This is a genomic window from Candidatus Poriferisodalis sp., assembly GCF_965208555.1.
In the GTDB taxonomy this organism is placed as follows: domain Bacteria; phylum Actinomycetota; class Acidimicrobiia; order Acidimicrobiales; family Poriferisodalaceae; genus Poriferisodalis.
In genome coordinates this window covers 2,800,833-2,857,702 of sequence record NZ_OZ242342.1, presented here as the reverse complement: position 1 = coordinate 2,857,702, position 56,870 = coordinate 2,800,833, and the positions used below count along the sequence as shown (strand labels likewise).

At 68.1% G+C, this 56,870-nt stretch carries 55 protein-coding genes and 1 pseudogene (1 of these 56 only partly in view); 7 read left to right on the top strand and 49 right to left on the bottom strand.

The window, feature by feature from the left end; genetic code table 11:
- The 7 genes from iolD to ACOGXE_RS13145 form a co-directional block, all read right to left on the bottom strand.
- Positions 1-204 carry the 5' end (the start) of a 3D-(3,5/4)-trihydroxycyclohexane-1,2-dione acylhydrolase (decyclizing) gene (iolD, locus tag ACOGXE_RS13175; RefSeq protein ID WP_419931366.1) on the bottom strand. 1,734 nt of this gene lie to the left of the window's left edge, so the window shows 204 of its 1,938 coding nt (coding positions 1-204); it begins with the start codon at positions 202-204; its stop codon lies beyond the left edge, outside the window.
- A gap of 42 nt (positions 205-246) precedes the next feature.
- Positions 247-1,476: a Gfo/Idh/MocA family protein gene (locus ACOGXE_RS13170; RefSeq protein WP_419931365.1), complete on the bottom strand. Its 1,230-nt coding sequence runs from the start codon at positions 1,474-1,476 to the stop codon at positions 247-249.
- An 8-nt stretch (positions 1,477-1,484) separates the two neighbouring features.
- The gene (locus ACOGXE_RS13165) at positions 1,485-2,261 is read right to left on the bottom strand and encodes an ATP-binding cassette domain-containing protein (RefSeq protein ID WP_419931364.1); all 777 of its coding nucleotides are present in this window, start codon (positions 2,259-2,261) and stop codon (positions 1,485-1,487) included.
- A complete protein-coding gene (locus ACOGXE_RS13160) occupies positions 2,258-4,552 on the bottom strand; it encodes an ABC transporter permease subunit (protein ID WP_419931363.1) in 2,295 nt (764 codons plus the stop codon). The genes ACOGXE_RS13165 and ACOGXE_RS13160 overlap by 4 nt, the downstream gene beginning before the upstream one ends.
- A gap of 8 nt (positions 4,553-4,560) precedes the next feature.
- Positions 4,561-5,595: a substrate-binding domain-containing protein gene (locus tag ACOGXE_RS13155; protein WP_419931362.1), complete on the bottom strand. Its 1,035-nt coding sequence runs from the start codon at positions 5,593-5,595 to the stop codon at positions 4,561-4,563.
- Positions 5,596-5,656: 61 nt separating this feature from the next.
- Entirely contained in the window at positions 5,657-6,550 is an 894-nt protein-coding gene (locus tag ACOGXE_RS13150; RefSeq protein WP_419931361.1) for a sugar phosphate isomerase/epimerase family protein, read from the bottom strand.
- Between the two features lie 183 nt (positions 6,551-6,733).
- The gene (locus ACOGXE_RS13145) at positions 6,734-7,687 is read right to left on the bottom strand and encodes an MBL fold metallo-hydrolase (protein WP_419931360.1); all 954 of its coding nucleotides are present in this window, start codon (positions 7,685-7,687) and stop codon (positions 6,734-6,736) included.
- Between the two features lie 134 nt (positions 7,688-7,821).
- On the opposite strand from ACOGXE_RS13145, the gene ACOGXE_RS13140 reads away from it, so the two are divergent.
- Positions 7,822-9,060, top strand: a complete 1,239-nt coding sequence (locus ACOGXE_RS13140; protein ID WP_419931359.1) for a cytochrome P450 — start codon at positions 7,822-7,824, stop codon at positions 9,058-9,060.
- Between the two features lie 24 nt (positions 9,061-9,084).
- Here the strand turns inward: ACOGXE_RS13140 and ACOGXE_RS13135 are convergent, their stop codons facing one another.
- The gene (locus tag ACOGXE_RS13135; RefSeq protein ID WP_419931358.1) at positions 9,085-11,466 is read right to left on the bottom strand and encodes a DNA translocase FtsK 4TM domain-containing protein; all 2,382 of its coding nucleotides are present in this window, start codon (positions 11,464-11,466) and stop codon (positions 9,085-9,087) included.
- Between the two features lie 24 nt (positions 11,467-11,490).
- Complete coding sequence (locus ACOGXE_RS13130; protein WP_419931357.1) at positions 11,491-12,195, bottom strand: hypothetical protein; 705 nt, start codon at positions 12,193-12,195, stop codon at positions 11,491-11,493.
- 85 nt (positions 12,196-12,280) lie between these two features.
- Here ACOGXE_RS13130 and ACOGXE_RS13125 point away from each other — a divergent pair, with 85 nt between their 5' ends.
- From ACOGXE_RS13125 to ACOGXE_RS13110, 4 genes are all read left to right on the top strand, one after another.
- Positions 12,281-13,906, top strand: coding sequence for a long-chain fatty acid--CoA ligase (locus ACOGXE_RS13125; protein WP_419931356.1), 1,626 nt, complete (start codon positions 12,281-12,283; stop codon positions 13,904-13,906).
- A 7-nt stretch (positions 13,907-13,913) separates the two neighbouring features.
- Positions 13,914-14,585: a transcriptional regulator gene (locus tag ACOGXE_RS13120; RefSeq protein ID WP_419931355.1), complete on the top strand. Its 672-nt coding sequence runs from the start codon at positions 13,914-13,916 to the stop codon at positions 14,583-14,585.
- A gap of 71 nt (positions 14,586-14,656) precedes the next feature.
- Entirely contained in the window at positions 14,657-15,541 is an 885-nt protein-coding gene (gene dapA / locus ACOGXE_RS13115; RefSeq protein WP_419931354.1) for a 4-hydroxy-tetrahydrodipicolinate synthase, read from the top strand.
- 80 nt (positions 15,542-15,621) lie between these two features.
- Entirely contained in the window at positions 15,622-17,274 is a 1,653-nt protein-coding gene (locus ACOGXE_RS13110; protein WP_419931353.1) for a ribonuclease J, read from the top strand.
- Positions 17,275-17,310: 36 nt separating this feature from the next.
- Here the strand turns inward: ACOGXE_RS13110 and ACOGXE_RS13105 are convergent, their stop codons facing one another.
- From ACOGXE_RS13105 to infB, 8 genes are all read right to left on the bottom strand, one after another.
- Positions 17,311-18,489, bottom strand: a complete 1,179-nt coding sequence (locus tag ACOGXE_RS13105; protein WP_419931352.1) for a sulfite oxidase — start codon at positions 18,487-18,489, stop codon at positions 17,311-17,313.
- 57 nt (positions 18,490-18,546) lie between these two features.
- A complete protein-coding gene (gene dapB / locus ACOGXE_RS13100; protein ID WP_419931351.1) occupies positions 18,547-19,314 on the bottom strand; it encodes a 4-hydroxy-tetrahydrodipicolinate reductase in 768 nt (255 codons plus the stop codon).
- 132 nt (positions 19,315-19,446) lie between these two features.
- Entirely contained in the window at positions 19,447-21,975 is a 2,529-nt protein-coding gene (locus ACOGXE_RS13095; protein WP_419931350.1) for a polyribonucleotide nucleotidyltransferase, read from the bottom strand.
- 33 nt (positions 21,976-22,008) lie between these two features.
- Entirely contained in the window at positions 22,009-22,281 is a 273-nt protein-coding gene (gene rpsO, locus ACOGXE_RS13090) for a 30S ribosomal protein S15 (RefSeq protein WP_419864161.1), read from the bottom strand.
- 173 nt (positions 22,282-22,454) lie between these two features.
- Positions 22,455-23,399, bottom strand: coding sequence for a bifunctional riboflavin kinase/FAD synthetase (locus ACOGXE_RS13085; RefSeq protein WP_419931349.1), 945 nt, complete (start codon positions 23,397-23,399; stop codon positions 22,455-22,457).
- Between the two features lie 46 nt (positions 23,400-23,445).
- Positions 23,446-24,309 carry a tRNA pseudouridine(55) synthase TruB gene (gene truB, locus ACOGXE_RS13080; protein ID WP_419931348.1) on the bottom strand — a complete coding sequence of 288 codons (864 nt, stop codon included), beginning with the start codon at positions 24,307-24,309 and terminating at the stop codon, positions 23,446-23,448.
- Entirely contained in the window at positions 24,309-24,746 is a 438-nt protein-coding gene (locus ACOGXE_RS13075) for a ribosome-binding factor A (RefSeq protein WP_419931347.1), read from the bottom strand. Before ACOGXE_RS13075 ends, truB begins: the two co-directional genes overlap by 1 nt.
- Positions 24,747-24,761: 15 nt before the next feature.
- On the bottom strand, positions 24,762-26,942 hold the full coding sequence (gene infB / locus ACOGXE_RS13070) for a translation initiation factor IF-2 (protein ID WP_419933523.1): 2,181 nt from the start codon (positions 26,940-26,942) through the stop codon (positions 24,762-24,764).
- Positions 26,943-27,081: 139 nt separating this feature from the next.
- Between infB and ACOGXE_RS13065 the strand changes: the two genes are divergently transcribed.
- Complete coding sequence (locus ACOGXE_RS13065; protein WP_419933547.1) at positions 27,082-27,264, top strand: hypothetical protein; 183 nt, start codon at positions 27,082-27,084, stop codon at positions 27,262-27,264.
- A 236-nt stretch (positions 27,265-27,500) separates the two neighbouring features.
- Here the strand turns inward: ACOGXE_RS13065 and ACOGXE_RS13060 are convergent.
- The 15 genes and pseudogenes from ACOGXE_RS13060 to ACOGXE_RS12990 all read right to left on the bottom strand — a co-directional run.
- Positions 27,501-27,638 (bottom strand): annotated as a pseudogene (locus tag ACOGXE_RS13060) (translation initiation factor IF-2 N-terminal domain-containing protein); the annotation flags it as partial.
- A gap of 87 nt (positions 27,639-27,725) precedes the next feature.
- A complete protein-coding gene (gene nusA, locus ACOGXE_RS13055; protein WP_419931346.1) occupies positions 27,726-28,970 on the bottom strand; it encodes a transcription termination factor NusA in 1,245 nt (414 codons plus the stop codon).
- On the bottom strand, positions 28,967-29,617 hold the full coding sequence (gene rimP / locus ACOGXE_RS13050; RefSeq protein ID WP_419931345.1) for a ribosome maturation factor RimP: 651 nt from the start codon (positions 29,615-29,617) through the stop codon (positions 28,967-28,969). The genes nusA and rimP overlap by 4 nt, the downstream gene beginning before the upstream one ends.
- Before the next feature lie 192 nt (positions 29,618-29,809).
- Positions 29,810-31,021: a flavodoxin-dependent (E)-4-hydroxy-3-methylbut-2-enyl-diphosphate synthase gene (ispG, locus tag ACOGXE_RS13045; RefSeq protein ID WP_419931344.1), complete on the bottom strand. Its 1,212-nt coding sequence runs from the start codon at positions 31,019-31,021 to the stop codon at positions 29,810-29,812.
- Positions 31,022-31,034: 13 nt separating this feature from the next.
- Positions 31,035-32,276, bottom strand: a complete 1,242-nt coding sequence (locus ACOGXE_RS13040) for a M50 family metallopeptidase (RefSeq protein WP_419931343.1) — start codon at positions 32,274-32,276, stop codon at positions 31,035-31,037.
- Complete coding sequence (gene dxr / locus ACOGXE_RS13035) at positions 32,273-33,427, bottom strand: 1-deoxy-D-xylulose-5-phosphate reductoisomerase (RefSeq protein ID WP_419931342.1); 1,155 nt, start codon at positions 33,425-33,427, stop codon at positions 32,273-32,275. The genes ACOGXE_RS13040 and dxr overlap by 4 nt, the downstream gene beginning before the upstream one ends.
- 4 nt (positions 33,428-33,431) lie before the next feature.
- Positions 33,432-34,910, bottom strand: coding sequence for a phosphatidate cytidylyltransferase (locus tag ACOGXE_RS13030; protein ID WP_419931341.1), 1,479 nt, complete (start codon positions 34,908-34,910; stop codon positions 33,432-33,434).
- Between the two features lie 20 nt (positions 34,911-34,930).
- Complete coding sequence (frr, locus tag ACOGXE_RS13025; protein WP_419933522.1) at positions 34,931-35,452, bottom strand: ribosome recycling factor; 522 nt, start codon at positions 35,450-35,452, stop codon at positions 34,931-34,933.
- A gap of 120 nt (positions 35,453-35,572) precedes the next feature.
- On the bottom strand, positions 35,573-36,328 hold the full coding sequence (gene pyrH, locus ACOGXE_RS13020; RefSeq protein ID WP_419931340.1) for a UMP kinase: 756 nt from the start codon (positions 36,326-36,328) through the stop codon (positions 35,573-35,575).
- Positions 36,329-36,348: 20 nt separating this feature from the next.
- Positions 36,349-37,155, bottom strand: a complete 807-nt coding sequence (tsf, locus tag ACOGXE_RS13015) for a translation elongation factor Ts (RefSeq protein ID WP_419931339.1) — start codon at positions 37,153-37,155, stop codon at positions 36,349-36,351.
- A gap of 1 nt (position 37,156) precedes the next feature.
- On the bottom strand, positions 37,157-38,176 hold the full coding sequence (gene rpsB, locus ACOGXE_RS13010; RefSeq protein WP_419931338.1) for a 30S ribosomal protein S2: 1,020 nt from the start codon (positions 38,174-38,176) through the stop codon (positions 37,157-37,159).
- 114 nt (positions 38,177-38,290) lie between these two features.
- On the bottom strand, positions 38,291-38,839 hold the full coding sequence (locus ACOGXE_RS13005) for a murein hydrolase activator EnvC family protein (protein ID WP_419931337.1): 549 nt from the start codon (positions 38,837-38,839) through the stop codon (positions 38,291-38,293).
- A 14-nt stretch (positions 38,840-38,853) separates the two neighbouring features.
- Positions 38,854-39,771, bottom strand: coding sequence for a tyrosine-type recombinase/integrase (locus tag ACOGXE_RS13000; RefSeq protein ID WP_419931336.1), 918 nt, complete (start codon positions 39,769-39,771; stop codon positions 38,854-38,856).
- 63 nt (positions 39,772-39,834) lie between these two features.
- Positions 39,835-40,995, bottom strand: coding sequence for a DNA-processing protein DprA (gene dprA / locus ACOGXE_RS12995; RefSeq protein WP_419931335.1), 1,161 nt, complete (start codon positions 40,993-40,995; stop codon positions 39,835-39,837).
- Positions 40,992-42,527, bottom strand: coding sequence for a YifB family Mg chelatase-like AAA ATPase (locus ACOGXE_RS12990; protein WP_419931333.1), 1,536 nt, complete (start codon positions 42,525-42,527; stop codon positions 40,992-40,994). Before ACOGXE_RS12990 ends, dprA begins: the two co-directional genes overlap by 4 nt.
- A gap of 418 nt (positions 42,528-42,945) precedes the next feature.
- Here ACOGXE_RS12990 and ACOGXE_RS12985 point away from each other — a divergent pair, with 418 nt between their 5' ends.
- Positions 42,946-43,095 carry a hypothetical protein gene (locus ACOGXE_RS12985; RefSeq protein WP_419931332.1) on the top strand — a complete coding sequence of 50 codons (150 nt, stop codon included), beginning with the start codon at positions 42,946-42,948 and terminating at the stop codon, positions 43,093-43,095.
- Between the two features lie 12 nt (positions 43,096-43,107).
- On the opposite strand, the gene ACOGXE_RS12980 is transcribed toward ACOGXE_RS12985, so the two are convergent.
- The 17 genes from ACOGXE_RS12980 to coaD all read right to left on the bottom strand — a co-directional run bounded on the left by ACOGXE_RS12980 (position 43,108) and on the right by coaD (position 56,853).
- The gene (locus ACOGXE_RS12980) at positions 43,108-43,452 is read right to left on the bottom strand and encodes a YraN family protein (protein ID WP_419931331.1); all 345 of its coding nucleotides are present in this window, start codon (positions 43,450-43,452) and stop codon (positions 43,108-43,110) included.
- A gap of 39 nt (positions 43,453-43,491) precedes the next feature.
- Positions 43,492-43,836 carry a 50S ribosomal protein L19 gene (rplS, locus tag ACOGXE_RS12975; RefSeq protein WP_419931330.1) on the bottom strand — a complete coding sequence of 115 codons (345 nt, stop codon included), beginning with the start codon at positions 43,834-43,836 and terminating at the stop codon, positions 43,492-43,494.
- Positions 43,837-43,911: 75 nt separating this feature from the next.
- Positions 43,912-44,703 carry a tRNA (guanosine(37)-N1)-methyltransferase TrmD gene (gene trmD, locus ACOGXE_RS12970; RefSeq protein ID WP_419931329.1) on the bottom strand — a complete coding sequence of 264 codons (792 nt, stop codon included), beginning with the start codon at positions 44,701-44,703 and terminating at the stop codon, positions 43,912-43,914.
- Positions 44,681-45,190: a ribosome maturation factor RimM gene (rimM, locus tag ACOGXE_RS12965; RefSeq protein ID WP_419931328.1), complete on the bottom strand. Its 510-nt coding sequence runs from the start codon at positions 45,188-45,190 to the stop codon at positions 44,681-44,683. The genes trmD and rimM overlap by 23 nt, the downstream gene beginning before the upstream one ends.
- The gene (locus tag ACOGXE_RS12960; protein WP_419914980.1) at positions 45,156-45,428 is read right to left on the bottom strand and encodes a KH domain-containing protein; all 273 of its coding nucleotides are present in this window, start codon (positions 45,426-45,428) and stop codon (positions 45,156-45,158) included. Before ACOGXE_RS12960 ends, rimM begins: the two co-directional genes overlap by 35 nt.
- On the bottom strand, positions 45,425-45,895 hold the full coding sequence (rpsP, locus tag ACOGXE_RS12955) for a 30S ribosomal protein S16 (RefSeq protein ID WP_419931327.1): 471 nt from the start codon (positions 45,893-45,895) through the stop codon (positions 45,425-45,427). Before rpsP ends, ACOGXE_RS12960 begins: the two co-directional genes overlap by 4 nt.
- Before the next feature lie 111 nt (positions 45,896-46,006).
- On the bottom strand, positions 46,007-47,476 hold the full coding sequence (gene ffh, locus ACOGXE_RS12950; protein WP_419931326.1) for a signal recognition particle protein: 1,470 nt from the start codon (positions 47,474-47,476) through the stop codon (positions 46,007-46,009).
- A gap of 3 nt (positions 47,477-47,479) precedes the next feature.
- Complete coding sequence (gene ftsY / locus ACOGXE_RS12945; protein WP_419931325.1) at positions 47,480-48,571, bottom strand: signal recognition particle-docking protein FtsY; 1,092 nt, start codon at positions 48,569-48,571, stop codon at positions 47,480-47,482.
- Between the two features lie 11 nt (positions 48,572-48,582).
- Positions 48,583-51,705 (bottom strand): chromosome segregation SMC family protein, encoded by a 3,123-nt coding sequence (locus tag ACOGXE_RS12940; protein WP_419931324.1) that lies wholly within the window; start codon positions 51,703-51,705, stop codon positions 48,583-48,585.
- Positions 51,706-51,732: 27 nt separating this feature from the next.
- Positions 51,733-52,563 carry a DNA-formamidopyrimidine glycosylase family protein gene (locus tag ACOGXE_RS12935; protein WP_419931323.1) on the bottom strand — a complete coding sequence of 277 codons (831 nt, stop codon included), beginning with the start codon at positions 52,561-52,563 and terminating at the stop codon, positions 51,733-51,735.
- Positions 52,556-53,317, bottom strand: coding sequence for a ribonuclease III (gene rnc / locus ACOGXE_RS12930; protein ID WP_419931322.1), 762 nt, complete (start codon positions 53,315-53,317; stop codon positions 52,556-52,558). Before rnc ends, ACOGXE_RS12935 begins: the two co-directional genes overlap by 8 nt.
- 1 nt (position 53,318) lies before the next feature.
- Positions 53,319-53,609, bottom strand: a complete 291-nt coding sequence (locus ACOGXE_RS12925) for an acyl carrier protein (RefSeq protein ID WP_419931321.1) — start codon at positions 53,607-53,609, stop codon at positions 53,319-53,321.
- A gap of 13 nt (positions 53,610-53,622) precedes the next feature.
- Positions 53,623-54,615, bottom strand: coding sequence for a phosphate acyltransferase PlsX (gene plsX / locus ACOGXE_RS12920; protein ID WP_419931320.1), 993 nt, complete (start codon positions 54,613-54,615; stop codon positions 53,623-53,625).
- A 49-nt stretch (positions 54,616-54,664) separates the two neighbouring features.
- The gene (gene rpmF / locus ACOGXE_RS12915; RefSeq protein ID WP_419931319.1) at positions 54,665-54,868 is read right to left on the bottom strand and encodes a 50S ribosomal protein L32; all 204 of its coding nucleotides are present in this window, start codon (positions 54,866-54,868) and stop codon (positions 54,665-54,667) included.
- 44 nt (positions 54,869-54,912) lie between these two features.
- Positions 54,913-55,440 carry a YceD family protein gene (locus ACOGXE_RS12910; RefSeq protein WP_419931318.1) on the bottom strand — a complete coding sequence of 176 codons (528 nt, stop codon included), beginning with the start codon at positions 55,438-55,440 and terminating at the stop codon, positions 54,913-54,915.
- A gap of 142 nt (positions 55,441-55,582) precedes the next feature.
- Entirely contained in the window at positions 55,583-56,371 is a 789-nt protein-coding gene (locus ACOGXE_RS12905; protein WP_419931317.1) for a hypothetical protein, read from the bottom strand.
- On the bottom strand, positions 56,368-56,853 hold the full coding sequence (coaD, locus tag ACOGXE_RS12900; protein WP_419931316.1) for a pantetheine-phosphate adenylyltransferase: 486 nt from the start codon (positions 56,851-56,853) through the stop codon (positions 56,368-56,370). Before coaD ends, ACOGXE_RS12905 begins: the two co-directional genes overlap by 4 nt.
- Positions 56,854-56,870: the final 17 nt, after the last annotated feature.

Here is a 56,870-nt window from a genome sequence, read left to right as displayed (position 1 = left end):
GTGCAGTTCCGGCCCGAGACAGGTCACATTGCCGTGGCCGAAGATCGCATACACGCCGCCGAACAGCGGCACCGACTCGCCATCGCCTGTGCCGCCGGCGACAAGCTCGCGGGCAGCATCAGCGTCGAGATCGTCGAGCGCGATGCGCTGTGCCGCGAGAAAGCGGACGGTCGCACCGGCGGTTGTCAGCTTGAGGTCAGCCATCGCGAAGCTCCCTGAATCGCGAGTCGATCCGCTGGAGGCACCTCACCGGCGCGTCACACCTGCCGGATCGTGCGGTGCGAGCTCGTCCACGTTGCCCGTCGTGAGCGGGACCACGTCTTCCCAGGCACCGCTCACCCAGCTCCGCAGCAATGCCGCCTGCACGCTGACATACGCCACCGCCTCGGCGAAGCCCGCGCAGTGCGGACGCCCGGCGCTGACGGCTGAGAGGTATTGGTGATCCTCGAGAGCAACCAGATCCTCGAACCCGATGGCGTTGGCATCGCCGGGAACGAAAGCGCTGTGCCCGGGGTGCCGTTCGCCGGCCCGGACCGTCGTGTAGCCGCGCTCGGACGTGCTGCCGGCCTTCGGAGCCAGGTACAGACCGAGCTCGTTCATCGTCTCCAGGTTCCAGCTGGCGGCGCCCTCCGTGCCATAGACGTCGAACGCCATCTGGCTCTCGGGCCCCACCATCGTGCGGCTGACCTCGAATGTGCCACGCGAGCCGTTGGCAAAGACGGCAAGAGCCCCGAAGTAGTCCTCGTTGGTGACCGGGCCTGCCGGATCGCCCTGACGCCCCCGGGCGTAGTGGCTTGCGCCCGGCTGGGCGATCGGCCGCTCGGCGATGATGGTGGCCCCGCTGCCGACCACCTTGGCGATGGGACCATTCAGCATCATGGCCAAGTCGATGGCATGGCTCAGAATGTCGCTCGAGACGCCATGGCCCGCTTGATCGAGCTCGAAGCGCCACGACAGCAGACCCAGCGGATCGGCGCCGAACATGGAGAAGAAGCGACCCCGGTAGTTCGTGATCGACCCGAGGGCACCGCTGTCGATGAGGGTCTTGGCGTGCTGCACGAGCGGCGCGAAGCGGTAGTTGTAGCCGACTCCGGTGATGGCACCAGCCGAGGTGGCCGCCTCGAAGCAGCGAACCGTCTGTGCTGGCGTGCCGCCGACCGGTTTCTCGCAGAACACGTGCTTGCCGGCGGCGGCTGCAGCCGTGACGATCTCTTCGTGCAGCATGTTCGGCGTGGTGACGTACACGACATCCACATCCGGCCGGTCCACCGCTGCTCGCCAGTCGCCGGTGGTGTGGCCGAAGCCGAAGCCCTCCACGGCCGTGGTGCGCCGCTCGTCCACCGTGTCGGCGCACACCACGAGCTCAGGTGCGTAGCTGCGCTCGTCGAACAGGCTCGGGATACGCATAACCGAGCGCGCGTGCGCCTGGCCCATCCAGCCGAAGCCCACCACGGCAATGCCCAAACGCCGTCGCATCGGCCGGCTCAGTGTGTCGCCAGCTCGTGCTGCAGCGCTTCGAGCTCCGCTCCGCCGGCCATCATCTGAGTGAGCTCGGCCTGCGAGATGTCTTCCTTGGCGAAGTTGCCCATGGAATGACCGCGATTGAGGATCACGAAGCGATCGCCGACCGGGTAGGCGTGGTTGGGATTGTGCGTGATGAATATGACCGCGAGTCCGCGATCTCGCGCCTCCACGATGCGGCGCAGGACGACTCCGGACTGCTTCACGCCGAGCGCTGAGGTGGGCTCGTCGAGGATGAGCACACGGGCGCCGAAGTAGCTGGCTCGTGCGATCGCCACCGATTGGCGCTCACCGCCGGACAGCGTGCCGACCGGCTGCTCGGTGTCGCGGATGTCGATGCCCATCTCGGCGAGCTGCTCTTTGGCGATCTGCTTGGCCTTCTCGATGTCGATCTGGCGAAACGGCCCGAAGCCCCTAGTGGGTTCGGCACCGAGGAAAAAATTCCGCCACACCGACATCAGCGGCACCATGGCCAAGTCTTGGTAAACGGTGGCGATGCCGGCTGCGAGGGCGGCGCGGGGCGAGGAGAACGTGACCTCCTCGCCTTCGAGCAACAGCTGGCCCTCGTCGTGCTGATGCACGCCGGCGAGGATCTTGATGAAGGTCGACTTGCCGGCGCCGTTGTCGCCGAGCACGCACGTCACCTCGCCGGGGTTGACCGTGGTGGACACCCCGGTGAGAGCGATGATGTTGCCGTAGAACTTCGAGATGCCGCGGAGCTCGATCAGTGAGTCGCTCATGACTCGCCTCCGACCGGCGCTGCATCGTCGGCCGACTCCGCCGGCACGGGCGGGTCAGGCCCGTCTGCGTCTTCGTCGTCGGGGTCGCCGCGCGCCGACTGCGACCGCTCCGCCCGCTGGCGGACATAGTTGTTCACGATGACGGCAACCACCAGCAGGCCGCCGAGCACGAGGAAGCGCCAGTCGGTGTTCCAGCGTGCGAAGCCGATGCCCTGGCTGATCATCCCCCAGATGAGTGCGCCGATCCCCGCGCCGATCGCCGAGCCGTAGCCGCCGGTCAGCAGGTTGCCGCCCACGACCGCCACGATGATGTAGCGGAATTCGTTGCCGTCGCCGACGTTGGCCTGCACCGAGTTGAGGCGGAATGCGATGAGCATTCCCGCGACCCAGGCACAGACCGACACCAGCATGAACAGCGTCGTCTTGGTGCGGGCGGCCGGGACGCCCACCGACCGGGCGGCGTCCTTGTTGCCGCCGACGGCGAAAGTCCAGCTGCCGAAGCGTGTCTTTGCCAGCACCCACGCTCCGGCTGCGGCGAACAGCAGGTAGAAGAGCACCGAGACCCGGAACCGGGTGACCGCCTGGGTCGCCTCTTCCTCCAGGGTGGTGATGAACATCAGCTTGACCGCGAGCGCCAAGCCTGCGGCCGTCAGGCCGACCGTCACGAGGGGCCGGCCCATCCCTTCGTCGCTGCTGAACAGCAACCGGTAGAAGGTGCCGACCGCGAAGATGCCCAGCGCTATCGCGCCGCCCTTGGCAGCACCGGTTGAGAGCGCGTAGAGCAGGCCGTCGCCGTCGATCAGCTCGATCACTGCGAACACGACCGCAGCAGCCCCGCCGGCAGTCAGCGCGACGCGAGGCCACATCCCCATCTGCGGCACCGGCACCGCCGTGGTGCGACGCTGCGCAAGAGCCCGGGCCACCGCGGTTGCCGCAAGCGCGAGCGCGATCAGCAGCAACACCGAGAATAGCTCGACACGCAACTTGCGCGACGCAGACTCGGCCTGCACCACGAATGCGGCAACGGCGACGATGACTGCGGTGGCCATCGGCAGCCACAACGACACGTCAGCTCGCGCCGTCACCAGCATCAAAGCGATGACGCCGGCCAGTGCGAGACCGACGAACAGCAATGCCCGAGCAGCCTGGATGGTCATCATGAAGCTGATGGCGGGCAGCAGGGCCACGACGACGCCGATGACCGGAGCGCTCGAGCGGACGTGGCCGGTTGCGGCCAGCGCGGCCAGCACGCCGGTGGCGGCGATGCCGATGGCGAAGATCACACGCCCGAGGCCGCCGCCGAGGAAGCCGAGCTGATCGGCGTTGGTCGCATCCATGACGAGTGCCAGCACGACAGCGACCACCACGGCACCGATGCCGATGCCGACCATCCGCAGAGCGCGGCTGTCGAGAACACCGCCGTGGCGCTGCACCGGTTCGTAGCGGGATCTGCACCATGTCGCGACGCCTGCCAGCGTCCCGATGGTGATGACTGCCCCCCACAACCAATTCGATGCCGTGCCGTCGGTCGTCAAGAGCATGACGAAGCCGAACAGCGGCGCCGCAACAGCACCGGCGAACGCACCGGGCGACGCCCACGACGGCGGCTCGGCCCGTCGCGTGTAGCTCATCTCGAGCAGCCCCAGCAGCAAAGCGACGCCGGCCAGCATGAGCAGCCCTGCCCACGCCCAGTCGCGGCCGTCCCAGATGTGCTGGTTGCGGATCCACTCCGCGCCGAAGATGTCGTCCCAGAAGGCGTAGCCCTGCGCCTCGTCGAGCCCCTCGACGATGACCTTGTTGGTGAACAGCTTGCCGAAGCCGAGCTTGGCACCGATGAGGATGAAGAACGTGCCCAGCGTCACGATGAAGCTGGGCAGCGATGTGCGTTCGACCAGCGTGCCGTTGAACCAGCCGATCGCCAGCGCGAAGCACAGCGACAGCGGGACGGCGAGATGCAGGCTGAATCCCGCACCGCCGAGCTCGCCCACCTCGCGGCTCATCAGGATGACGAAGATGGCGGTGGCGCCCGTCATCGCGCCCGACGACAGGTCGAACTCGCCGCCGATCATCAGCAACGCCACCGGCACCGCCATGATGCCGAGCAGTGCCGCTACATCGAGGAAGTTGGCTGTGCCCCCGGCGGTGCCGAAGGCTTCCGAAGTCAGCCAGAACAGCAGCCACACGCCGGCGAGGCCCAGCAGCGCACCTATCTCAGGACGGGTGAGCAGCTGTTGGATGGGCCCGCGATACGCGAGCCGTTCATCGGCCCCGCCGGCGGTGAAGGCCGCCACGGGGAGGGTTACCTCGTGCCTTCGCTGACGAGCGCGGCGACCTCGGCGGCGTTGTCAGGCGTGACGAAGCCAGGACCGGTGAGGATCGGCAGTCCGCCGCCCGCGGTGTTCTGGTTCGTCGCCTGCAGGTGCATGAGGATGACCGGAATGTAGCCCTGCAGGTACTGCTGCTGGTCGACCGTGAAGGCGATGTCACCCGCTTCGATTGCCGAGATCAGGTCGGATGACAAGTCGAAGCCGCCGATATGCAGCGTGCGCCCTGCCGACTCGGCGGCATCGAGCGCGCGCAGCGGCAGGTTCGGGCCAACGCCGAGCACCGCGTCAATGCTGGAGTCGGCGGTGAGGATCGAAGCGATGGTCTGCTCCTGCTCATCGGGGTTCGCGTCAAGACCGACGAACTCCGAGGTCACCTGGCCGTCGAAGGTTTCCGCAAGTCCCTGGCAGCGCTCTTCAAGGCCGATGTTGGCCTGCTCCTGGCGAGCACAGAGCACATGCGTTGCGCCCAGGGCGTTGAAGCGCTCACCGGCGCCGTTGCCAGCCACGATCTCGGTCTGGCCGATGTGGGTCACCGCGCCGAGATCCTTGTAGTTGTTGACACCGGAGTTCAGCGTGTAGAGCGGGATGCCCGCCGCCACGACCGCACGGGCGGCGGCTTCGAGACCTGCCGGGTCCGCCAGGGAGATGGCGATGCCGTCGGAACCGTCGGCGATGGCGCCCTCAATGGCCTGCGACTGTGCCTGTGCATCGTTGTTCGCTCCGAAGTAGACGACGTCGCAGCCGACGGCCTCAGCCGCGTCCGCTACGGCTACCTCTACGACCGACCAGAACGTGCCCGAGTCGCCGTGTGTGATCACGTGATAGGTCTTGTCGCAGTCGCTCTGGGTGAGCGTGACCTCGGTCGCATCCGATGCGGCCTCGGTGGTATCGGCTGCTGCCGCGGCCGCCGGCTCGTCTGCGGTGTCGGTGTCGCTGTCGCTCGTGCATGCCGCTGCGAACAACGTCATGACAGCCAGCAACGCCAGCAGTTTGTAGATACGCCTCATTCTGTACTTCCTCCCGGGTACGTGAACTAGCACGACGCCCACGCCCGATTCCCCTGGGGCGCTAGCGCGCGAGGTCGAAGTCTTGCACAAATCGCAGGCTCTGAACGACGCCGCGCCGCAACCGTTCCACATCGTCGGCATCGGGTCCGCTCAGCGCGGCGTCCTGCTCGAGCACGTACCACAGGTCAGGTCGTGACTGCTCCAGCCCTCGGATGATCTCGGTCAACCGGACCACGCCTTGGCCCAAGGGAGGGAAGAGCCCCTGCTGGACTGCGCCCATCAGGCTGATCTCGCCGCAGCGCAAGCGCTGCGCCACAGTGGCGTCAACGTCCTTGAGGTGCACGAGCCCGATGCGATCGCTGTGACTGCCCGCCAATGCCGCTGGATCGGTGCCGCCCAAGGTGAGATGGGCCGTATCGAGCACAAGCTTCGTATCGGTTTGCTCGAGCACTGCGCGTGTCTCGATGTCGTCTTGGATCAACGAGTCGACATGAGGATGGAACGCGTGTCTCATTCCTGACCGAGCGGTCACATCGTCAATCGCCGCAAGGCCCTCGAACACAGAGTTCCACTGCGCATCGTCAAGTCGTGGACGCTGCCAGTCATCGTGGTCGAACACCGGACAGCTGACGAACCACGTGCCGCCTGCGGAGGCCATCTGGCCGACAACCGAGGCGACGCGCTCCATCTCGAACTCGAAGCGGTCGGGATCGTGCAGCACCACGGCGACGAAGCCGCCGAGCAGCGACAGCCCGTGGCGCCGCAGCACTCTGGCCAGCTCGTTGCCGTCAGCCGGCAGAAACCCCACTGAGCCGAATTCGGTGTGCGTGAAGCCAAGTGCGGCCATGTCGGAGAGGACTTCGTCGGGGCTGAGCTGGTAGCCCCATCCCGGCACCTCGCACACGCCCCAGGTGATCGGGGCGGCTGCTAGGCGCTCACGCAGTGACTTTGCCATGGACGCCTCCAAGAGCCGGCTGATAATGGCACGAATCCGTCAACCGTTCCACGAAACGCCGTGCCCGAACAACCATTGTGCGCGCGCCTACTGCCAGCTCACGCGTCTAGGCCAGACAGCGAGGCAGCGCGCCGCCGTTGTAGGCGACGTGTCTGATGGGTCGCCTACTGCCAGCGCAGGAACTCAGGCCAGGCAGCGCGGTAGGGCACCGCCGTTGTAGGCGACCATGTCCATGATGGCCTGGGGGACGCCCGGGAATTCGTAACCATTGGTCGCCGCCTCGCGGTAGGCGACGTGGAGGTTGCCAGCCAGTCGCTCGGGATCGGTGTAGCGGGCGTGCGGCCCGAGATCGGCAGCCTGGGCCTGTTCGAGCGGCGGTCGGCCAGCGTCGAGTCCCTCGGCGGCGGTCTCCTGCACGAAGCGCAGGTACGAGCGTTGCTCGTCGAGCACGCGGGCGATGTCGGCGCCGCCGAAGTGCGGTCCGTGGCCGGGCACGATCACGTCCGCGCCATAGCTCTCGAGGACGTCCATGGCCCCGATCGTGCCCTCCACCGATCCGAACAGTGCGAACGGCGTGCCGCCGTGAAAGACCAGATCCCCGCAGAACAGCACCCGGCAGTCCGGCAGCCACGCCACGATGTCGCCGTCGGTGTGGGCGACGAATCCCAGGTCCGACAGCTCGATGCAACGGTCGTCGAGGTGCAGCACCATCGAGCCCTCGAACGTCACGTCCGGCGCCCGGAACTGCAGATCACCCCACTCGACCCCAGGGAACACCGCGCTGTAGTCGGGAATGCCCGCCGCCACCATCACATCACGGCATTTGGCGTGCGAGATCACCGTGGCGTCGGAGAAGAAGCAGTTGCCGTGGGTGTGGTCGGCGTGATGGTGGGTGTTGACCAGGACCCTCACCGGGCTGGACGTCACTGACGCAATGGCGTCCATGTAGGCCCGGTTGCGGCGCTCGGTCGAGGTGGAGTCGATCGACACCACGCCGCTGGAGCCGGCGATGAATCCCATGTTGTTGATGAACCAGGTGCCGTCGGGCTGCACGTAGCTGTACACCCCCGGCGCTACCTCGCTGAGCTGCGCAGCCTCGACTGCTGCGTGTCCCGCGTGTGATGCGTGCCCCGACATGTGCCCCCCTCCAACCCGGCGAACTGGCCCTCGTGCCCGGTCGTGTCGCTGTGTTGCTACGGCGCAGCGTAGAACCCGTCGCCTACGCTGGGAAGCGCCTCAGACCGCGCCCGCGGGGACTCAAGGGAGCCGCCATGAGCACGACTGCCGACGTTGATCCCTCTTCGGTAGAGCGAGACTTCGACGTCTACAGCGACGAGTACATCCAAGGCGCCTCGGGCGTCTGGGAAGAGCTGCGCGGAGAATGTCCCGTCGCTCACAGCTCTCACAACGGCGGCCACTGGATGCCGACCACCTGGGATGAGATTGCCGCAGTCGCCTACGACACCGAGAACTTCAGCTCCCGCGACATCGCAGTCGCGCCGACGCCGGAGGGCGTCGGGCTGCTCACCGCTCCGCCGATCACGTCCGATCCGCCCTTCCACACCGACGCGCGCCGGCTGCTGCTGCCGTTCTTCGGGCCCACCGCGGTCGAAGAAATGGTGGAGGTCACCCGCAGCATCGCCCGCGAGCGCCTCGACGCCATCGCCGCCGAGACGGGGACGGACGAGGGTCGCATCGGCGTCACCGACGCTGCGGACACCTATTCCAAGCACATTCCCGTGCGCGTCATCGCCCGCATCCTGGGCCTGCCCGAGTCGGACGAGCCCAAGTTCACCCGCTGGGCAGTGGATGTGCTGCAGTCCAAGGGCGACGAGTTCGACCGCCGGGCCAACGCGACCCGCGAGGTGCTCCACTACTTCGGCGAGCTCACCGACCAGCGGCGCCAGGAACGGGCCGATGACCTGCCGTCGAAGCTGCTCGACATGAAGCTGCCTAACGGCGATCCGCTGGCCAACCATCACATCACCGGCGCCAGCTTCCTGTTGCTGCTGGCGGGCATCGACACCACCTGGAGCTCGATCTCGGCCAGCTTGATGCACCTGGCCATGAACCCTGCCGACCGCGAGCGGCTCGTGGCCGAGCCCGAGCTCATTCCCACCGCCATCGAGGAATTCCTGCGTGCCTACTCCCCGGTCACCATGGCGCGCGTCACTGCCGCTGACGAGGCCGAGATCGGCGGCTGCCCCGTCGCCAAGGGCGACAAGGTGCTGCTCCCGTTCGGTGCGGGAAACCGCGATCCGTCCAAGTTCGACCGTCCTGACGAGGTGGTCATCGACCGGGCCGAGAACCGTCACTTCGCCTTCGGCTTGGGCATCCACCGCTGCCTGGGCTCGAACCTGGCCCGGATGGAGCTGAAGGTCGCCATCGAGGAGTGGCTGGCCCGGTATCCGAACTTCGAGCTGGCGACCGAGGACGGCCGCGGCGGCGTGGAATGGGGCGGCGTGCAGGTGCGCGGCCCCCGCAACCTGCAGATTCGCGTCGGCCTCTAGGTTTCGGCCGGCAAGCCGGACGCCCTAGTCCCCGAGCGCGTCCGACAGTTCCTCGGCGGTCATCAGCACGTCGCGCGCCTTGGAGCCCTGCGACGGGCCGACGACACCCCGCTGCTCGAGCAGGTCCATCAGCCGCCCGGCGCGGGCAAAGCCCACCTTCAGCTTGCGCTGCAGCATCGAGGTGGAGCCGAGCTGAGTCTCCACCACGATCACCATGGCTTGGCGCAGCAATTCGTCGTCATCGGCATCTCCGGTGGTGCCGCCCGGCAGGACGCTGGCGCCATCGGAATCGGCGCTGCCCTCGACGCCCTCGACATAGTTGACCTCGGGTGCCTGGCGGCGCCAGTGAGCCACCACGTGGGCAATCTCGGACTCGCTCACCCAAGCGCCCTGGATGCGGCGAGGCGTGCTGGAGTTGGCCGACAGCAGCAGCATGTCGCCTTGGCCCACCAGCCGCTCGGCGCCGGGCTGGTCCAGGATGACCCGGCTGTCGGCCAGGCTGGACACGGCGAACGCGAGCCGGCTGGGAATGTTGGCCTTGATTACGCCGGTGATGACATTCACGCTCGGGCGCTGCGTGGCGACGACGAGATGAACGCCGACGGCGCGGGCCATCTGGGCCAGCCGGGTGATGGAGTCTTCGACGTCGCGAGCCGCCACCATCATGAGGTCGTTCAGCTCGTCGACCACGACAACGATGAACGGCATCGACTCGTGCGGCTGCTCGTTTCCGAGCAGCTCGCTCTCGGTGCTGTGCAGTGCCCCGTCGAGCACCGCCGCGTTGTAGCCGGTGATGTCTCGAAAGCCCGCCTCTGACAGAACGTCGTAGCGGCGCTCCATCTCCTTCACCACCCACGCGAGGGCATTCGCCGCCTTGCGGGGCTCGGTCACCACAGCCGTCAGCAGGTGCGGCAGGCCGTCGTACTGGCCCAGCTCGACTCGTTTGGGGTCGACCAGGATCATCCGCACTTCGTCAGGAGTCGATCGCATCAGCAGCGAGGAGATGATCGAGTTGATGCACGACGACTTGCCCGAGCCGGTAGCACCGGCGATGAGCACGTGCGGCATCGTCGCCAGGTTCAGCATGACCTCGCGGCCGGATATGTCCTTGCCCATGGCCACTTCGAGCGGGTGCATGGCCTCGGCTGCGGCTTTGGCAGACAGGATGTCGCCCAGCGCCACCAGGTGACGGTCGGAGTTGGGCACCTCGATGCCGATCGCCGACCGGCCCGGGATCGGGGCCAGGATCCGTACATCGGCTGCGGCCATGGCGTAGGCGATGTCCTTGTGGAGCGCAGTCACGCGCGACACCTTCACGCCCGGGCCCAGCTTCAGCTCGTAGCGCGTGACCGTCGGCCCGGGCTCCCAGCCGGTGACCTGGGTGTCCACCCCATGGCTGGCCAGCGCCGCCACCAGTGCCTCGGCGCCCGCCGACAGCTGCGCCCGGTCGAATTGCTGGGTGCCGCTGCGCTTGAGCACCGACTGCTTGGGCAGCTTCCAACGAGGACGCTGGCTGCCGGTTCCGGCGCCCTTTGCTGCCGCTCGCGCTGCCGGCACCGGCGTAGGTACCGCGCCGTCGTCGTGAGGTTCGACAAAGCGGGGCGGTGACGGCTCGAATTGCGCTTCATCGGAAATCTGCTCATCGGGGACTGCATCGCTGGAATCCGAAGCCGTCGGATCCAGACCCGGAATCTGGCCTGCTGGCTCAGCCTCCAGGTCGTACTGCTCTGCGCCGAACGACGGCGGCTCGGGATCGTCGCCGACCTTCTGCAGGCTTCGAGCGCCCTTCGACAGCGAACCGCTCAGCGTCCGGCCTAACCCGGACAGACCGGTCCATATCCATCTCAAGACCTGACCGAGGCCGATGTTGGCGACGATCATGACGGCGAATGCCATCACCAGCAACAGCACGGCCCACGTAGCCGGATCGTCGATGAGACGCCGCAGCGGCTCGGCAACAGCGGCACCCAGCACTCCCCCGCTGCCTCGCAGGTCCTCCAGCGATCCGAAGCCATCGGCGGAACCGGACAGGTGTGCGGCCGCGGCGAAGGTGATCGTCAGCAGGCTCAACCCGAAGGCGGCACGGCCGCTCCGCTCCGAAGCAGTCATGCGCGCGAGTGCCACGCCGATCCAGACCAGCAAGATCGGCACCACATAGCGGAACACGCCCAGCAGGACCGCCAGCGCGGTTTCCAGGATGCGGCCCACCACACCCGCTCGGTCGCCCAGCAGGCCCAATGCGCAGATCACGGCGAGCGCGAACAGCGACAGCGCCACGATCTCGCGGGAGCGACCGCTCAGGGCATTGCGAACAACCCGGGAGAGCCCGCCACCGGCGCCGTTGCGCGACGACTGCTTCGGCGTGTCCTTCGATTCCTCGGCCCCGGCGGCGCCGCGCGCACTCACCTCAGCGAGAGTACCGAGGTCGGGCTACTCCTTCGGAGACCCGGCAGCTTTGCGCTGATTGCGGGCCGTCTGCACGGCGACCAGCACGAACATGACCACGGTGAACGGGATCGAATATCGATTGATGAACCTGATGACCGCTCCGAGGGGCCCCGAGAACAGGTCGGCAACCCACCACACCAGCGCCAGACGGGTGAACGTGCCGGCAAGGTTCACCACCACAAAGGGCAGCTGGCGCATCCGTGCGATGCCCGACAGCAAGCACATCGGGTAGCCGGGGATGGCAAACAGCAGCAGCCAGCCCGCCCGCGGGAACCAGCGCTCCAGCCAGTCCATGGTGCGGATGATGCGACTGCGGGCACCGAACTCGCCGGCCAGGTAGGCCTTCGCATTGGGGCCGTAGTCGTAGCCGAGCCGGTACAGGAACGGGTCGGTGATGAACAGGCGGGTGAGGCCGATCGCCATGAACGCCCACAGCGGGGCCTGGTGGGCCACGCCGAGCAGGATCGGGTCGGTTGCGTTGAGCGACAGCAACAGCAGCGGTGCCCGCGCGATCAGGGCAGCGAAGAAGATCTGCCCGGCGTAGGCCAGCAGCGCAAAGCCCACAGGCACCGCCGCCAGCAGCTGCATCCGCTTCCGGTCTGCGTCGCTGATGACGGGCTGGGCGACTGGGGCGTCTCCGTCGACGGCGTCGGCCGTCGCCCGTTCGTCCCCGCCCTCGTCAGACACCTCGGCCGAGGCTACGCAGTGGCGGCACTCGCCCATGGTGCGTCGCCTTCGAGGTGTCCCGCTGCGGCCTCTAGCCTGCGGCGTCATGGAATCGACGATGATGGACGTTCCGCTCACGTTGGACCCGATCTTCGAGCGTGCTGAATCGCTGTTCGCAGACAAGGAGCTCGTGACCGCGACGGCGACGGGCATTGAGCGCACCAACTACGGGCGCTGGGCCGAACGGACCAGGTTGTTGGGCGGCGCGCTCGACGATCTCGGCATCTCCGCTGATGGGCGTGTCGCGACCTTTGCATGGAACACCGACCGCCACCTCGAGCTGTACTTCGCGGCGCCGTGCTCAGGCCGGGTGCTGCACACGCTCAACATCCGGCTGTTCGCCGAGCAGGTCACCTACATCGCGAACCACGCCGAGGACGAAGTGATCTTCGTGGACCGATCACTGCTCCCAGCGCTCTGGCCGCTGGTCGACACCATGGACACCGTGCGCCACGTGGTGGTCATGGACGATTCCGGCGGCGGCGCCGGACCGGACGTTCCGGATGATCCGCGCATCGTCGACTACGAGGACCTGATCTCAGCGGCGTCGCCGGCGGGTTTCCGTGTCGCAAGCGAGACCCAGGCGGCGTCGATGTGTTACACGAGCGGCACCACAGGCGAGCCGAAGGGTGTCGTCTACAGCCACCGCTCCACCTACCTGCACACGCTGGCCGCAATGCTGGTGGATTCGGCGGGGGTCTGCGAGAGCGACGTGATCCTGCCGGTCGTGCCGATGTTCCACGCGAACGCCTGGGGCCTCGCGCATGCCGCCGTCGCAGCGGGCGCCAAGCTCATCAATCCAGGCCCGAACCTGGCCCCCAAGCCGCTGGCCGAGCTCATCGAGACCGAACGGGTCACCGTGGCTGCCGGGGTGCCCACGATCTGGATGGGCGTGCTCGGCGAGCTGGAGGGACGCGACGTCTCCAGCTTGCGGGCGATTCCGTGCGGCGGATCGGCAGTGCCCAAGGCATTGTCGGAGGGCTACCGGGAAGCGGTCGGGCTGCCGATCCTGCAGGCCTGGGGCATGACCGAGACCAGCCCGCTGTGCTCGATCGCCCACATCCGCTCCGGCCAGCAGGGCCTTGACGATGACGTCAAGGCTGACCTGCGCACCACGGTGGGCACGATCCTGCCGACCGTCGAGTTCCGCATCTGCGAGCCCGATACCACCGACGAGCTGCCACGCGACGGCGAGTCGTCCGGGGAGCTGCACGTGCGCGGCCCGTACGTGACCGGTTCGTACTACAACCGCCCCGACGCAGCCGATTCGTTCACCGACGACGGCTGGCTGCGCACCGGCGACGTGGCTACCTGCGACCCGAACGGCTACATCCGGCTCGTGGATCGCACCAAGGACCTCATCAAGTCCGGCGGCGAGTGGATCAGCTCGGCCGAGGTGGAGAACGAGATCATGAGCCATCCCAAGGTGGCCGAGGCTGCCGTGGTCGCCGTGGCGTCCGAGCGGTGGATGGAGCGGCCGATGGCGTGCGTCGTGCCTGTCGAGGGCGAGACCATCACCCACGATGAGCTGATCAAGTACCTCACGCCCCGGATGGCGAGGTGGTGGCTGCCGAGCGCAACCCAGATCATCGACGAAGTGCCCAAGACCTCGACGGGCAAGTTCTCCAAGAAGACGCTGCGAGACCGGTTTGCCGATCTCGTCGTGGAGTAAGACGAACGTGAGCGACACCTCCCACCGTTCGGAACCGCGCCTGCTGGTGTGGCTGGCGCTGCGTTTGAAGGGACTCGGCGAGATCGACGACGTGGCCGCGATCCACGGGCTCGATCCCGACGAGACCGAGTGGCTGCTGGCCGAGCTGGACGCCGCCGGGCACTGCATGTTCCGCGAGGTCGGCGGTGTGCCGAAATTCATCCTGACGCCGACCGGCCGCGACGACGGCGAGGCCGCCCTGGCTGCCGAATTGGATGCCGCTGGCACTCGTGACGCGGTCACCGCGGCCTACCGGGATTTCCTGGCGCTGAACCCCAAGATGCTGCAGCTGTGCACCGACTGGCAGGTGCTGCCCGAAGACCATCCCGACGCCGACGGCCCCGGCGACGGCGGACGGCTGAACGACCACACCGATCCTGACTACGACGCCGCCATCATCAGCCGGCTGGAGACGCTGCACGGCGAACTCGGCGGGGTGCTCGACCAGCTCTGCGGCGTGATGGCTCGCTACGACAACTATGCGCCCAGGTTCGCTGAGGCGCTCACCAGATTGCAGGCTGGCGATCTGGACTATCTCACCAAGCCGATGATGCCCAGCTACCACACGGTGTGGTTCGAGCTGCACGAGGACCTGCTGGCCACGCTCGGCATCAACCGGGCCGACGAAGGCAGCGTGTGAGGCCCGAGGGGCCGCCACGACCCGCCAAATCAGTTGCAGTCGGCCGAGGGCGCAGCAGTAGTCTCCAACGTATGAGCGCTCGATTCGGACGGGTTGTTCCGGCGATGGTGACGCCCTTTGCGGCGGATGGATCGCTGGATGTGGATGCGGGTGTGACGCTGGCCCGCTGGCTCGTAGGCGAGGGCGCAGAAGGCCTCGTGATCACCGGCACGACCGGCGAGGCCCCCACCATCACCGACGAGGAGGACTGGGATCTCTGGCGCGCCGTCGCGGAGGCGGTCACGGTCCCTGTCGTGGCAGGCACCACCACCAACGACACAGCGCATTCGGTGAGCCAGACGCGCAAGGCCGTCGAACTCGGCGTGGACGGCATCCTGGCCGTCACGCCGTACTACAACCGCCCCTCGCAGGCCGGCATCAAAGCCCACTTCGCCGCAGTCGCCGAGTGCACCGACCTGCCGATCATCATGTACGACATCCCGATCCGCACGGGACGCAAGATCAACACGCCCACGCTGTTGGAGCTGGCGCAGATCCCCAACATCGTGGGGGTGAAGGACGCAGCGGCGAACCCTGGCGAGACTGCCAAGGTCATTGCCGAGGCGCCAGCAGGCTTCGAGGTGTACAGCGGCGACGACAGCTTCACGCTGCCGCTGCTGGCCGTCGGCGCCGTCGGCGTGATCAGCGTCGCGGCCCACTGGAGCGCTCCCGAGCACGTGGCGCTGTTCGATGCCTGGGAAGCGGGCGACACCACCAAGGCCCGGGAGATCAACGCCACCCTGCTCGAGAGCTACGACTTCGAGACCGGCGACGCGGCCCCCAATCCCGTGCCGACCAAGGCCATGCTGCGCACGCTGGGCCTGCCGGTCGGCGAACCCCGCCTGCCCATGGGCCCGACGCCCGACGGCCTGGAGGACCGCGCCCGCGAGGTCTACGCCCGACTGAAGCAGACTTGAGCCGGCGCAAGCGGCGCCCGTCGGCGCGGGGCGCATCGACACAGTCGACGGCCTCAACCGACGGTGCTCGATCGCAGCCGGTGACCGTCACCTTCCTCGGCGGACTGGGCGACGTCGGGCGCAACTGCACCGTTGTGGAACAGGACGGCAAGCTGCTCGTCATCGACTTCGGGGTGATGTTCCCCGACCCGGCGGTGATGCCCGGTGTGCGCCAGGTCCTGCCCGACATGGGCTGGCTGAACTCGCGCGCCCGCGACGTCGTCGGACTAGTGGTCACTCACGGCCACGAGGACCACCTTGGCGGTGTGCCGCACTTCTTGCGCAACATCGAGGTGCCCCTGTACGGGTCGGCCCTGTCCATGGCCCTCGGCGAGCACAAGGTGACCGAAGCACGCCTGGCCGACCGCACGTCGTTCCACGTGATCGGCGATGGCGAGCGCCGCAAGATCGGCCCGTTCGACCTCGAGGCACTGCCGATCACACACTCGGTGCCCCAGAGCCTGTGCATCGTGCTGCACACGCCGGTCGGCGCGCTTGTGCACACGGGCGACTTCAAGATCGACCCCTCACCGGTGGACGGCCGGCTGACCGACCTCGATCGGCTGCGCAGCCTGGGCGACGAGGGCATCGCCCTGCTGATGGCCGATTCCACCAACGCCGACCGCCCGGGGCGCAGCGCGTCGGAGACCGAGATCGGTGCCACGCTCCGGCGGTTGTTCAGCGAGCGCCCGGACCGGCGCTTGATCGTGAGCTGCTTCGCCAGCCACCTGCACCGTGTTCAGCAGGTATGCGACGCCGCCGTCGACGAAGGCCGCGTTGTGGTCCCTGCAGGTCGCTCGATGGTGAACAACTTCCGCATCGCTCGCCAGCTGGGGGTCCTGAACGTTCCGGAGCGTGCGGTATTCGGCGTCGAGCAGCTCGGCAATCTTGAACCTCGGGACGTCTGTGTCGTGTGCACCGGCAGCCAAGGCGAGCTTGGTGCGGCGCTCTCGCAGATTGCCAGCGGCACCCATTCCGACGTGAAGGTCGGCCTCATCGACACGGTGATCCTGTCGAGTCATCCGATTCCGGGCAACGAGCGAGCCGTGTTCCGCATGGTGTCGCGACTGGCGCGACAGGGTGCCGAGGTGATTCACGACGGGCACGAGCAGGTCCACACGTCCGGGCACGCCCAGCGCGACGAGCTGCGCGAGCTGCACCAGGCGTGCCGCCCACGGTGGTTCGTGCCGATCGAGGGCGAGTACCACATGCTGGCTCGGCACGCCGGACTTGCCCGTGAGATGGGCATGAAGGCCAAGCGGGTGCTGACGCTGACCGACGGCGCCCAGATCACGCTCAAGGGCAACGAGCTCCAAGTGCGCGCCGGCGTCCCGGCGCCGTATCACTACGTGGACGGCGCGCTCGACGACCCCGGCGCCGAGGTCATCGGCGAACGACTCGCCCTCACGTCAGGCTTCGTGCACGTGACCGTCGTGCTGGACGCGCAGGGCCGTCTGGCAGCACCGCCCGATATCGCCTCGCGCGGCTGGCTCGACGTGACGAAGCACGCCGATGTGGTCGAATCCCTGGCTGACGAGATCGCTGAGTCCGTCGAGCGAGCCGTCCAGCCGTCACGGGCCATCCCTGACGCGGACGAGATCGAGCGAGTGATCCGCCGCGCCGCCGGCCGCTTCGTGGGCACCCGCACGCAGCGGCGCCCCGCCATCTCCGCCGCCGTCATCTCCCTCGACTGACCCCGCGCGCACCGACGTCGCTGCGCCCTGCCTATGTCAGGTGGCGCGGATGGGGTGCGGGAGGGGTTGGTTGAAGAGGTAGCCCTTCTCATTGAAGGGCACTTGGTCGGGCTGGGTATTGCCGGTGACATCGGTGGCCCTGGTCATCACGGTGTGCATCCCAGCGGGCGCCTCCCAGTCGAACTCGAAGCGCACCCATCCGAGCCGTGCTTGCGGGCCGATCAGCTCCGCTCGCTGCCACATCCCTCCTCCATCATCGCTCCATTCGACCTCGGCGATCCGGCCCGCAGGCGAGTGCGCGTAGCCACCGATGCGGTGGGTGCCGGTGTCGATCTCGGCGGGCCACGGCAGCGCGAGAGCGCTCTTGATGCTCTGGGTGGTCACCACTTGCCCGACGGCTTCGCCTTCGGGCGGGTAGTCATCACCGATCAGGACGTAGGACGTGGTGTTGTTGCGGGCCCACTGCTGTTTGGACGAGATCACGATGCGGCTCAGCCACTTGATGCTCGTGCTGCCCACCCAGCCGGGTACCAGCGCACGCAGTGGGAAACCGTGGTCACGCGGCAGCGGCTCGCCATTCATCCCGTGCACGAGCAGCGTGTCGGGGTGCATGGCCGCCTCGACCGGGATCACACGGCGGAAGCCGGCCTCGGGCGAGTCGACGTCCATGCCGATGAGCAGCACGCTGACGGCGTCCTCGTCGATGCCGGCGGCCCGCAGGACATCGGCGAGCGGCACGCCGGTCCAATCGGCATTGCCCACGGCCCCGGTCTTCCACTGGTCGCCCTTCGCGGCCTGCCCGTTCACCAAGTCGAACATGGCCCGGTGATTGCCGGCGCACTCAAGGTAGGCCTCGAGCGTGCGGCTCTTCATCGCCGTCACCTCGTCGTAGGACAGCGCCATGGGCCTCGCCACGGCATCGCCTTCGATGCTCAGCGACCAGCCGTCGAGATCGACGTCCAGGCTGACCGAGTTGTTCCGCACAAAGAAGTACCGGTGGGGCGTGATCACGCCATCCAGGTTCTCGAGGCGGGACTCAAGGCCCTTGGTGCCGTGGACAATGAACGGTGCCGGGTCCTTGAACCACGGCGCCTCCGCGACAGCCAGTGCAGTCGACGTCGAAGCGTCCGCCGGAATCCGCGTCCCAGTGCATGCGGCCAGCACGGCGGCTGCCCCTCCCGCCGACAGCAGCCAGAGGAATCGGCGGCGGCTCATCCCTCGCTCGTGGGCGAATTCCCACAACGGTCGAGGTTGCGCGGCCCCGGTCACTGACTAGAGCTGCAGGTAGGTATCGAGACCGATCGTGACGCCGGGGTAATCATCGATGGATTTGCAGGCCAGCAGCACGCCCGGCATGAACGACACCCGGTCCAGGCTGTCGTGACGGATGGTGAGCGTCTCACCGGCGGTGCCCAGCAGCACCTGCTGGTGCGCGACGAGACCCCGCAGCCGGACGGAGTGAACGGGAATGCCGCCGGGCCCCTTGCCGCCCCGGGCGCCCGGCACCACCTCGTCGCGGGTGGGATCCGGCCCCCAGTCATCTGAGGCCTCTGCCATCGCGCGAACGGTTTGCATTGCAGTGCCGGAGGGCGCATCCACCTTGTTGTCGTGATGCAGCTCGATGACCTCAGCGGTTGGGAAGAACGGCGCCGCCAGCTCGGCGAAGCGCATCATGAGCACTGCGCCGATGGCGAAGTTCGGCGCGATCAGGCAGTTGCTGGAGGTGAACGCCGCCCGGCACCGCTCGTAGTCGTCGGGATCGAGGCCGCTGGTGCCGACAACGGCATGCACTCCGTTCGCCGCGCACCATGCCAGGTTCTCGCGGGCAGCGGCAGCGACCGTGAAATCGACAGCCACGTCGACCGAAGCCGGGTCGACGTCGGCGACCGACGCCACGATGTCAATGCTGCCGGTGGCGTCGCGCCGGCCGCCTGCGCCCGGGTCAACGCCAGCCGCCAATTGCAAGTCATCGTCGGCGGTCACGGCCTCGCACACCGTGGCGCCCATCCGTCCGCCCGCGCCGAACACCAGCACTCTCACGACGGTCACGCTAGTGGCGCGCAGCGGCAGCGCCCGAAGGGCCCGAGCGGCCCGTATCGAATCGAAGTCGGGAACCCGTCCGGGGAGACCTGGATGTGCAGCCGAGCGGGTCGGCCTGCTGGGCCGCTTCGCTCAGCGGCGGCCGCGGCGGCGGCCTGAGCCCCGCCCGGACTGCTCGAGCTCGGGCCCGAGGTCGCCGTAGACGTCCTTGGCGATCTGCTCGAAATGCTCGCCGAACGACACGTCCTCACGGGCAGTACCGCTCGGTGCCGATACGGCGCCGCCCTCGTCATCGCCATCGGCAGCCGATGCATCGGCTCCGCCGCCCGCCGGCACTGCGGCGGCGACCGGCGTGCGAGAACGGCGTGTGCCGTTGCCGCTGCTGCCCCGGTCCCGGTCACGGCCGCGGTCGCGGTCGCGCCGAGGGGGCCCATCGTCTTCTGCCCCGTCCGCGTCGCCTTCGGAACCGCCGACCTGGGTCGGGTCAGCGGGCGAGAGGCTGATCTTGCCGTTCGGATCGATCTCCTCGACGATCACGCTGACCACGTCGCCGAGCTCGAGCACTTCCTCGACCGAGTTCAGCCGCCGCCTGCCGCCCAGCTTGGAGATGTGCAGCAGCCCGTCAGTGCCTGGCAGCACGTTCACGAACGCCCCGAACTTGGTGATGTTGACCACACGTCCTTCGTAGGTGGCTCCCACATCGGGCGTCGGCGGGTTGACGATCAACCGGATCTGACGCTCGGCCTCCGCCACCACTTCACGGTCGGTGGCGCCGATGCTCACCGTGCCGACGGTTCCGTCGTCGTCCACGTTGATGTCGGCACCGGTCTCCTCCTGGATGGAGTTGATGACCTTGCCCCGCGGTCCGATGACCTCGGCGATCTTGTCGATCGGAATCTCGAAGCTGGTGATCTTGGGTGCCGTCTCGCCCACGTCGGGCCTCGGCTCCGCGATCGCCGCACGCATGACCTCGAGGATCTGCAGGCGCGCCTGCCGGGCCTGCTGCAGTGCCTGGGCCAGCACCTCGGCGGGAATCCCTTCGATCTTCGTGTCGAGCTGCAGCGCAGTGATGGCGTCTTCGGTGCCGGCGACCTTGAAGTCCATGTCGCCGAAGGCGTCTTCGGCGCCGAGGATGTCGGTGAGCGTCACGTATTTGCCGTCGGCGTACACCAGGCCCATCGCCACTCCGGCGACGTGATCCACGATCGGCACGCCGGCGTCCATCAGCGACAGGGACGATGCGCACACCGACCCCATCGAGGTGGACCCGTTGGAGGTGAGCACGTCCGACACCAACCGGATCGCGTACGGGAAAGCCTCCTTCGACGGGATGACCGGGAAGATCGCCCGCTCAGCGAGTGCGCCGTGCCCGATCTCGCGCCGCTTGGGTCCGCGCATGAAGCCGGCCTCACCGGTGGAGAACGGCGGGAAGTTGTAGTGGTGCATGAACCGGCGCCGGTCCTGGGGATTCAGGGTGTCGACGATCTGCTCCATCCGCGACATGGCCAGGGTGGTGACGTTCAGCACCTGGGTCTCGCCGCGCTGGAACAGGCCCGAGCCGTGAGCGGTGCGGCCGAGGTAGCCCGCGACCGACGAGAGCGGCCGGACTTCATCCGTCGCACGCCCATCAATACGGAAGCCGTCGGCCACGATGCGCTCGCGCACGATCTCTTTTGACAGCGACCTGACGGCCTCACGGATCTGATCCTTCGCACCATCGAGATCGGCGAACTCGGCAGCAACTTCGTCGATCACGGCGTTGCTGGTCTCAGACTGTGCGGCCTCGCGCTCGGCCTTGTCGGCGATTGCCATCACCTCACGCATGCGATCGGCAGCAACCTCGCGCACACGGTCCAGCACCTCGTCGGAATAGTCCTTGCTGGACGTGTACTCCATCACCGTGATCGGGCCGGATTGTTCCTCGACCAGCCGGCGCAGCGATTTCTGCAGCTCGATGATGTCGTCGATCCACTGCTTGGAGGCCTCGAGACCGCTCGCGAGGACGTCCTCGGTGACCTTCGGTGCGCCCTCGGCGTAGTACTCGAACGCCTTCTCGGTACCGCCGGCCTCCACCATCATCACGGCAATGTCGCCGCTGTCGAGCTGGCGACCGGCCACGACCATCTCGAACGTGGCCGCGTCGGACTCTTCGTGGGTGGCGAAGGGGATCCACTCGCCGTCGGTGGAGTAGGCGATGCGCACACCGGCAATCGGGCACTCGAACGGGATGCCGCTCAGCCACAGGGCCGCCGACGCTCCGTTCAGCGCCACGAGGTCATACGGATTCACGTGGTCCGCGCCCAGAATCGTGCCCACGATGTGGGTGTCGTGGCGGTAGTCGCCCGGGAAGTTCGGCCGCAGCGGGCGGTCGATCAGCCGGCAGACCAGGATCGCATCGTCGGATGCGCGTCCCTCTCGCCGGAAGAACGAACCGGGGATCCGGCCCACGGCGTACATGCGCTCCTCGATGTCGACGGTGAGCGGGAAGAACGACGCGCCGTCGCGTGGGCGGCTCGACGCAGTTGCGGTGACGAGCACTTGCGTGTCGCCGATGCGGGACGTGACCGCCCCGTTGGCGAGGCCGGCAAGCACGCCGGTCTCGAAAGTGATGGTCTTGTCGGTACCCGCGATGGGACCGGTGACCGAAATGGCTTCAGCCATGTCTGCTCCTGTTGTGGGGGTGGGGATCGGTGGTCAGCGCCGAAGGCCGAGCTTTGCGATCAAAGCCCGGTACCGCTCGACGTCGTTGGCGTTCAGGTAGTCGAGCAACCTGCGCCTGCGTCCGACGAGCTTCAACAGCCCTCGGCGGCTGTGATGATCCTTGTGGTGGGTCTGGAGGTGTTCGGTGAGGTGCTCAATCCGGGCGCTCAACTGAGCGACCTGCACCTCGGGCGATCCGGTGTCGGCCTCCGAATGGCGATGCTCATCGATCACCGAGGCCGCTGGACTTGATCTCTTGGCACTCATGCCGTTGTTGTGTTCCCTGTTGTTGTGGCGTCGAGCGGCTGTCTCGATCCCGGTTGCATTTGCAACCGGGAATTCAGTCGCGAAGCTCGCTGCGACGACCGGCCGGGCATCCCAGCCGTGCTTTCTGTCTCTTGTCTGGCATGCAGGCTACCAGCGGGATCCTCGGCGACCCCTCAGGTATGCAGGCACTTCGCCGCATCTTCGATGTCGCGGCGAAGCTGAGCCTTCAGCTCTTCGATGCCGTCGAAGCGTCGCTCGGCTCGCAGCCGGCGGACGAAGCGAACCTTGGCCGTCTCGTCGTAGAGATCGCCGCGAAAGCCGATCAGGTGCGCCTCGATCAGCGAACGCTCGGCGAAGTCGTAGAACGTCGGCCGGCGGCCGATGTTGACCGCCGCTGGGTACTGGGCGCCGTCGGGGCGCACGTACCATGCCGCGTACACACCATCAGCGGGTATCTGCAGGTCGGGAGTGGTGGGCAGGTTGGCAGTGGGCACCCCGATCTGGCGGCCGCGGCGATCACCGAGCGTGACGACACCGCGCACCTCGAACGGCCGCCCAAGCAGCCGGTGTGCTCGCTCCACGTCGCCAGCGGCGAGCGCCTCGCGGATCGACGTGGACGAGATGACGTCACCATCGCCGGTCATCTGCTTGACCAACGGGAGGCCGACCACCTCGTACCCGTGCTCCGCGCCGACCTGGCGCAACGTCTCGATGTTGCCTCGGCGTCCCTTGCCGAAATGGAAGTCGGCGCCGACCACGATGGCCCGCGCAGACAGGCAGTTGACGAGTATCTCGTGCGCGAACTGCTCGGCGGGCACAGCCGCCTGCCGTTCGTCGAACGTGACCACCAACGTGAAGTCGACGCCGGTCTCGGCCAGCAGCTCCAGCTTGTGGTCGAGGTCGCACAGCAGCAGTGGGGCGGATTCCGGCCGCACAACGGTGGCCGGGTGACGGTCGAAGGTCACGACCGCAGTCGAGCAGCCCCGCTCGGCCGCCAAGCGATGCATCTCAGAGATCACGGTTCGGTGCCCCCGGTGGACGCCGTCGTATTCGCCCACGGTCACGACGCTGCCGTGCTCGAGCACCGGGCACCAATCCAAGTCGCGAATGACCTCCATGCGAGCAACGCTACTCAGGCCGCACCTCAGTGAGCAGGCGTGCTTGCTATATCGGCAGGACCATCGCCCGCAGGCGCCCGTCGACGAGCTCGTGCACCGCGACGAGCCGACCCTCGGGATCGAACAGCGCCCAGGGACCAGAACCCGTATAGCGAAGATCGGCCAAGTGAGTGCCGTGACGAGCTACGGCGGCCTCATCGCCGGACAGGCGGATCTGCAGCAGATCGCGTACCAGCTCAGCGGGCGGCCAGAGCTCCGCCTGATCGGGAGGCCCGGCATCGGTCAGCGAGAATGAGCCGCTGCGCGTCCGCCGCAGCGATCGGATGTGAGCTCCGCCGCCCAGGGCGCTTCCCAAGTCAGCCCCCAGAGTTCTCACGTAGGTGCCGGCGGAACAGTCGACCGACGCCCGGTACACCAGCGGATCTCCGGTGGCCTCAACCTCGAACCGGTAGACCTCGACCTCACGCGGCACACGGTCCGCAGCGTCTCCCGACCGGGCGATCTCGTGCAAGCGGCGGCCCCCGACGCGAACCGCGGACACCATCGGCGGCAGCTGCAAGATGGTGCCGACGAAGCTTCTTGCAAGATCGGCGACATCTGCCGGACGCAGGGACATGGACCAGGTCGCAACCGTCTCGCCGGCAGCATCGAGCGTGCTGGTCTCGACCCCGAACACGATCTCGCACTCATAGCTCTTGCGGCCCGCGGTCGCGAAGCGCAGCAGGCGCGTCGCATTGCCGATCCCGACCACCAAGACGCCTGTTGCAGAGGGATCGAGCGTGCCCGCGTGGCCGATGCGCCGCTCGCCGAAGCGGCGCCGCAGCATGGTGACGACGTCGTGAGACGTGGGACCGGCCGGCTTGTCGACAATGACCGTGCCGTGGACGGTCGCGGGACGGCGTCGCGCCATCAGCGCTCGCCGGGTTCGTCCCGCTCAGCGGCGTTGTCAGCGAGCTCACTCTCATGGTGCTCGCCGGACAAGCCGGCCAGCAGATCCTCGATTCGCTCGGCAGCGACCGCCCCCTGATCGCGACGGAAGCGAAGCGTGGGCGTGCGTCTCAGGCTGGTCCCCGCCCCCAGGGCTCGCTGGAGACGGTGATGGTGCTCATCGAATGCTGCGGCCGCGCTGCCTGCGGCGTCGTCGTCGCGCACGTCGTAGTACACGACGGCAACGCTCAGCTCGCGATCGACCTCCACGCCGGTGATCACCGTGCCCTCGAACGCCTCGTCGAGCCGCTCCATCTCCGAGGCAACGACGCTGCGCACGAGTTGGGCGACCCGATCAGTCCGCTCGTACCTGTGCGCAGTCGGCATGGCGCGCCGCCGGCGGTTGGGGCGACGTGCCATGGTGCGGGAGCTCCGTCAGGCGACGCGGGCGATCTCGCGTTCGGTGTACGTCTCGATCACATCGCCTTCTTTCAAGTCGGAGAAGTCAGAGAGACCGATACCGCACTCCATGCCCGCAGACACCTCGGCAACATCGTCTTGGAAGTGCCGCAGCGAGGAGATCGAACCCTTCCAGATGATCGTGCCGTCACGCAGGAACCTGACCTTGGCGCCGCTGCGCACATTGCCGTGCTCGACGACGCAGCCGGCCACGGGTCCGACGCCCGAGATGCGAAAGACCTGCCGCACTTGCGCCTCGCCCACGACGATTTCCTCGAACTCCGGCTCGAGCAGGCCGACCATGGCGTTCTGCACATCGGAGATGAGGTCGTAGATGATCTCGTAGAGCCGGACTTCGACATCCTCGGTCTCGGCTGCCTGCCGCGCATTGCGGTCGGGACGCACGTTGAAGCCGATGATCGTGGCTTCCGATGCTGCGGCGAGCTGCACATCGTTCTCGTTGATGCCGCCGACACCACGGCTGACGAAAGAGAGCTTGACGTCCTCGCGCTCGAGCTTGCGCAGGCTGTCGGTGACCGCCTCGAGCGAGCCGTGCACATCGGCCTTGAGCACCAGGTTGAGAGTGGCCGTCTCGCCGGCCTGCACCTGCTTGAAGATGTCTTCCAGCCGTGCTCCGCCGCCGCTTCCGCCGGCGGAGCCCGCCAGGCTGGCCTGGCGCTGCCAGTGCTCGCGGGTCTCGGCCACCTTGCCTGCGGTCTTCTCGTCGGGAGCCACGACGAACAGGTCGCCCGAACGCGCCACCTCGCCGAGGCCGAGCACCTCCACGGGCATGGACGGGCCCGCCTCGTTGAGCGGAGCGCCGCGATCATCGGTCATGGCGCGCACGCGGCCCCACGCCGCGCCCGCGACCATCGGCTCGCCGATGCGCAGGGTGCCGCGCTCGACCAGCACTGTCGCCACCGGCCCGCGGCCGCGGTCGAGATGGGCTTCCAGCACGATGCCGACTGCACGCCCGGACGCAGGCGCGCTGAGCTCCTCGAGCTCGGCGACGAGCAAAATCTGGTCCAGCAATTCGTCGATGCCATCGCCGGTCATGGCCGACATGGGAACAGTGATCACGTCGCCGCCGTAGGACTCGGGCACCAAGCCCCGTTCGGCCAACTGGGCTCGCACCCGGTCGGCATCGGCACCGGGCCGGTCCATCTTGTTGATGGCGACGATGATCGGCACCTCCGCGGCGCGTGCGTGGTCAATGGCTTCGGCCGTCTGGGGCATGACACCGTCATCGGCCGCGACGACCAGCACGACGACGTCGGTGGCCTGCGCTCCCCTGGCTCGCATCGCCGTGAAGGCCTCGTGACCGGGCGTGTCGATGAATGTGATCCGCTGACCGCTCCGGGTGGTCTGGTACGCGCCGATGTGCTGGGTGATGCCACCTGCCTCGCCCTCGACGACATTCGAGGAACGGATGCGGTCCAGCAGCAGCGTCTTGCCATGGTCGACATGGCCCATCACCGTGACCACCGGTGGCCGGATCTGAGCGCCATCGTCGGCGAGATCGACCTCCAGCGCCCGCAGCAGCTCCTCTTCCTGCTCCGCTCCGGGCTCGGTGATGCGTACTTCAGCGCCCAGCTCCGCGGCGAAGAGCTCGATCATGTCGTCACTGAGCGACTGCGTGGCCGTCACCATTTCACCCTGCTGCAGCAGGAAGCGCACGATGTCGGCCGCCGATCGATTCAGCCGGGCAGCGACATCTTGGGCTGTCGAACCCCGCTCGATGACGATCTCGCCCTCCGGGACGGGCGCGTCGACCGGCGTGTAGGCGGTGAGCTGCTGGGGCTGCAGTTCTTCGCGCTGGCGGCGCCGGCGCCGGCGCGGTCTGCCTCGCGGACCGCCTCGTGGTGCTCCTCGCGGCCCTCCCGGACGAGCGCCGCCGGGCGGACCGCCTGGACGGCCGCCGGGGGGCGGCGGAGCCCCGGCGTGAGCGCGCCCGCCAGCGGGCCCGCCTCCGTGCGGTCGATCGCCGCCTCCCGGGGAGCGTCGGAAGCCGCCGGGAGGGCCCGAGCGGTACGGCCCGCCGCTGCGAGCAGACGTGCGGGGAGGACCCGGCGGCGGCGGAATCGGCTTGCCGGAACCCGAACGGGGCGCCGCCGGCGGGGGCGGGATCGGACGACCGTCGGCCGACTTCGGCGGCATGGGCAAGCGAGGAGGCGGCAGCGCAGATCCGGGCCCGTCTTCCGGCGCCGGCCGCGAGGGCGCGGGCGCTTCGGGGGCGCGTTCCGCCGGCCGTCCCGACGGCGGCAGAATCGGCCGTGCCGACTCTTGACCGCTCGAGGTGACGAGCCGCCGCGGCGGTGGCACCGGCGGCGGGGCACCCGCCGACGGCGGCGTGCTCGGCGGCGGTGCGGTGCCGGGCGGCGGCAGGTCGGGCGGCTTCGGCGGAGCCGACTCCGCAGCAGCAGGCCGAGGCGCCGGCTGGGGCAGTGGGTCGTGGTCTGGCGCGACTGGCGGAGCCTGAGGAACAACCTCCGAGGCGGGAGCAGGCTGCACCGGCGGTTCTGGTTCGGCCGGCGCCTTGCGATCCGGGCGGTCCGGACGAGTCGCCGGTCGGGGTTGCCGGGCCTCCGCGGAGTCGTCGCCCTTCGTCGCACGCTCGGCTGGCGCCGCGGACTTCGCGGGAGCCTTGCGGGCCTTGCGGGCCTCAGGCGGAGGCTCGTCACGAATCAGCCCCTCCCGCGCAGCCTTGCGCCGCACGCGGTCAGCCTGAGCGTCCTCCATGCTGGACGAGTGCGTCTTCACACCGATGCCCAGCGACTCGCATACGTCGAGCACCTCGGTGAGCGTCATGCCCAGCTCTTTGGAGAGCTCGTGAACGCGGACTTTCTTCGGCAAGCGGTCGGTCTTTCTGTCGGGAGCTGACGGGGCGCCCGGCGGGGCCCAAGGATGGAAACGGGGACGCGACGAGCAGGGCCATCGGCCTCACAGCGTCGTCGAGTCCGATGGAAGGGTACTGGTGTCGGTGTGAGCCTCTGCAGGAGCGTCGGTGGCGGCACTCTCGGCGGCGGCTGTGTTCTCGGCGGCTGTCCCGGCGACAGCCGTCTCGTCGGCATCTTGGTTTTCGGTGACGGCTTCGGACCACTGGCCGGCAGTGATCGCCTCGCTGCCGTCGGCGGGAACCCAGGTCTGCTCGCCGGTGTCCGGGTTGGTGACCCACTCCCCCTCGGCCCACTCCTCTCCGGAGTAGCCGGCCTCCTCCTCGGCGATCTGCGTCTCGCTCTTGATGTCGATGCGCCAACCGGTGAGACGGGCCGCCAGGCGCGCGTTCTGGCCCTCGCGGCCGATCGCCAGCGACAGTTGGTGGTCAGGCACGACCACTTCGGCAACGCCTTCGTCGGCATGGAAGCGGACCTCGCGAACTCGGGCCGGGGACAGTGCCTTGGCCACAAAGTCGTGGAGATCGTCGGAGAAGGGGACGATGTCGATCTTCTCGCCCCGAAGCTCGTTCACTACTTGGCGCACGCGGCTGCCGCGGGCACCCACGCATGCTCCGACCGGGTCGATGTTGGGGTCATTCGACCAGACGGCGATCTTCGTGCGGTGGCCGGGCTCGCGCGCACATGCCTTCAGCTCGACGACACCGTCGGAGATCTCCGGGACCTCCAGCTTGAACAGCTCGCGGATCAGTCCCGGATGCGTACGCGACACGACGATCTGCGGACCCTTGGCGGTCTTGCGCACCTCCACGATGTAGGCCTTGAGGCGGCTGTTGGGCTCGGGCCGCTCGTAGGGAACCTGCTCGGATTGAGGCAGCAGGGCCTCGACGCGCCCCAAGTCGAGCAACGTGTAGCGCGCATCATTCTGCTGGATGATGCCGGTGACGATGTCGCCCTCGCGTCCGGCGTACTCGTCGTACTTCATGTCGCGTTCGACTTCGCGGATGCGCTGGTTCAGAACCTGTCGGACCGTCTGGGCCACGATCCTGCCCAGGTCGTGCGGGGTGTCATCCCATTCCCGCAGCACATTGCCCAGCTCATCGACTTCCTGGGCATAGACCGTGATGTTGAACGACTCGTCGATGATGACGTAGGCCTGCTCGGCGGCACCCTCGCGGCGCTTGTATGCCGATTCGAGGCCGTTCGCGACTGCCTCGAGCAGTACCTCGGTCGTCATGCCCTTCTCGGCGGCGAGTGCTTGGAGCGCCTCCATGATCTCGGGGCTGTTCATCGTCCCTGCCTTCCTGAAGGGCTCCGCGGCGTGCGCCGAGACGGTGAACCCCATTCGAATGTCGTGCGGGCCTTGGCAATCTCACCGAACGACACCGACAGCGTCTGGCCGACCTGCGGCTGGTCGGAGAGGTCAGCCGCACCACTGCCGGATATCTCAGCGATGCGAATCGACACGGCAGCTCCGTCGGCCGCCAGAATCTCGCCGACGATGCGCCGGCGCAGCGGTCCACTCGTGCGGATCACTGCTCGCTCGCCGACTGCACCGGCAAAATGCTCCGGACGGCGCAGGCTGCGCTCGAGGCCGGGGCTGGACACCTCGAGCACGTACCGTCCTTGGATCATGTCGGCGGCATCGAGTGCTGCGGACAGCCGGCGGCTCAGGCGGCTGAGAGCGTCGACGCCGATGGCGGCCTGACTGCTGCCCGAGACCAGAACGACGAGTGTGCCGCCTCGCCAGTGAACGTCGTACAGGGCGCATCCAGTCTCAGCAGCGATCGGTTCGGCGAGCGTGCTGACCTGTGAGGGGTCGACCGCAGACGGGGCGCGCAAGCTGTCACACCCGGCCTCGGGTGCGTCGACATCACTGCGACCGCCATGAGATCCCGCGTTCTTGGGGGCGCGCGAGGCCGAAGCAGTGTCAGTCATCGCAACCTCCCTGTCCGCGTCGCCCCAGCCGCCCTCGGGGCTGTTCCTGCGGTACCCGTTCTTGCGGCCGAGCCACAAGAACACCGACGCAGAGCCCAGGTCCGACCGAAACTGTCCTGTGGACACGACGCTACCAAGGCACTCTGAGAACGCGCGTGCTGAGTGCGCCCGCTGCTGAGGCGGCTAGCGCGCTCAGCGGCGCCGGATGAGCGCGACACGCTCGGCGGCCTGATTGACGTCGTCGCCCTGCTCGCTCACGAGCGCGGCTCGGTCGGCTTCGGCAGCCTCCGCCGCGCCAGCCTCCGCCCTGCGCAGCGCGGCCTCCGCCCCGTCGGCCGCCACGATCTCGGCCCAGCTCACCAGTGCCGTGACCATCTCGTCCTCGGGCACCACGGACACGACCTGCCCCTTGACAAACAGATGGCCACGGGAGCGGCCTGCGGCGATTCCCAAGTCGGCACTGCGAGCCTCGCCCGGCCCGTTCACCACGCAGCCCATCACGGCCACCTGCACCGGCAGGTCGAGATCACGAAAAGCCGCCTGCGCCTGTTGAGCCACCGAGATCACGTCGACTTCGGCGCGGCCGCACGACGGGCACGCGATGAGGTCGGTGCCGGAACGCTCTCGCAGGCCCAATGCCTGGAGCAGCTGCTGGCCCGCTGTGGCCTCCTGAACGGGGTCGGCGGTCAGGCTGTAGCGAATGGTGTCGCCGATGCCCTCGTTCAGCAGGGTGGCGATGCCGGCAGTCGCCTTCACCAGTCCGGCAGGCGGGGGGCCGGCCTCGGTGACGCCGAGGTGCAGCGGGAAATCGACCTCGTCGGCGAGCATCCGGTACGACTCCACCATCAGCGTCACATCGCTGGCCTTGACCGAGATCTTGACATCATCGAATCCCACCTCCTCGAAGTAGCCGAGCTCGCGCTTGGCCGACTCGACCAAAGCGACGGGCGTCATGCCGTAGCGCGATTCGATGTCGGGGTCGAGGGAGCCGCCGTTGACGCCGATGCGAATCGGCACAGCTCGATCGCGCGCCTCGGTCGCGACCGCACGGATCTGCTCAGGCTTGCGAATGTTGCCCGGATTCAGCCGCAGGCAGGCAACTCCGGCGTCGAGCGACGCCAGCGCCAGCCGGTACTGGAAGTGGACATCCGCCACCAACGGCACCGGCGAACGGGGAACGATCTGCGCAAGCGCCTCGACGGCCGCGATGTCGTTCGCCGTGCAGCGCACGATGTCGGCTCCGGCGCCGGCCAGCGCGTAGATCTGGGCAAGGGTGCCGTCGACGTCCGATGTCTTGGTGGTGGTCATCGACTGCACCGATATAGGTGCCCCGCCCCCGACCGCGACCGCGCCGACATGCACCTGGCGGGTCTGCCGACGGATGTAGGTGCTGGACGTGCTCATGCGGCTCAGCCCTCTACAGATCGATCGGATTGGCGATGTCGAGGTAGAGCAAGCCGATCGCCAGCAGGGCGAGCGCTGTCACCACCACCGCTACGACGGGCGCCAGCGCCCGAGGATCGCTGAAGTACCGCTCGCGCCCACCGCGCTCGCGCCAGCGCTCATAGGTCGCAATCGCCACGTGGCCGCCGTCGAACGGCGGCACCGGCACCATGTTGAACACGCCGAGAAAGACGTTGACCATCGCAAACATCAGTGCCCGCTCGGACCACCCCCATGAGGTGTCCGAAGCCAGATCCACGATGCCGAAAACCCCCAACGGCCGCATGCCCAGGTTGTCGTTCGCCGAGGGATCACCGGGCGGCGACACAATCCGGTCGATCACGTCGCCGAAGTTCGCGAACAGCGACCAGATGCCGAGCACCGAATCGCCGATGGCACGGCCGAGGTCGGCGAACGCGCGCACGGTCGCTGTCGGCAAGCCAGCAGTCTCGTAGGTGACCGCCTGGGCGGCACGCACGCCAAGCAAGCCTCGTCCCGTCTCGGGATCTGCAGCCAGCGTGGTCGCCACGACGAGCAGCGTGCCGTCGCGGTCGATCTCGAGCAGCACCGGTTCGCCTGGCAGAGCCTGCACCTGCGACACGAAGGCATTCCAGTCCTCGGTGTCGGCGCCGTTGACGCCCACAATGCGATCGCCTGGGCTGATGCCGGCGCTCGCTGCGGGCAGCACCACGCCGTCGCGCTGGCTCATCACCTCGGCAACCTGCCAGCGATGCTCATCCAAGGACGGCGCGCCGAGCGCTGCATGCAACACCACGTAGGCGATCAGCGCCATCACCAAGTGCATAAGAGATCCGGCGCATACGACCAGCAGCCGGCGCGGGTAGCTCTTGACGCGGTAGGCCCGATGCTCATCGCCCGGCTCGACCGCGTCACCGCTCGACATGCCGATCACACGCACGTAGGCCCCCAGCGGCAGGGCGCGCAGGCCGTAGGTGGTTTCGCCCCGGCGGAAGCTCCACAGCCTCGGACCGAAGCCCAGGAAGAAGTCGGTGACCTTCATCCCGACAGCGCGTGCGGCCGCGAAGTGGCCGAACTCGTGCATGAACAGCACGCCGGCGAGCACCGCCGCTGCGCCGACGGCGAACGGGTAGTTCCAAGCAAGAAGCGCCAACGCCGCGAGCGCGGCGATCCCGCTGGAGGTGCGCACAGCCGAGCTCGGCGTCGGTGCTTGCGGCTCGTCCGCGTGGCCCTTCATGCGCGGATGCCCATCACGGCAGCGGCGGCGTGTCGACGTCCCTCGCGATCCGCCGCGATAACGGCGTCCACGCTGTCCGCAGCGGCTCCATCGTGATGCTGCATCGCGACGGAGATCACGCGCTCGATCTCGTGCCAGCGCAGCCTGCCGTCCAGGAACGCGCCGACAGCATGCTCATTGGCCCCATTGAGCCACGCGGGAGCGGTGCCTCCTGCCCGGCCCGCGTCGTACGCCAAGCGCAGGCAACCGAAGGTCTCGGTGTCCGGCACTTCGAATTCGAGCCGACCGACCATCGACCAGTCGACGGCGCCGAATGGCGTCCCGATGCGCCCTGGATAGGCCAAGGCGTAGCCGATCGGCAGGCGCATGTCGGGCAGCGAGAGCTGCGCGATCGTGCTGCCGTCGGCGAACGTCACCATCGAGTGGACAACCGACTGCGGCTGGATGACCACCTCGATGCGGTCGTAGTCCACTGCGAACAATTCGTGGGCCTCGATGACCTCGAGGCCCTTGTTCATGAGCGTCGAGGAGTCGACGGTGATCTTGGGACCCATGGACCACGTGGGGTGCGCCAAGGCGTCGCTGACGGTTACCTCGCGCAGCTCGGCGGCGCTGCGGCCGCGGAACGGTCCCCCGCTGCCGGTGAGAATCAACCGCTCCGGCGGTGCCGACTGGCCGGCGAGGCATTGGTGCAGGGCGCTGTGCTCGCTGTCGACCGGAATGAGCTCGGCACCGGGCACCGCCCGCAAGGGCTGCACCAGCGGCCCCGCGGCGATGAGGCTTTCCTTGTTCGCCAGAGCAAGGCGGCGCCCGGCCCGAAGTGCGGCCAGAGTGACGCCCAAGCCTGCGAATCCGACAACGCCGTTCACCACAACGTCGGCTGTGGCCGCGAGATCGGCGAATGCGTCGGGACCTGCCAGCACCTCGACACTGGGCGGCAGCGCAGCGCGCAGCTCCCGCACCAGCCCCACGTTGCCCACCGCAACTGCCGCCGGCGCGAACTCGGCGGCTTGGGTGGCGAGTTCGCTCACCGAGCTGTTCGCAGCGAGTGCGACGGCGCGGAAGCGGTCCGGTTCGGCGCGGATCACCTCCAGCGTCTGGGTGCCGATGGAACCCGTCGAGCCGAGTACCGCGACGGTCGTCGCGCCCATGGGTCTATCCCAGGACGTACGTGCCGGCGAAGTACGCCACTGGCAAGGAGAAGAGCAGCGCATCGAAGCGGTCGAAGACTCCGCCGTGGCCAGGCAACAGACTGCCCATGTCCTTGATGGCGACGTCGCGCTTGACCATTGACTGGGTCAAGTCCCCGAGCGGCGCCGCGAGCGCCACGGCAAGGCTCAGCCACAGGGCGTCGAGGAGGCTTCCGGTCCACGGGAACACGCCCGGGAAGCGATTCAGCACGAGCGTGGTGATCACCACCGACAGCACGATGCCCCCGATGAGGCCCTCGTGAGTCTTGTTGGGGCTGATCCGCGCCGCGAGTCGGCTTTGGCCCGTCGTGCGGCCGACTATGTAGCCGCCGACGTCGTAGACGACTGTGCCGATCACGGCACCGATCAGCATCGAATCGCCGTTCGGTTCACGCAGCATCAGCGCAGCGAATGATCCCAAGCCGCCGACCCACAGCAAGCCGAGGGCCGTGATGGCCATGTTCGCGGTGGGATGGTCGCGTTCAACACCGAACAGGAACCAGCAGAAGATGGTCACCGCGGCGACGGCCAGGACGATCGGATACGCCTCGACGCCACGCAAGTGCACCGCGACGGTCAAACCCGCTACACCTGCGAGGCCCGCCAGCGTCGCCGGGCGGTAGCCGAGCGGCCGGGCGGCCCGGTAGAACTCGGCCGCGGCCAGCACCAGCACTATCGCTATGAGCGCAACGGTGGCCGCTTCGCCCAGTCGCAGCGCGCCGAAGAACAAGGCGGCCAACACGGCACCCACGGCAATGGCGACCGGCAGATTGCGGCCGCTGCGGCCGCTGTCCGTAGGGGCATTGTGCAAGACAGTCCGGGCTTCGTCGCTCACGACTCCACGCTCCTCATAGTCCTGGTTCCCCTCGCGCCAGTGCGATGCTGACGCATCGAGTCGAGCCCATTGAGCGAAGCGATCAGTCTCGGATGCCGCTGCGCCGGCCTCCGAAGGTACTTCGGCGGCGGTGGCGGCCGCGGCGACCGGCGCTGGATTGTCATCAGACCCCGCCACCGCCTCGGCAGCGGGCGCTGCCGGAATCTCAGCCTGCGTTGACGGGGCATCGGCGGGTGGCGCCACAGGCATCTCAGCCGGCGTTGCGGCGGCACCAGCAGGCGGGACAGACGGCGGCGGCGCATCGCCCGGCGCATCGAACAGCGGCTCGTAACCGGCCGCGGCTGGTTCTTCGGGTGGCGCCGGCGTCTCGCCGGCCAGACGCGGATCGTCGGGCAGCTGAGGGAACAGGCGCGAACCGCCGCGACGCTCTGGTTCCGCTGCCGCCGCATCCGGCTCCGCGGGCGTCTCGGCAGGCACATCCGACGCAGCTGCCTCATCGGACTCGAAGTTCACCAGCGGCCGGGTCGAGCCCAGAGGATCGTCAGTGCTCGCCGGATCGCTGGGATCGGAACCGGAGTGCGCCGGCGGATGCGCGCTGCTATCGGACATCTACCTTCACACCTGCTCGGTCACACCTCGAGGAGTTCTTGCTCCTTGGCATCCAACGCCCGGTCAATGTCCCCGACGAACTTGGCGGTGTCGGCGTCGAGCTCCTGTTCGAAGCCACGCTTCTGGTCGGCGGAGATCTCCTTCTCCTTTTCGAGCGTATCGAGATCGTGACGAGCACTGCGACGCAGGTTGCGCACTGCAACGCGCCCGTCCTCGGCCATCTGCTTCACGACGCGCACGAGATCCTTGCGGCGATCCTCGGTCAACGGGGGGAACAGCAGTCGCAGGACATTGCCATCGCTGGATGGATTGATGCCAAGGTCAGACTCCATGACCGCCTTGGAGATGGCGTCAAGCGCGGCCCGGTCGAATGGTTGGATGACCAGCATGCGGGCCTCAGGCACCGAGAATCCCGCTAGCTGCTGCAAGGGGACGGCTGCGCCGTAGTAGTCGACTTGGAGCTTCTCGACCAGTGCCGGTGTTGCACGGCCCGTCCGGACTGTGGCGAAGTTGCCACGGGCATGTTCGACTGCGCCGCGCATCCGCTCGCGAGCGTCCGCACAGATCTCAGCGGCGAATTCGCTCACCCGACCAGCGTAGCGACGACCTGTCGAGAGTCGCCGTCACCTGTCCGTGCTGCGTGGTGGAGCGGCTGCGGATGCTCAGCGCACCAGCGTGCCGAGCGCTTCGCCTTCGACGACGCGGCGGAAATTGCCCCGCGTCATGAGATCGAAGACCACGATGGGAGTGGCATTGTCCTTGCACACAGCGATGGCCGCCGAGTCCATCACCGCCAGCTCCCGGGACAGCACCTCGAGAAACGTGACTTCGCTGAGCAGCTGGGCATTGGGGTCTGTCTGGGGGTCAGACGTATAGACGCCGTCGACACCGGAATGAGTGCCCTTCAGCACGACGTCGGCGTCAACTTCCGCCGCCCGCAACGCGGCCGCCGTGTCGGTGGTGAAGAACGGGTTGCCGGTGCCCGCCGCGAATATCACCACGCGTCCCTTTTCCAGGTGGCGCACGGCGCGGCGGCGGATATAGGGCTCGGCGATCTGTGCCATGCCAATGGCGGTCATCACCCGGGTGGGCACGTCCCTGCGTTCGAGCGCGTCTTGCAGCGCTAGCGCGTTGATGACGGTGGCGAGCATGCCCATGTGGTCAGACTGCGCGCGGTCCATGCCGCCGATCGAGCCCGCCATGCCGCGCCAGATGTTGCCGCCCCCGACGACAACGGCGATATCGACCTTCAACGAGGTCCACACGTCGGCGATCTCCGAAGCCAGCGCATCCACGACTGCGGCGCTGACGTTGTGCCCTCCGGCATCGGCCAACGCCTCGCCGGACAGCTTCAGCACCACCCGCCTCCACTTCGGCGGACCGCCAGGGCGACGGATCTTGCGTGGCTCCGGTGTCACGTCCGCAGCCACAGCGATGCTCAGCGGCCGATCTCGACTTGGGCGAAGCGGGTCACGTTCGCCGATCCGACGAGATCGGCGATGGTCCGCTTCTCGTCCTTCACGAACTTCTGCTCCATGAGCGTGTGCTCGCGCAGGTAGCCCGTCAGGCGGCCCTCCACGATCTTCGGCAGCGCATTCTCCGGCTTGCCCTCGTTCCGGCTGATGGCCTCGAAGGTTGCCCGCTCCCGATCCAGCACCTCCGTGGGCACATCCGAACGCCGGATGTAGGTGGGACGACTGCTCGCTATGTGCAGCGCCACGTCATGAGCCAGCTCAGGCGTGGCTCCTTCGAGTTCCACGAGCACAGCATTGACGCCGCGGCCGTTCTGCTGGTGGACGTAGGCATCGATGCAGGAACCGACGGGGGCTTCGAATCGCTCAACCGTGCCGATGGCGATGTTCTCCTTGAGCGTGATCTTCAGATCCTCGAGGTCCGCGGCCGAATCGGCAACGGCAGCCGGGCCGGTCGCAATCACATCGGTGAGCAACCGGTCCGCCATCGATCCGAATCCATCGGACTTGGCGACGAAATCGGTCTCGCAGCGCAGCTCCACGATCGCTCCGACCGATTGGTTGCCGTTGCGCACCACGCGGGCCACAACGACGCCGTCGCTGTTGTCACGATCTGCTCGTGCGGCGGACTTGGCGATGCCGTTCTCACGCAGCCACTGCGCCGCCGCGTCGGCATCCCCGTCGCACCTTGTCAGCGCGTTCTTGGCATCCATCATCCCTGCGCCGGTGGCGCGTCGCAGGGCCTGAACGTCCTTTGCGGTGAATGCTGCCATGTCAGGCGGCTCCTTGTGAGGCAGATGGGGGGGTCTCTGTCTCAGCGTCGTCAGCCTCGCTGACCGACTCGGCGTGTGCGGATGGCCCATCGGCGTCGTCGGAAGCGGTGTCACTGCCGGCATCCGCCGATGCAGCGGGGGCTTCTGCCGGCCGCATGTCCGGAACGGCGGCTGCCGCCGCGGCCTTCGCCGCTTGGTCGGCGGCAATCCGGGCCTCGCGGGCCGCAGCCTCGGCCATGGCGGCTCGTTGCGCCTCGGCTTGTTGGGCTGCGATGCGGGCTTCTTCCTCGGGCGAGCGCTCTCCTGCCGGGGCCACCGCCACGCCGCTGCGCTCGGCCATGTACCGGCCCTCCAATGCGGCATCGGCAATGACCCGGCACAGCAGCTCAGTCGAGCGGATGGCATCGTCGTTGCCGGGGATGACATAGGTGATCGGGTCGGGATCGGAGTTCGAGTCGGCGACGGCAACGACCGGCAGCTTCAGCCGAACCGCCTCTGCCACGGCGATGTGCTCCTTCGGCGTGTCGAGGACGAACACGGCGTCGGGCAGCTTGTCCATGTTCCGGATGCCGTTCAGGTTGCGCTGCAGCTTGGTGAGCTCGCGGGTGTGCAGCAGAGCCTCCTTCTTCGGCATGTTGTCGAAGTCGCCTGCGGCCTGCATGCGCTCGTACTCCAGCATCTTGGTGACCCGGCCGCGGATCGTGCGGAAGTTGGTCAGCATCCCGCCCAGCCAGCGCTGATTCACGTACGGCATACCGCAGGCGGCGGCATGGCGCTGGATCGGGTACTGCGCCTGGCGCTTGGTCCCGACGAACAGAATCGTGCCGCCACGCGCCACGGTGTCGCGCACATAGGCGTAGGCGTCTTCGAGCAGCTGGAGCGTCTGCCGGAGGTCGATGATGTAGATGCCGTTGCGCTCGCCCCACAGGAATCGCTCCATCTTGGGATTCCAGCGACGGGTCTGGTGGCCGAAATGGACGCCGGCGGCGAGCAGGTCGGACATGGTCACGACAGCGGACATGAGTGCTCCTCCCCACGGTTCGAAACTCTGCACCGGGGACGACACCGCTTGGACAGCGGCGACCGTGGGGTCGCCCCGGCTGGTCAGATCGTTTGACGGCGGCCCTGCAGCCCCCTAGAGCACTGCAATGCCAGCGCCGGAGTGTAACCAGCGCAGTTGAAGCCGGTACACCGGCAGCGATGCGGGCACAAGCTGCGGGCGGCTGAGCGCAGGCCGTCTGCCCGACCGGCCGCCCTGACCGAAGATCCGGGCCGGGTCGAGGTACGTCTCGCCCCGGCGCACGCCGACGTGCAGCCGATCGCCCGTGGTGCCGAGCTGCTGTCGGGGCGCGACCCGCTCGCCTCGACGGACGCTGATGGACTCGACCCCGGAGTACGACACTCTCAGACCGTCGGGGTGGCTCACGGTGACGTGCAACCGCCCTCCTGCTTGTCCCGCAAAGCTCACGACCCCGCGTGCGGCCGCCCAGAAGGCAGAGCCCGGCTGGGTCGCTAGCTCCACGCCGCGATTGCCGGGTCCCCAGGGGTGGGCCGGCAGCCGGAACGGATCGATGACGGTTCCCTGCACAGGCCAGATGTAGGCGACGGGCGGCCCCATCTGCGCCAGCCCGGCCTGCGCCCACGCCGGGCCGACTCCGCCGGCCAGCACCGCCACGCTCACCATGGCGGCGGCGACTGTCAGGCGCGCGGGTGTGCCGACTCGTACACCTCTCTGAGACGTTCCCTGCTGACCCGTGTGTAGATCTGTGTCGTTGCGAGTCGTTGGTGGCCGAGCAATTCCTGGACCACGCGCAGGTCGGCGCCGCCGTCCAGCAAGTGCGTCGCGTAGGTGTGCCGCAGGGCATGCGGATGGGTCGGCGCAGCGGCGTGACGATCCAGGATCCGCTGCACGTCCCGCGCACCGATTCGCTTGCCGCGCAGGTTGACCAGCAGCGCCGCAGGGTCGCGGTCGGCTTCGCTGCGCAGTCGCTGCGCATCGAACTCGTCGCTCCCGCCTCCTCGCCATGCGCCAAGCAATGCCGCAGCCGGCTCGCTGAGCGGAACCCGGCGATGCTTGGCACCCTTCCCGATCACCTCGATGTGAGCATTGCCGGGCCGGAAGGCGCCGCGATCGAGCTGGCAGAGCTCGGCGACCCGCAAGCCGCTGCCGTAGAGCATTTCGAGCACAAGCCGATCGCGCAGCTCTGTCGGATCGTCGGGCACTGTGCCGTCGCCGAGCATGTCGGAAACTTCTGCCGCCCCGAGCACTCGCGGCAGGCGTCCCGACCCAGCCGGCGCGGCGAGGCCGAGCGCCGGGTCGGCATCGACGGCCCCTTCCGCGGTCAGCCAGCCGAAGTAACGCCTCAACGCGGATGCTTTGCGAGCTACGGAGCGCCGCGACAGCCCGCGCACGGACAGGAACGCGATGTATCGCCGCAGCCAGCGCCGATCGATGCGGCCAGGGGCGTCGAGCCCGGCCCGGGCGGCCCACTCGGCGAACTGACACAGATCGGAGCGGTAGGCGCGCTTGGTGGCGTCCGATGCCGCCGTCAGCGACAGAACGAATTCGGGAACTCGCCACACGGGCGGCGGCGCAGCCACCACAAGCGCAGTCACCAGAACCACAGTACCGAGCAGTCTGCACCCGTTCGCAAGCATCGCCGCAACGGCGCCGGGCCCTCACCGAGCCTTCTCCCACCATCCGCCCGTCTCGACTACCCAGCCCGACAGCTGCATCCGGCCCAGCGTCGATGCCAATTCTCCCAGCGACGCGCCGGTGCCCATCACCAGTTGGTCGACTGATCGGGGTTCTCCGGTGAGCTCGTCCAGTATCCGGCGGCTGAGCGGATCATCCGGCAGCTCTCGCGCGGCGGGCACGCCGACGTCGCCACGGGCTTCGCCGAGCGCCACCAGCACATCGTCCACCCCGCACACCGGTGCGCACCCTTCGGCGAGCAGCCGGTTCGTTCCGGTCGAGCTTGCGCTGGTAATCGGGCCCGGTACCGCCATGACCTGCCGGCCCCGCTCCGCGGCGGCGTCGACGGTGTACATCGATCCGCCGGACGGCCCCGACTCCACCACCACCAGCACCTCGCACAGTGCCGCCAGGATGCGATTGCGAGCCGGGAAGTGCCATTGCACTGCTTGTGTTCCCAGCGGGTACTCGCTGAGCAAGGTGCCGCGCTCCGCCACCTCAGCCCACAGCGTCCGGTTCGCGGCGGGATAGACGCGATCCAACCCGCTGCCCACCACGCCGATGACCGGGCCGTCCCGATCGAGCGCAGCGCGCTGGGCGATGCCGTCGATTCCGGTGGCCAATCCCGACACCACGGCGATGCCTTCAGCAGCGAGACCCGACCCCAGCATTCTCGCCACCGTGCGGCCGTATGCACTGCACCGCCGCGTGCCCACGATGCCGACACGCCGCAGCGCGGCGTCGATCGGCGTCCCCTGCCCGAACAGCACTGCCGGCGGCTCGGGATCGGACTCCCACAGGCCTGCTGCGCCCGCCTGCCACGGCAACTGCAGCCAGACGCCAGCGCGTTCGTGCGCGTCCAATCGATCGGCGCCCACCTGCCAGCCGCCCGCTTCGGCACGTCTGAGCGCTGCACCGAGCCGCTGCCGCCATGAGGCGATCAGCGCGGTGTCCACGCCGCGGCAGGCACCCAGTGCCGCGAGCGTGGCCGGGCGGCCCGCGCGCAGGTCCTCCACCGCTGTCTGCGCGCTGCGACCGGCCAGCAGCACGCGCAGGCGAGCCGGACCTGCGGCAGGCAGGGAGACGAGCTCGAGCAGCGCGCCCAGCTCGGCCCGATGGCCCGCGTCTGCCAGAGCGCTGCTCATCCGGTGCTCATCCGATGCTCGGCGGAGACGGGTGCGTGCAGGGAACCGACAGTCGCTCGAAGCGTGAGCGCTTCATGCAGGCGCTCAGCGTTGACCACCGGTTCATCGCCGTCGAGATCGCACATCGTCAAGGCGACACACCTGACGCGGTGCAGTCCGCGACCGCTGAGAAGGCCTTCCCTCAAGCGTGTTCGCAGCTCGCGCCGCGCGCTCGTCGTGATCGGCGCGTGCCGCTCCAGCTGGACAGGCGTCAACTCGGCATTGGTCGCCACGCCGCGAGTCGCGGCCCGGGTGCGGGCAGCGGCCACGCGCGCAGCGACGGGCTCGGTGGATTCGCCGCGAATGCCGTCGAGCAGTTGATCGGGTTCGGGGCGCTGGACCTGGACCCGCAAGTCAAATCGGTCGAGCAACGGACCCGACAGTCGGCGCAGATATCGCTGACGGGCGTAGTCGGAACACCGGCACGAGCCGGGCCGGCCTGCGTGGCCGCACGGGCACGGGTTCATGGCAGCCACCAGGAGGAAACGGGCAGGAAAGGTGCAAGCGCCCGACGCCCTGCTCACCCGCACGACTCCCTCCTCAAGCGGCTGACGCATGGCGTCGAGCACGCTGGGCGCGAACTCGCCCAGTTCGTCGAGGAACAGCACGCCGCGATGTGCGAGCGATATCTCTCCAGGGCGAATCGCCGTCGTGCCTCCGCCGATCAGCGCGGTGACGGTGGCGGTGTGGTGTGGGCTGCGAAACGCAGGACGGGTCGCCAGGCCCGTGGGCAGCGGCAGGCCGGCGGCCGACTGCACCCGTGTCGCCTCCATCGCGGACTGCCCGTCGAGCTCGGGCAGCAGGCCCACCAACCGCCGGGCCAGCATGGTCTTGCCCGCTCCGGGCGGTCCCAGCATGAGCAGGTGATGACCGCCCGCCGCCGCAACCTCGACGGCCCGGCGGGCGAGCGGCTGTCCTACCACATCACCGAGATCCGGCAGCGGTGCCGCCGGCGGCTGGGGCGGAATCGGCGGCGTCTCGGGCCACGGTGCGCGGCCGGCGAGCACCGACGCAAGCTCGGCCAGCGTTCGGACCGCATGGACAGCTCGCGGGCCTGCGGCCAGAGCGACGTGGCAGGCCTCGGACGCGACGACGACGGCATGGTCCCGGAGCGCGTCCGTGAGCGGCAGGATGCCGGCTGCGGCCCTGACGGCGCCATCGAGTCCGAGTTCGCCCAAGAACGCCTTCCCGAGCAGCGACTCAGCCGGCACCTGGTCAGTGGCGGCGAGCACTGCCACCGCCATGGCCACGTCCAGTACCGCGCCGCCTTTGCGCAGACCCGACGGTGCCAAGTTGACGGTGACGCGGCTGTCGGGCCAGTGCAGCCCCGACGAGAGCACCGCAGCCCGAACCCGGTCCCGCGCCTCCCGACAGGCTGCGTCGGGCAGCCCGACAATGGTGAATGACGGCAGGCCGTTGGAGGTGTGCACCTCGACGGTGACGACGTGACCGTCGACACCGACCAGCGTCGCGGTCGTTGCAGTAGCCAGCATGGGCCTCCTCTCGCAGTTGCCACCGGACGGGCGCGCACGGCGCGCGATCCGGTGATGGCGCGGAAGCCCGCTCGGGGCGACGATCAGATCGATCTGCGGCGCGGTGCCGAATCGGCGATGCTGCCGGTGCCCGCTGCCCCGCTGACCGTGGCGTGGACCGTAGACCGCGGCGGTGCGACGGGCGCAACGAATTACCGCCGATCTGCGCCGCGGAGGTGATGCGGGGCGATACTTCACCCATGGGCTACGACCCCTACCGCAAGCACAGCACCACGCGGCTCGACTACGTGCTGCTGGCCACTGCGGCGTTCGTTGCCATCGGCCTGGTCCTCTGGGCCCTGCTGGGCTGAGGCCGACGGTGCGCAAGCTCGAACCCGAACCGGGCTTCGACGTGCGTCGGGTTCAACCCTACGAAGCCGTGAAGCGCTACACCTGCGGGGGCTGTGCCAACACCATCGAGGTCGGCGTCGGTCACGTGGTTGCCGTGCCTGTCGATGCCCCCGACTTGCGCCGCCACTGGCATTGGGGCTGCTGGTCGGCCAAGGACCGGCGGCGACCGCTGGGCTAGGCGGCCGAAGCGTTAGAAGGCGGCAGTACGCACCTCGACGGTGCGGCCCCGGACCGCAGCAGCGTCGCAGCGCAGCGGTCCTGCCCAGCCGCCGCGCTGACGCACATACTGCGCTGCGAGACGCCGGACTTGCTGCTGCTTGCGCGGCGTGATCGCCTCAAAGCCAGTGCCGTACCGGTCGCCGGATCGGGTCTTGACCTCGCAGAACACCAGCTCCGAGCCGTCGGTCACCACGAGGTCCAGTTCTCCGAGCGAGCATCGCCAGTTGCGATCCAGCACGCGGTAGCCGCGCTCGGCATACCAGCGCTCGACGAGATCCTCGCCGTATCGACCGAGCGCCTGACGCCGAACGGTCACCCGCTCCTCACGTCCGGTCCCCGACCGATGGTGTGCCGGCTAGAAACGCTTCTCGCGAATCCGTGCTGCCTTGCCGACGCGGTCGCGCAGGTAGTACAGCTTCGCTCTGCGCACATCGCCGACGGCCACACGCTCGATCTTCGCGATGGTGGGCGCGTGCAGCGGAAAGGTCCGCTCGACCCCTACGCCGAAGCTGAGCTTGCGAACGGTGAAGGTCTCGCTGATGCCCGACGAGTGCCGTGCGATCACGTACCCCTCGAACACCTGGGTGCGCTGCCGGTTGCCCTCGACGACGCGTACATGGACGCGCACCGTGTCACCGGGGCCGAAGTCAGGATGATCGTCTCGAAGACGAGCCTGGTCGACAAGATCGGTGCTGCCCATGGCGATCCGACTCCCGTGATCGGCGTGACGACGAACACCGCAGGCTAGTGGTCAGCCTGCGCGTTGCGGCACTGTTCAGCCATCGTCGATCTCGAGGCCGAACTCTGCGAGAAGCTCCCGATCCGCCTGGCTGACGCCACGGGCCGCCAGCAGATCAGGGCGCTCGGCGGCCGTGCGGACCAGCGCCATCGCCTGGCGCCAGCGATTGACCCGGGCGTGGTCGCCGCTGCGCAGGACTCCGGGTGCCTCAAGCCCGCGGAACGACGCAGGCCGCGTCCACTGCGGATGCTCCAGCAGCCCGGTCGCAAAACTCTCGTCTGCGCTGGAAGCCTCGTTGCCCAGCACGCCGGGCACCAGTCTGCCGACGGCTTCCACGATGACCATGGCGGCGAATTCGCCACCGGCCAGCACGACATCGCCGATGGAGACCGAACCGTCCACGAGCTCGGTACGGATGCGTTCGTCCACCCCTTCATAGCGGCCGCACAGCAGGCTGAATCCCCCTGCTGCGGCCAGCTCGGCAGCCATCGTGTGATCGAACCGCCGGCCGCCGGCGTCGAGCAGCAGCAGCGGCCGCGGCGGCGAGACCGCCTCGACGGCGGCAAAGACGGGCTCGGGCATCAGGATCATGCCCGGCCCGCCCCCGAAGGGGGCATCGTCGATGGTGCGGTGAGCGTCGGTGGTCGCCAGCCGCAAGTCCCAGCAGCGGATGTCGAGCACACCGCTGCGTCGGGCTCGCCCCAGAACGCTCAGCTCGCACATCGCATCCAGCTCGGCCGGGAAGATGGAGAACAGGTCGATGCGCAGTCCTGTCTCCGGGCTTCGTGCCCGAGCGGATTTGGCCTCAGCTGAGCTCGAAGAGCCCATCGGGCACCTCTACGTGGACGGCACCGGGCTCGCAGCGCACCACGAACGTCAGCGGCACGAGGTGACCCGTGTCGAGTTCGAGCAGATCTGCGGCCGGATTGGCCACAACGCTCGTGATCACCCCTGCGTCGGATCCGTTCTGGTCGATGACCGAGCTCCCGCACAGCTCGTGCACCCACAGCTCGTCGGGGTCATCCAATGGTTCGGCAAACACCGTCGTGCCCGTGAGTGCCGCCGCCGCATCGCGATCATCGATGCCATCGAAGCTGACGAGCCATCGATTGCCATCGAAGCGCGAACGGGACACCGCTCGCTCCCCGGCGGCGGTGATGAGCTTCGAGCCGACGTCGAATCGCTCAAGCCGGTTGGTGACCGGGTGCAGGACGACGTCGCCGCGCACCCCGTGTGCGCGTCCGACCGTCGCGATCTCCAGCAAGGCCGCTGGGCGGGAATCAGTCCCGGAAGTCGACTTCGACTTGGACGCCATCGCGATGGGCTGCAGCGCGCACCAGCGTTCGGATGGCATTCGCGACGCGACCTCGCTTGCCGATTACCCGACCGATGTCATCTGAGCTCACGGTCGCCGTCAGGCTCAGCTTCGAGCCCGACTCGGCAATCTCGACTTCCACCTGGTCGGGATGCTCGACCAGCTGGGCGATGAGATACAGCAGAACCTCTTCGGCAGTGGTGGTCTCGGTGTCTGCGCCGGTGTGACCGTCGGTCACTGGACCTCCCCTGGTTCAGGTGACTTCGACTCAGATGCCCCGTTGCCGGGTGCCGGCTCATCGGCAGTCGCCTGCCCGGAGGCTGCCGGCGAGTCGTCTGCGCCCGCGGGCGGAGTGTCGAGCACCAGATCGGGCGCCGGCGCTGGGGCGGGTTCAGAGGGGGCAGCCTCGGCGGTATCGACGCTGCCGTCTGCAGGCCCCGATGAACCCTGCGAGCGGAACTCGTCCCACGCACCGGAAATCGTCAGCAGCTTGGAAACGGTATCGCTGGGCTGCGCCCCGTGGCTGAGCCAATGGACAGCGCGCTCGTTGACGATCGAGATGGCGGAAGGCTCCTGTCGAGGGTCGTAGGTGCCGATCACCTCCAGCACGCGGCCGTCGCGGGGCTTGCGGCTGTCGACTGCGACGACGCGATAGCTGGGCTGCTTCTTCTTGCCTGTGCGCTTGAGGCGCAGACGAACGGCCATGTTGCTCCCGGTGAGGTGGATTCGGATGGGGGCTCGTGGGACCGGCGAGCCGATGGGCCGCCGCGCCGACGAACGAGCCTAACGGGCAAGCGCCGAGTAACCCCGTGCCCGTCAGCGGCCTGGCAGCTTCAGGTCAAGCGCATCCCAGTCGATGTCGGCGACGGACGGCTTGCCTGCACGAGACGCCCCCTTGGGCGAGACCCTGCCTCCCCCACCGGTACGCGAGCCGCCGCCAGCACGGCCCGTGCCCTTCGAGCGCTTGCGGCCGGCCTTGCGGCCAGCAGGCCGACGCTTCGAGCCCAGGCCCATCATGCCGCCCATCATCTTGCGCATCTGGGTGAACTGCTTGAGCAGGTTGCTGACTTGTGCTGATGACGTGCCGCTGCCGGCTGCGATGCGGGCGCGGCGGGAGGCATCGATGATCTCGGGCGACACACGCTCGGCCGGCGTCATCGACAGCACGATGGCTTCGGCGGTGGCGATGCGATCATCGTCGATCTCAGCATTGCGAACTTGGTCAGAGACGCCCGGCATCATCGAGACGATGCTCTGCAAGTTGCCCATCTTGCGAAGCTGACGAAGCTGGTCCACGAAGTCGTCGAGCGTGAATGTGCCCTCAGCGAGACGCTGAGCTGCTGCTTCTGCCTCTTCGGCCTCGTAGACGCGCTCCGCCTTCTCGATGAGCGTCATCACGTCGCCCATGCCGAGAATGCGGCTCGCCATGCGGTCCGGATGGAACTGCTCGAAGTCGTCGATCTTCTCGCCGACCGATGCGAACGCCACCGGGCGGCCGACGACCTCGGCAACGGACAGGGCCGCGCCGCCGCGGGCGTCGCCGTCGAGCTTGGTCAGCACGATCCCGTCGACCTCGAGCGTCGCGTGGAAGGTCTCGGCGGTGGTGACGGCGTCCTGGCCCACCATCGAGTCGACGACGAGGAAGGTGTAGTGCGGTTCGACGGCATCCGAGATGCGGGCCACTTCGGTCATCAGCTCGGCATCGATCGCCAGCCGGCCTGCGGTGTCCACGATGAGTACATCGCGGCCGGCGCGCCGGGCATGGGCGAACCCGCCAGCCGCGCAGGCCACAGGGTCACCCGGTTCGCTCCAGACCTCCACATCGATGCTGCGGGCCAGCGTCCGCAGCTGCTCGACGGCTGCCGGACGCTGCAGGTCGGCGCCGACCAGCAGCGGGTTGCGGCCTTGGGACTTGCACCACTGCGCCAACTTGGCGGCAGCCGTCGTCTTCCCGGAGCCCTGAAGCCCAGCCAGCAGCAGGACGGTGGGCGGCTTCGAAGCGAACTGGATGTCGAGCGGCTGACTGCCCAGGATGTCGACGAGTTCGTCGTTGACGATCTTGGTGACCTGCTGGCCGGGCGTGAGGCTGGCGGTGACCTCGCCGCCGACGCTGCGCTCGCGCACCCGCTCCACGAAGCGGCGTACCACGCCGACATTGACATCGGCCTCGAGCAGTGCCAAACGGATCTCGCCCAGCGCCTCGTCTACATCGGCCGGACGCATCCGGCCGCGGCCCCGCAAGCCCCGCAGGGTGCCGGACAGGCGGTCAGTCAACGTGTCGAACATCGTTCAGCCTCCGAGCAGCGCGTCGATGTAGCTGTCAGGGTCGAAGTCCACGAGATCGTCTGGGCCCTCGCCGAGCCCCACCAGCTTGACCGGCAGGCCCAGCTCGGCCTCGATGGCAAAGACGATCCCGCCCTTGGCCGAGCCGTCCAGCTTGGTGAGCACGACGCCCGTGACATCTGTGGCCTCGGCGAAAGCTCGCGCTTGGCTCAAGCCGTTCTGGCCGGTGGTGGCGTCGATGACGAGCAATGTCTCGGCGACTGCGCCAGGCTCCCGATCGGCGACGCGGCGCACCTTGGCGAGCTCGTCCATCAGGTTCTTGCGATTCTGCAGCCTGCCGGCCGTGTCAGCAAGCACAACGTCCGCACCTCGGGCCGCAGCTGCGCTGACCGCGTCATGCACGACCGAGCTGGGGTCGGCCCCGGAGCTGCCTGAGATCAACTCCGCACCGCACCGGTCAGCCCACGTCTGCAGCTGCGCAGTTGCGGCGGCGCGGAACGTGTCACCGGCAGCCATGACGACGGATCGGCCTTCCGCCGAGAGCCGGGCTCCCACCTTGCCGATGGTGGTGGTCTTGCCCACACCGTTGACCCCTACGAACAGCCAGACAGGCGTGGCATCTTGCCTGTCCTGGGCAGTCGCGTGCAGCGAGCGCTCCCCGGCGAGGGCTGCGCGCATCACCTCAGTCAGCGCGTGCATCAGACCGTCGGCGTCTGCGATGCCCTCATCGGCGGCCCTGGAGCGCAGGCGTTCCAACGTCGCCATCGTGGTAGCCACGCCGACATCGACGCCGAGCAGTGCCTCCTCCAGGCTCTCCCAGGTCGTCGCATCAGGTTGCCGTCGGCTGATCGATGCCAGCCGTTCACGCAGCGTGCGCTGCGAAGACGCCAGTCCGGACGCAAAGGTGGCTGGGGACTGTGCCGGCACCGTGACGGGGTCGTCCGTCGCCCGCGCCGGAGACGGCGACGCGGCGACGGGGGTGTTCGGTGCCGGCGGCTTCGAGCGTCGCTGTGTCGCGCGATGGATGAATGGGAGGCCGGCGAGGAGCACCGTCGCCACGACGACGACGATGACGATGAGAACTTCCGTGGTGCCCACTGGTCGGCAGGCTACCGAGGTGCCGTCGCGGGCTCCCTGCGATCTTGGGGTTCCGGCTGTTCCGACAGGACCACGCTGGAGCCGCCGGGCGGCATGGACACGCCGTACAGGACGTCGGCGGATTCCATCGTGCGGCGCTGATGGCTCACGATGATCAACTGCGACTCGCGCCGGAACTCGGCCACCAGATCCAGGAAACGCTGCAGGTTGACGTCGTCCAGCGCTGCTTCGACCTCGTCGAGGACGTAGAAGGGCGACGGCCGGCTGCGGAACACAGCGAAGAGGTACGCCAACGCCACCAGCGAGCGCTCGCCGCCTGACAGCAGCGACAAGCGTCCGATGCGCTTGCCGGCCGGCCTGACGTCAAGTTCCACGCCACAGGTCAGAAGCTCTTCTGGATCGGTCAGCGAGAGCCTGCCCGTGCCGCCCGGGAACAAGGTGCCGAACAGCTCAGCGAAGTTCCGGGCGACATCTTCGAATGCCTCTGCGAAGGTGGCGATGATCTCGGCATCGATCGCGCGGATGACTTTGTGCAACTCTCTGCGGCTGTTGCGAACGTCCGCGAGCTGGTCGGCCACAAACTCGAAACGTTCTGACGCAGCTTCGTACTCCGACAGAGCCAGCGGGTTCACTGGGCCCAGGCGATTCAGATCGGCGCGCAGCGTCCGTAGGTGTGCAGCTGCAGTGACACCGTCGGGCAGCGGCGGCGGCGATGCGGCAAGCGCCGTTGCCGGGTCTGCGGCGAAGTCCGCCCGAAGCATCGAGACAAGAGCGTCTCGCTTGGTGCGGCGTTCTGCATCCGCCACATCGAGGGCCGCGAGCTCGATACGCAGCTGCTCCTGGCGAGCCCCCGCAGCGTCACGCTCGCGCCGGAGTGCGTCGAGACGCTCTGTCAGCTGACGCACAAGCTCCGTGCGGGCCTCGTGGCGAGAACGCAATTGCCGCTCTTCGGCGTCGAGACGTTGACGACGCTGCGAGAGCAGCCGTGCAAGCCGATCCAAACCGGACACGACGACCTCGGTCCTGTCCAGGCGAGCGGCCGCGGCAGCGCGAGAGCTCTCATGACCTGCAAGGCGCTGCGAAATGGCCTGGAGCCGCTCGGTCAACGCCGATCGGCGATGCTGCTGCGCAGCAGCGCGGTCCTGCGATGCCTGAGCCTGAGCGGCCTGCCGCGCCTCACCCGTCACAACGCGGCGTCGCAGCGTTTCCGCTGTGCGCCGTGCCTGACCGCACGCATCCGATGCGGCTCGGTGCGCCTGCTGCGCCGAAGCCCACGCCGCTGCTGCTTGGCGATGGTCGTGGGTGAGCTCGTCAATCCGTGCTCGCGCGTGATCGAGCGCCGCAGTGGCCGCAGCCGGCCCCGTGCTGCCGATCCGCCAGCGTCGGGATCCAAAGCGGTCGCCGCTGGACGTGACGAAGACGGCGTCTCCCCTCTCACGGGCCGCCATCGCCCGGTCATACGCGCTGGACCAATCGCCGGGAACACAGATCGTTCCGCCGATGATTGCGTCGAGCAGCGAGCCGATGTGGCTGTGGCACCAAGGCGGAGCGTCGGGGGCCACCCGAACGTGGGGCCGTACCGACTCGCCGGGCCCCGACGGCGTGCCGGCCGGGCGACTCGGCTCACGAGGAGCCGGCAGTTCGTCGAGCGAGATCACCGCGCCGCTCGCATCGCCGTCGACGAACGCAGCGAGCGCCGCAGCCGCTGCGGCGTCGTCGCGCACGACGACAGCCGACAGCGCTCCGTCTGCAGCAGCCTCGACGGCCGCTTCCCATCCGTCGTCGATGGTCACGAGATCGCTGAGCACTCCGATGACTCCGGCCACGCCATCGAGCACCGAGATGCCGGAATCAGTGCGTGCGGCAGCGACTGCGGATGCCAACGCCTCGAACCGCCCGATCCAGTGCTGCAGCTCCTCTGCCGCGTGCCGCTGATGCTCGTCAGCCTGCGACAGCACCGCGGCAGCGGCCTCGAGACGCTCCTCGGCCTCGGCGTGGGCCTCTTCGGCCGCATCGGCCGCCGCGCGGTCGACTTCCGCGCTGGCGCCGGCCTCGGAGTCTGCGCCGTCGGGCGAGACCTCGGTTGCCGGAGCCTGCGCGGGAAGTGCGTCCAGCTCCGCCAGCTCGGCCGACACCCGTGCGTGTTCATCCGTCAGCGTCGCCACCACATCGGAATCGAGCAGGGCGTTGCGTTCCCGCTCGACTGATCGCATTCGCTCATACGTCTGGCCGATCAAACCGCGCGCCCGCTCTGACATCGACGCCACACGCGGCAGCCGATCAGCCGGCTCTGCAGTCAGCTGGGCCAGCTGCGACTGTGCGTCGTCGATCGCCCCGTCGATGTCGGAGATCGATACAGCTGCGGCCTCTTGCTGGGCCGCGAACTCGATCCGCCGAGCATCGGAGGCGCTCTGGGCCTGATGATGGGCCGCCAGCTCGCGGCCCGCGTTGTAGAGCTGCAGCTCAGCCAGTTCTGCACTGAGCTCGCGATGCCGGCGCGCTGCGGTGGCCTGCCGCTCCAGCGGCCGCAGCTGCCGGCGCAGCTCACGCTGAAGATCTGTGAGGCGGGTCACATTTGCCTGGGTGCCCTCCAACCGTCGCTCGGCCCGTTCCTTGCGGCGACGGAACTTCAGCACGCCAGCCGCCTCTTCGATCAGCGCTCGCCGTTCTTCGGGACGGGCGGCGAGGACCTGCTCGATCTGGCCTTGGGCCACGATGATGTGCTGCTGGCGGCCGACTCCGGCGTCGTTGAGCAGTTCCTGCAGGTCGAGCAGACGGCAGGGCGTCCCGTTGAGCGCGTACTCGGATTCGCCCGAGCGGAACAGCGTGCGCGTGATGGCGACCTCCGCCGTCTGGGTGGGCAATGTCCGCGACTCGTTGTCGATCACCAGGGTGACCTGCGCTCTGCCCAAGGCGGTCCGGCGATCGGTGCCTGCAAAGACGACGTCGTCCATCCGCTGGCCTCGCAATGCGCGCGGCCCCTGAGCGCCGAGCACCCACGCGATGGCGTCCACGACATTCGACTTGCCGCTGCCGTTCGGGCCGACCACCACCGTGACGCCGGGCTCGAAGGTGAGCGTGGCGTTGTCTGCGAACGACTTGAAACCGGACAGTGTCAGGGAGCGAAGGAACACGGCAGCTCGAAGCGTGGGGGTCGACGTCTACACCTGATAATCGCAGTAGTGGTGGGTCACGCCCCGGATGTTCGCGGTGAGGACGTCGCCACGGCCGTTGCGACATCGCTCGCCCGCGCGTCCGAAGACCTCGAGGTACGGATCGAAGCCTCCCGACTTGCCGAAGATGTCGAGATGGCCGCTGGTGCCCGAGCCCCGATACTTGATGGAATTGTGGACCGTTTCGACGATGGCCCGGTAGAGCCGCCGGACTTCCTGGGTGTTCAGCTCGCTGGCAACGCGTGCGTGGGAGAGCCGTGCTGCGTGCAGCACCTCATCGGAGTACATCGGTCCGAGCCCTACCACGAACGTCTGGTCCAGCAGCAGATCGCGGATGGTGTCCGAGCGGCCGCGCAGCATGAGCGCGAAATCAGTCCAAGGCATCGGCATGTCGACCGGATCGAAGCCGAGATCTGTCTGGTCCGGGAACACCTTGTGGTAGCGGTTCTTCGCGATCACCCGCAGCGTCGCGTCGGCTCCTGAGTCGAGCAGCCTCAGCTGCCCGCCCTTGGTGAACGTCAGCACGACCTTGGTGTCGGGATCTTGGGGTGTTCTGGACGTCGCCCGCCGCAGCGAGCCCGTGGCGCCGAAGTGCGCCACCATGATTTCGTCCGGTCCGAGGTCGAACAGCAGCAGCGTGCCATCGCGGGACACAGACATGATCTTCTTGCCCTCGAGCAGGTCGGCGAACTGCTGCTTCGAGCGCATCGCCGGCAGCGCTTTCTTGGTGCCCGGGACATCGACGGTCTTGACCCGCCGGCCCGTGATCTCCTTGTCGAGATCGCGCCGGGCTATCTCGATCTCCGGCAGTTCAGCCATGGGCGGGCGCCTCCGCATCAGTAGGTTGCTCGGCCTCTAGGAGCCGCAGGCATGCAGCTTGCGCCGCGCGACGTTCGGCAGCGCGTTTGGTGGAACCCTCGCCCCGACCCCAGACCTCTTCGGAAATCCGTGCCGCCGCAACGAATCGAGGCTGGTGCGCAGGCCCCGAACTCGACACGTCGTAGGTGGGCTCGGTGCCGAATTGTCGAGCCGCGAGTTCTTGGAACCGGTTCTTGGCCTCGCGGGCGTCCGGCTCGCTCGCCGCCTCGGCGAGGCGTTCGCCCAGCAATCGCTCCACGACGTCGCACGCCGCGCGATAGCCGCCGTCGACGAACACCGCTCCCAGCACCGCTTCGAGGGCGTCGGCCAGGATCGAATCCTTGTCCGCGCCGCCGGTGGCGGCCTCACCCTTGCCGAGGAGCAGCACAGGTCCGAGCTCGCAGCCGCGGGCTGCTTCGGCCAATGCGCTGGCGTTCACCACTGCGGACCGCACGGTGCTGAGATCGCCCGGCCCGAGATCAGGCCAACCGGTCACCGCGAGCTCGCAGACGCACAGACCCAGCACGGCGTCTCCGAGAAACTCCAAGCGCTCATTGGAGGCCGCCTGGGGCCCCGTCGGGTGTTCGACGTTGCGCTCGTGGCACCAGCTCCTGTGCGAGAGGGCCTCGGTCAGCAGCCCGGCGTCGGCGAAGCGATATCCGACACGCTTTGAGAAGCTGTCGTGGTCGGCGAGTTCGGCGACAGCGATCTCCACGTCAGCCGACGCGCTCCATCACATAGTCGATGGCGTCGCGCACGGTCTTGAGATCTTCGAGATCTTCGTCTTCGATACGAAAGCCCACGGTGCGGTCCGAGAGCTCCTCCTCCAGCGCCTCGACCAGCTCGATCAGTGCCAGGGAGTCAGCACCGAGGTCGTCCACAAACGACGACGACTCAGCGACCTGGGCTGGCTCCAACTCCAAGATGTCGGCGAGCTGGTCGCGGATGAGATCGAAGACCTCTTCGCGCTCGGGTGGACTCTGACGCACGTGGGTTTCGGCGGGCATGGCGGCGGCCAGCCTACCGGTGGTCGGAGGAGGCCGACGGGAGGCTGACGGCCGCCAGCTCGCCCAGCAAGTCGGCCTCCACCATGCGATGAGCGACTCTGATGGCGCTCGTCACGGCTCTGGGGCTCGACGAGCCATGCGCGATGACGCAGACTCCCCGCACGCCCAGCAGCATCGCGCCCCCGACGTTGTCGGCACTCATTTCGTCGGCCAGCGGCGCCAGCAGGCGAAGCGCTTCGGCACCCGCCTGCCCGCCTTCGGACAGGCGCTCCAGAATCAGACGCACAAAGAACGACGCCGTGCCTTCGAGCGACTTCAGAAGCACGTTGCCGGTGAAGCCGTCGGTGACCACAACATCGACGGGGCCATCGAGCACGTCACCCCCCTCGACGTTGCCGAAGAAGTCGATCTCGTCGTCAGCCGCAAGCAGCTTGTGGGTTTCCTTGACGAGCAGGCTGCCCTTCTCCGGCTCTTCGCCGATCGACAGCAGCCCGACTTTCGGTGCCGCCACGCCGAAACGGATGCGGCTGTAGGCCGAGCCGAGACGGGCGAACTGGTGCAGCCATTGGGCATTGCAGTCGGCCATGGCGCCTGAATCGAGCAGGACACGCGCCGTTTGGCCGCCAGGAACCGGAAAGGCGGTCGCGATGGCCGGCCGGGCAACGCCGGGCAGGCGCTTCAGCCTCAGCAGGGCTGCCGCCGCCACGGCCCCGGTGTTGCCGGCGCTCACCACGGCCGACGCCTCACCGTCACGCACGGCGTTGACGGCACGGCTGATCGATGAGTCCCTCTTGGTCCGCACCGCACGGCTCGGTTCCTCGGACATCTCGATGACCTCGGAGGCCTCGATGACGGCAAGCGATTCGCCACCGGCCTCCACGATCGCATCGCGCCGGCCTACGAGCAGCACGTCGAGGCCTTCGCGCACTGCGGTGAGCGCCCCTTCCACCACCGCATCGGGCGCGTGATCGCCGCCCATTGCGTCGACAGCGACCGGCAGCGTCATCAGCCCGACCCCAGACCCGCCATTCGGCACGGCCTCATGCGATCGTGACTCAAGCGATATCGAGGGCTTGGCGACCGCCGTACCAGCCGCACTGCCCGCAGACCCGGTGGGGCAGCTTGGCCGCGCCACAGCGAGGGCACACGCTCCTCGGTGCCGCGTTCAGGCGCCATGCTGCAGCGCGACGCGAACGCGTCTTGCTCTTGGATGTCTTCTTCTTGGGGACTGCCACAACCGGACTCCTCGAGCGGAGCATGCAGCCTATCCATTGGTGCTCCTCAGCTGACTTCCGGTCTCACGTCATTCTCCTGCGTCCAGCCGGCCCCGCAGCGCGTCCAACGCCTCCCAGCGCGGATCTGCGGGCTCTGCCGGACGGCCGGTGTCCGGATAGTCGTGGGGCCCGGTGAGTTCCGCTGGCAGGTTCGGGCACGGCTCGGGGTGCGGGCACGGGATCGCCTCGATGGGCAGCTCCAACAGGACCGCCTCCCGCACCATCGGGGTGAGATCGGCGTACTCGGGGCCGAGTGCGTATTGCTCACCCTCGCGTGGCTCGGCGGCGAACACCTCCCGGACCGCCGACTTCACCTCCCCGTCGAGCGGCAGCCAGCAGCGGGCGCACGGACCGGTCCAGGTTGCCGTGACCTCGCCAGTGACGCTGAGACCGCCACTGATGAGCTCCAGCATCACTGCCACGCAGACGTCGCTGTCGAGCGGCACCTCGACATCGGCGATGCGCAGGGTCTCTCGTGACTCGCCACCCAGCAATACCGACGCTGGCACCGTTGCAGACCACTCGAGCTGCCCATCGGGGATCGATCGCAGGGGCACTGACAGGGACCGCACCGGGTCCCTCGCCGGCAACGCGGATGGGTCAGCCTTCCCTTGTTGCACCAATTGCTTGCCGCTCTTGTTCGCTCCGCTCACGGGCCGCTCGGGCCACGGCTTCGCCTGCCGGCTCAGCCTCTGGCACTCACATCTGGTCCTGGTCGAATACGACGGGATGAGTGATCGGCGGGTGAGCATCAGGCTGCCGAGCTTCGGGACCGCCGCCGGACGGTGCCGCACCGCCGGTACCCGTGGCACCTGCGCCTTGCTGCGCCGCAGGGACGCTCGGCGATGCGGGTGCCACCGGAGTCGCAGTGCGCTTGCCGAGCTTGCGTCGTGCCGCTTGGACCGCTATCTGGACCTGATCGACCGCGCTCGCAAACTGCGCCAGCTGCCGTTCGCAGTACTCATCGACTTCATGGCGGCGGCGGCGAGTCTGGATTCGGGCATCGTCGAGCAACTGGCGTGCGCGCCGCTCGGCCGTGCGCACGACCTCGGTTCGCTGCACCATCTGAGCGACACGGCTGCGTGCCTCATCAATGACCAGGTTGGCGTCGACACGTGCCTGTGCCAGCACCTCATCGCGCTCGCGAAGCAGCCAGCGGGCCTGGCGCGTCTCGTCGGGCACCGCCGCCAGCGCGGACTCGAGCAGGGTCATCACTTCGTCGCGGTTGATCATGACCGAGGTGGACAGCGGCATCGGGCGCGCAGCGTCGATGATCTCCATCGCCTCGCGGATGAACTGCTCGGCCGTCACCGAGGGTGGGCGCGGTGCAAGCGACGCCGGACCTGCGGCCTGCGTCGGCGTCGGCGTTTCCTCGGTGGGTGCCCCAGTCTCAACCGAAGGCGGACCGAATGGAGAATGCGGCTGGGGTACTCCGGGGTGAGCCCCCGGCTGCGGCGGCGCCTCGACGCCGCCTTCGGACATGCTCATGCGCCCTCCCCCTGCGTGATGCGCTGCCGGAGTCGAGCGGCCACCGGAGACGGGACGAGATGCGAGCAATCGCCGCCGAACTTGGTGATCTCTCGGATGTAGTTGGAAGCGATGAAGAGATGCTCGGTTCGAGGCGGGACGAAGACCGTCTCGACACCGGTCACCGAGTGATTCATGTGCGCCATGCGCAGCTCGGACTCGAAGTCGCTCTGGCTGCGGAGCCCTTTCACGATGACATCGGCACCAAGGCGCTGAGCGAGGTCCACCACCAGTTCTCCGAATTGCACCACCGAGACGTTGCCCAGATGGCTTGTCGATTCGACGATCATCGCGACGCGCTCGTCATCTGAGAACAGCGGCGTGGCCTTGGCCGGATTCCGCATGGCTGCCACCGTGACCGAGTCGAACAGCCGGGACGCCGCCGATATCACGTCGAGATGCCCGTTGTGCACAGGATCGAACGAGCCTGGATACATCGCCATGACCACCGAAAACGGTT

What these genes read in the sequence shown, in the direction of transcription:
- trmD (WP_419931329.1), bottom strand. Translation starts at nt 44,703, where the DNA reads ATGGGCTCTTCGAGCTCAGCTGAGGCCAAATCCGCTCGGGCACGAAGC.
- ACOGXE_RS13030 (WP_419931341.1), bottom strand. Translation starts at nt 34,910, where the DNA reads ATGTCCGATAGCAGCGCGCATCCGCCGGCGCACTCCGGTTCCGATCCC.
- ACOGXE_RS13075 (WP_419931347.1), bottom strand. Translation starts at nt 24,746, where the DNA reads ATGGCACGTCGCCCCAACCGCCGGCGGCGCGCCATGCCGACTGCGCAC.
- rimM (WP_419931328.1), bottom strand. Translation starts at nt 45,190, where the DNA reads ATGGCGTCCAAGTCGAAGTCGACTTCCGGGACTGATTCCCGCCCAGCG.
- infB (WP_419933523.1), bottom strand. Translation starts at nt 26,942, where the DNA reads ATGCCGCCGAAGTCGGCCGACGGTCGTCCGATCCCGCCCCCGCCGGCG.
- ACOGXE_RS12990 (WP_419931333.1), bottom strand. Translation starts at nt 42,527, where the DNA reads ATGCTGGCTACTGCAACGACCGCGACGCTGGTCGGTGTCGACGGTCAC.
- rpmF (WP_419931319.1), bottom strand. Translation starts at nt 54,868, where the DNA reads ATGCTCCGCTCGAGGAGTCCGGTTGTGGCAGTCCCCAAGAAGAAGACA.
- coaD (WP_419931316.1), bottom strand. Translation starts at nt 56,853, where the DNA reads ATGGCGATGTATCCAGGCTCGTTCGATCCTGTGCACAACGGGCATCTC.
- ACOGXE_RS13165 (WP_419931364.1), bottom strand. Translation starts at nt 2,261, where the DNA reads ATGAGCGACTCACTGATCGAGCTCCGCGGCATCTCGAAGTTCTACGGC.
- tsf (WP_419931339.1), bottom strand. Translation starts at nt 37,155, where the DNA reads ATGGCAGCATTCACCGCAAAGGACGTTCAGGCCCTGCGACGCGCCACC.
- ACOGXE_RS13095 (WP_419931350.1), bottom strand. Translation starts at nt 21,975, where the DNA reads ATGGCTGAAGCCATTTCGGTCACCGGTCCCATCGCGGGTACCGACAAG.
- ACOGXE_RS12935 (WP_419931323.1), bottom strand. Translation starts at nt 52,563, where the DNA reads ATGGCTGAACTGCCGGAGATCGAGATAGCCCGGCGCGATCTCGACAAG.
- dprA (WP_419931335.1), bottom strand. Translation starts at nt 40,995, where the DNA reads ATGAGCAGCGCTCTGGCAGACGCGGGCCATCGGGCCGAGCTGGGCGCG.
- ACOGXE_RS12905 (WP_419931317.1), bottom strand. Translation starts at nt 56,371, where the DNA reads ATGAGCATGTCCGAAGGCGGCGTCGAGGCGCCGCCGCAGCCGGGGGCT.
- ACOGXE_RS13040 (WP_419931343.1), bottom strand. Translation starts at nt 32,276, where the DNA reads ATGAAGGGCCACGCGGACGAGCCGCAAGCACCGACGCCGAGCTCGGCT.
- ACOGXE_RS13125 (WP_419931356.1), top strand. Translation starts at nt 12,281, where the DNA reads ATGGAATCGACGATGATGGACGTTCCGCTCACGTTGGACCCGATCTTC.
- ACOGXE_RS13140 (WP_419931359.1), top strand. Translation starts at nt 7,822, where the DNA reads ATGAGCACGACTGCCGACGTTGATCCCTCTTCGGTAGAGCGAGACTTC.
- dapA (WP_419931354.1), top strand. Translation starts at nt 14,657, where the DNA reads ATGAGCGCTCGATTCGGACGGGTTGTTCCGGCGATGGTGACGCCCTTT.
- nusA (WP_419931346.1), bottom strand. Translation starts at nt 28,970, where the DNA reads ATGAACAGCCCCGAGATCATGGAGGCGCTCCAAGCACTCGCCGCCGAG.
- rpsB (WP_419931338.1), bottom strand. Translation starts at nt 38,176, where the DNA reads ATGTCCGCTGTCGTGACCATGTCCGACCTGCTCGCCGCCGGCGTCCAT.
- truB (WP_419931348.1), bottom strand. Translation starts at nt 24,309, where the DNA reads ATGGCGCGACGCCGTCCCGCGACCGTCCACGGCACGGTCATTGTCGAC.
- plsX (WP_419931320.1), bottom strand. Translation starts at nt 54,615, where the DNA reads ATGACGCTGCCGGTCGCTGTCGACGCAATGGGCGGCGATCACGCGCCC.
- ACOGXE_RS13145 (WP_419931360.1), bottom strand. Translation starts at nt 7,687, where the DNA reads ATGTCGGGGCACGCATCACACGCGGGACACGCAGCAGTCGAGGCTGCG.
- rplS (WP_419931330.1), bottom strand. Translation starts at nt 43,836, where the DNA reads ATGGGCAGCACCGATCTTGTCGACCAGGCTCGTCTTCGAGACGATCAT.
- ACOGXE_RS12925 (WP_419931321.1), bottom strand. Translation starts at nt 53,609, where the DNA reads ATGCCCGCCGAAACCCACGTGCGTCAGAGTCCACCCGAGCGCGAAGAG.
- ffh (WP_419931326.1), bottom strand. Translation starts at nt 47,476, where the DNA reads ATGTTCGACACGTTGACTGACCGCCTGTCCGGCACCCTGCGGGGCTTG.
- ACOGXE_RS13085 (WP_419931349.1), bottom strand. Translation starts at nt 23,399, where the DNA reads ATGGAGGTCATTCGCGACTTGGATTGGTGCCCGGTGCTCGAGCACGGC.
- ACOGXE_RS13105 (WP_419931352.1), bottom strand. Translation starts at nt 18,489, where the DNA reads ATGAGCCGCCGCCGATTCCTCTGGCTGCTGTCGGCGGGAGGGGCAGCC.
- frr (WP_419933522.1), bottom strand. Translation starts at nt 35,452, where the DNA reads ATGCGCGGCGCAGTCGAACATGCCCGTGGCAACTTCGCCACAGTCCGG.
- dxr (WP_419931342.1), bottom strand. Translation starts at nt 33,427, where the DNA reads ATGGGCGCGACGACCGTCGCGGTACTCGGCTCGACGGGTTCCATCGGC.
- rpsP (WP_419931327.1), bottom strand. Translation starts at nt 45,895, where the DNA reads ATGGCCGTTCGTCTGCGCCTCAAGCGCACAGGCAAGAAGAAGCAGCCC.
- rimP (WP_419931345.1), bottom strand. Translation starts at nt 29,617, where the DNA reads ATGACTGACACTGCTTCGGCCTCGCGCGCCCCCAAGAACGCGGGATCT.
- ACOGXE_RS13005 (WP_419931337.1), bottom strand. Translation starts at nt 38,839, where the DNA reads ATGGTGAGCGTGGCGGTGCTGGCCGGCGGAGTCGGCCCGGCGTGGGCG.
- rpsO (WP_419864161.1), bottom strand. Translation starts at nt 22,281, where the DNA reads ATGAGTGCCAAGAGATCAAGTCCAGCGGCCTCGGTGATCGATGAGCAT.
- ispG (WP_419931344.1), bottom strand. Translation starts at nt 31,021, where the DNA reads ATGAGCACGTCCAGCACCTACATCCGTCGGCAGACCCGCCAGGTGCAT.
- ACOGXE_RS13170 (WP_419931365.1), bottom strand. Translation starts at nt 1,476, where the DNA reads ATGCGACGGCGTTTGGGCATTGCCGTGGTGGGCTTCGGCTGGATGGGC.
- ACOGXE_RS13150 (WP_419931361.1), bottom strand. Translation starts at nt 6,550, where the DNA reads ATGGCAAAGTCACTGCGTGAGCGCCTAGCAGCCGCCCCGATCACCTGG.
- ACOGXE_RS13155 (WP_419931362.1), bottom strand. Translation starts at nt 5,595, where the DNA reads ATGAGGCGTATCTACAAACTGCTGGCGTTGCTGGCTGTCATGACGTTG.